This is a genomic window from Exiguobacterium sp. s150 (genome assembly GCF_018618435.1).
In the GTDB taxonomy this organism is placed as follows: Bacteria; Bacillota; Bacilli; order Exiguobacteriales; family Exiguobacteriaceae; genus Exiguobacterium; species Exiguobacterium alkaliphilum.
Genome location: NZ_JACSMC010000003.1, coordinates 1 through 56,074, shown reverse-complemented (window position 1 = coordinate 56,074; position 56,074 = coordinate 1). Strand labels below are relative to the sequence as shown.

Annotated in this window: 62 protein-coding genes and 1 other annotated feature (1 of these 63 cut by a window edge); of the genes, 48 read left to right on the top strand and 14 right to left on the bottom strand. The window is 52.5% G+C overall.

The window, feature by feature from the left end; genetic code table 11:
- On the top strand, window positions 1-1,093 hold the 3' portion of the coding sequence (mnmA, locus tag KNP76_RS03055; protein WP_214842591.1) for a tRNA 2-thiouridine(34) synthase MnmA. The gene continues 29 nt to the left of window position 1, outside the view; 1,093 of the gene's 1,122 nt are visible here — the last part of the coding sequence; the start codon falls outside the window, past its left edge; its stop codon occupies window positions 1,091-1,093.
- Window positions 1,094-1,103: 10 nt separating this feature from the next.
- A complete protein-coding gene (locus KNP76_RS03050; protein ID WP_214842589.1) occupies window positions 1,104-1,763 on the top strand; it encodes a tetratricopeptide repeat protein in 660 nt (219 codons plus the stop codon).
- A gap of 44 nt (window positions 1,764-1,807) precedes the next feature.
- On the opposite strand, the gene KNP76_RS03045 is transcribed toward KNP76_RS03050, so the two are convergent.
- On the bottom strand, window positions 1,808-2,254 hold the full coding sequence (locus tag KNP76_RS03045; protein ID WP_211779728.1) for a hypothetical protein: 447 nt from the start codon (window positions 2,252-2,254) through the stop codon (window positions 1,808-1,810).
- Window positions 2,255-2,588: 334 nt separating this feature from the next.
- Window positions 2,589-3,137 carry a VOC family protein gene (locus KNP76_RS03040; RefSeq protein WP_214839667.1) on the bottom strand — a complete coding sequence of 183 codons (549 nt, stop codon included), beginning with the start codon at window positions 3,135-3,137 and terminating at the stop codon, window positions 2,589-2,591.
- 118 nt (window positions 3,138-3,255) lie between these two features.
- On the opposite strand from KNP76_RS03040, the gene KNP76_RS03035 reads away from it, so the two are divergent.
- The 15 genes from KNP76_RS03035 to KNP76_RS02965 all read left to right on the top strand — a co-directional run bounded on the left by KNP76_RS03035 (window position 3,256) and on the right by KNP76_RS02965 (window position 19,849).
- Window positions 3,256-3,978: a hypothetical protein gene (locus tag KNP76_RS03035; protein WP_214842587.1), complete on the top strand. Its 723-nt coding sequence runs from the start codon at window positions 3,256-3,258 to the stop codon at window positions 3,976-3,978.
- A gap of 70 nt (window positions 3,979-4,048) precedes the next feature.
- Window positions 4,049-6,256: an SF1B family DNA helicase RecD2 gene (gene recD2 / locus KNP76_RS03030; RefSeq protein ID WP_251137312.1), complete on the top strand. Its 2,208-nt coding sequence runs from the start codon at window positions 4,049-4,051 to the stop codon at window positions 6,254-6,256.
- 308 nt (window positions 6,257-6,564) lie between these two features.
- Window positions 6,565-9,204: an alanine--tRNA ligase gene (gene alaS / locus KNP76_RS03025; protein ID WP_214842583.1), complete on the top strand. Its 2,640-nt coding sequence runs from the start codon at window positions 6,565-6,567 to the stop codon at window positions 9,202-9,204.
- A 37-nt stretch (window positions 9,205-9,241) separates the two neighbouring features.
- The gene (locus KNP76_RS03020) at window positions 9,242-9,508 is read left to right on the top strand and encodes an IreB family regulatory phosphoprotein (RefSeq protein ID WP_024369914.1); all 267 of its coding nucleotides are present in this window, start codon (window positions 9,242-9,244) and stop codon (window positions 9,506-9,508) included.
- A gap of 1 nt (window position 9,509) precedes the next feature.
- Complete coding sequence (gene ruvX, locus KNP76_RS03015) at window positions 9,510-9,932, top strand: Holliday junction resolvase RuvX (protein ID WP_024369915.1); 423 nt, start codon at window positions 9,510-9,512, stop codon at window positions 9,930-9,932.
- Between the two features lie 13 nt (window positions 9,933-9,945).
- On the top strand, window positions 9,946-10,242 hold the full coding sequence (locus KNP76_RS03010) for a DUF1292 domain-containing protein (RefSeq protein WP_024369916.1): 297 nt from the start codon (window positions 9,946-9,948) through the stop codon (window positions 10,240-10,242).
- A gap of 70 nt (window positions 10,243-10,312) precedes the next feature.
- Complete coding sequence (gene mltG / locus KNP76_RS03005) at window positions 10,313-11,455, top strand: endolytic transglycosylase MltG (RefSeq protein WP_081825914.1); 1,143 nt, start codon at window positions 10,313-10,315, stop codon at window positions 11,453-11,455.
- Window positions 11,456-11,520: 65 nt separating this feature from the next.
- Window positions 11,521-12,162 (top strand): O-methyltransferase, encoded by a 642-nt coding sequence (locus KNP76_RS03000; protein ID WP_211779722.1) that lies wholly within the window; start codon window positions 11,521-11,523, stop codon window positions 12,160-12,162.
- A 16-nt stretch (window positions 12,163-12,178) separates the two neighbouring features.
- A complete protein-coding gene (gene udk, locus KNP76_RS02995; protein WP_214842581.1) occupies window positions 12,179-12,814 on the top strand; it encodes a uridine kinase in 636 nt (211 codons plus the stop codon).
- A 66-nt stretch (window positions 12,815-12,880) separates the two neighbouring features.
- Window positions 12,881-13,354, top strand: coding sequence for a transcription elongation factor GreA (gene greA, locus KNP76_RS02990; protein ID WP_029595793.1), 474 nt, complete (start codon window positions 12,881-12,883; stop codon window positions 13,352-13,354).
- A 54-nt stretch (window positions 13,355-13,408) separates the two neighbouring features.
- Complete coding sequence (gene mtnN / locus KNP76_RS02985) at window positions 13,409-14,113, top strand: 5'-methylthioadenosine/S-adenosylhomocysteine nucleosidase (protein ID WP_211779721.1); 705 nt, start codon at window positions 13,409-13,411, stop codon at window positions 14,111-14,113.
- A gap of 75 nt (window positions 14,114-14,188) precedes the next feature.
- Window positions 14,189-15,148, top strand: a complete 960-nt coding sequence (locus tag KNP76_RS02980) for a beta-ketoacyl-ACP synthase III (RefSeq protein WP_214842580.1) — start codon at window positions 14,189-14,191, stop codon at window positions 15,146-15,148.
- The gene (gene fabF / locus KNP76_RS02975; RefSeq protein WP_214842578.1) at window positions 15,145-16,377 is read left to right on the top strand and encodes a beta-ketoacyl-ACP synthase II; all 1,233 of its coding nucleotides are present in this window, start codon (window positions 15,145-15,147) and stop codon (window positions 16,375-16,377) included. The genes KNP76_RS02980 and fabF overlap by 4 nt, the downstream gene beginning before the upstream one ends.
- A gap of 66 nt (window positions 16,378-16,443) precedes the next feature.
- Window positions 16,444-17,976 carry a peptide ABC transporter substrate-binding protein gene (locus tag KNP76_RS02970; RefSeq protein WP_214842576.1) on the top strand — a complete coding sequence of 511 codons (1,533 nt, stop codon included), beginning with the start codon at window positions 16,444-16,446 and terminating at the stop codon, window positions 17,974-17,976.
- 205 nt (window positions 17,977-18,181) lie between these two features.
- Window positions 18,182-19,849, top strand: coding sequence for a peptide ABC transporter substrate-binding protein (locus KNP76_RS02965; protein WP_214842574.1), 1,668 nt, complete (start codon window positions 18,182-18,184; stop codon window positions 19,847-19,849).
- Window positions 19,850-19,939: 90 nt separating this feature from the next.
- Here the strand turns inward: KNP76_RS02965 and trpS are convergent, their stop codons facing one another.
- Together trpS and KNP76_RS02955 are read right to left on the bottom strand one after the other, a co-directional pair.
- Window positions 19,940-20,938, bottom strand: a complete 999-nt coding sequence (trpS, locus tag KNP76_RS02960; protein ID WP_214842572.1) for a tryptophan--tRNA ligase — start codon at window positions 20,936-20,938, stop codon at window positions 19,940-19,942.
- 47 nt (window positions 20,939-20,985) lie between these two features.
- Window positions 20,986-21,195 (bottom strand) — a binding site (T-box leader).
- Window positions 21,196-21,241: 46 nt separating this feature from the next.
- Window positions 21,242-21,610 carry a DUF3899 domain-containing protein gene (locus KNP76_RS02955; protein WP_211779716.1) on the bottom strand — a complete coding sequence of 123 codons (369 nt, stop codon included), beginning with the start codon at window positions 21,608-21,610 and terminating at the stop codon, window positions 21,242-21,244.
- Between the two features lie 271 nt (window positions 21,611-21,881).
- Between KNP76_RS02955 and KNP76_RS02950 the strand changes: the two genes are divergently transcribed.
- From KNP76_RS02950 to KNP76_RS02930, 5 genes are all read left to right on the top strand, one after another.
- Window positions 21,882-23,498 (top strand): peptide ABC transporter substrate-binding protein, encoded by a 1,617-nt coding sequence (locus KNP76_RS02950; RefSeq protein WP_034809608.1) that lies wholly within the window; start codon window positions 21,882-21,884, stop codon window positions 23,496-23,498.
- Window positions 23,499-23,802: 304 nt separating this feature from the next.
- Window positions 23,803-24,729, top strand: a complete 927-nt coding sequence (opp3b, locus tag KNP76_RS02945) for an oligopeptide ABC transporter permease (protein ID WP_211779714.1) — start codon at window positions 23,803-23,805, stop codon at window positions 24,727-24,729.
- Window positions 24,729-25,754: an oligopeptide ABC transporter permease gene (opp3C, locus tag KNP76_RS02940; RefSeq protein ID WP_214842570.1), complete on the top strand. Its 1,026-nt coding sequence runs from the start codon at window positions 24,729-24,731 to the stop codon at window positions 25,752-25,754. The genes opp3b and opp3C overlap by 1 nt, the downstream gene beginning before the upstream one ends.
- A 23-nt stretch (window positions 25,755-25,777) precedes the next feature.
- Window positions 25,778-26,851 carry an ABC transporter ATP-binding protein gene (locus KNP76_RS02935; RefSeq protein ID WP_034809605.1) on the top strand — a complete coding sequence of 358 codons (1,074 nt, stop codon included), beginning with the start codon at window positions 25,778-25,780 and terminating at the stop codon, window positions 26,849-26,851.
- The gene (locus KNP76_RS02930) at window positions 26,851-27,801 is read left to right on the top strand and encodes an ABC transporter ATP-binding protein (RefSeq protein ID WP_034809604.1); all 951 of its coding nucleotides are present in this window, start codon (window positions 26,851-26,853) and stop codon (window positions 27,799-27,801) included. The genes KNP76_RS02935 and KNP76_RS02930 overlap by 1 nt, the downstream gene beginning before the upstream one ends.
- A 73-nt stretch (window positions 27,802-27,874) precedes the next feature.
- On the opposite strand, the gene KNP76_RS02925 is transcribed toward KNP76_RS02930, so the two are convergent.
- Window positions 27,875-28,405 carry an HD domain-containing protein gene (locus KNP76_RS02925; RefSeq protein WP_214842568.1) on the bottom strand — a complete coding sequence of 177 codons (531 nt, stop codon included), beginning with the start codon at window positions 28,403-28,405 and terminating at the stop codon, window positions 27,875-27,877.
- Between the two features lie 223 nt (window positions 28,406-28,628).
- On the opposite strand from KNP76_RS02925, the gene KNP76_RS02920 reads away from it, so the two are divergent.
- From KNP76_RS02920 to KNP76_RS02905, 4 genes are all read left to right on the top strand, one after another.
- Window positions 28,629-28,766 (top strand): hypothetical protein, encoded by a 138-nt coding sequence (locus KNP76_RS02920; RefSeq protein ID WP_167331259.1) that lies wholly within the window; start codon window positions 28,629-28,631, stop codon window positions 28,764-28,766.
- Between the two features lie 180 nt (window positions 28,767-28,946).
- Entirely contained in the window at window positions 28,947-29,345 is a 399-nt protein-coding gene (gene spxA / locus KNP76_RS02915; RefSeq protein WP_015881217.1) for a transcriptional regulator SpxA, read from the top strand.
- A gap of 180 nt (window positions 29,346-29,525) precedes the next feature.
- Entirely contained in the window at window positions 29,526-30,182 is a 657-nt protein-coding gene (gene mecA / locus KNP76_RS02910) for an adaptor protein MecA (RefSeq protein ID WP_034809600.1), read from the top strand.
- A 65-nt stretch (window positions 30,183-30,247) separates the two neighbouring features.
- A complete protein-coding gene (locus KNP76_RS02905) occupies window positions 30,248-31,483 on the top strand; it encodes a DUF2254 domain-containing protein (RefSeq protein ID WP_214842566.1) in 1,236 nt (411 codons plus the stop codon).
- 27 nt (window positions 31,484-31,510) lie between these two features.
- Here KNP76_RS02905 and KNP76_RS02900 read toward each other — a convergent pair whose 3' ends face one another.
- Complete coding sequence (locus KNP76_RS02900; RefSeq protein ID WP_034818001.1) at window positions 31,511-32,233, bottom strand: SDR family NAD(P)-dependent oxidoreductase; 723 nt, start codon at window positions 32,231-32,233, stop codon at window positions 31,511-31,513.
- A gap of 83 nt (window positions 32,234-32,316) precedes the next feature.
- Between KNP76_RS02900 and cls the strand changes: the two genes are divergently transcribed.
- Genes cls through pepF form a run of 3 tightly spaced genes read left to right on the top strand, consistent with a single transcriptional unit; the run spans window position 32,317 to window position 36,722 of the window.
- The gene (cls, locus tag KNP76_RS02895; protein ID WP_034818002.1) at window positions 32,317-33,828 is read left to right on the top strand and encodes a cardiolipin synthase; all 1,512 of its coding nucleotides are present in this window, start codon (window positions 32,317-32,319) and stop codon (window positions 33,826-33,828) included.
- 12 nt (window positions 33,829-33,840) lie between these two features.
- Window positions 33,841-34,902, top strand: a complete 1,062-nt coding sequence (locus KNP76_RS02890; RefSeq protein WP_214842564.1) for a competence protein CoiA — start codon at window positions 33,841-33,843, stop codon at window positions 34,900-34,902.
- A gap of 17 nt (window positions 34,903-34,919) precedes the next feature.
- A complete protein-coding gene (gene pepF, locus KNP76_RS02885; RefSeq protein ID WP_214842562.1) occupies window positions 34,920-36,722 on the top strand; it encodes an oligoendopeptidase F in 1,803 nt (600 codons plus the stop codon).
- A gap of 216 nt (window positions 36,723-36,938) precedes the next feature.
- Here the strand turns inward: pepF and KNP76_RS02880 are convergent, their stop codons facing one another.
- Window positions 36,939-37,481 (bottom strand): DsbA family protein, encoded by a 543-nt coding sequence (locus KNP76_RS02880; RefSeq protein ID WP_245175555.1) that lies wholly within the window; start codon window positions 37,479-37,481, stop codon window positions 36,939-36,941.
- A 322-nt stretch (window positions 37,482-37,803) separates the two neighbouring features.
- Entirely contained in the window at window positions 37,804-38,385 is a 582-nt protein-coding gene (locus tag KNP76_RS02875; RefSeq protein WP_214842739.1) for a CYTH domain-containing protein, read from the bottom strand.
- 108 nt (window positions 38,386-38,493) lie between these two features.
- Between KNP76_RS02875 and yjbM the strand changes: the two genes are divergently transcribed.
- Genes yjbM through KNP76_RS02860 form a run of 3 tightly spaced genes read left to right on the top strand, consistent with a single transcriptional unit; the run spans window position 38,494 to window position 40,821 of the window.
- On the top strand, window positions 38,494-39,138 hold the full coding sequence (gene yjbM / locus KNP76_RS02870) for a GTP diphosphokinase (RefSeq protein WP_034809583.1): 645 nt from the start codon (window positions 38,494-38,496) through the stop codon (window positions 39,136-39,138).
- Between the two features lie 12 nt (window positions 39,139-39,150).
- Window positions 39,151-39,948 (top strand): NAD kinase, encoded by a 798-nt coding sequence (locus tag KNP76_RS02865; RefSeq protein ID WP_034809580.1) that lies wholly within the window; start codon window positions 39,151-39,153, stop codon window positions 39,946-39,948.
- Window positions 39,949-39,951: 3 nt separating this feature from the next.
- Window positions 39,952-40,821 (top strand): RluA family pseudouridine synthase, encoded by an 870-nt coding sequence (locus KNP76_RS02860; protein ID WP_214842560.1) that lies wholly within the window; start codon window positions 39,952-39,954, stop codon window positions 40,819-40,821.
- A gap of 37 nt (window positions 40,822-40,858) precedes the next feature.
- Here KNP76_RS02860 and KNP76_RS02855 read toward each other — a convergent pair whose 3' ends face one another.
- Window positions 40,859-42,025 carry an FtsW/RodA/SpoVE family cell cycle protein gene (locus KNP76_RS02855; RefSeq protein WP_214709564.1) on the bottom strand — a complete coding sequence of 389 codons (1,167 nt, stop codon included), beginning with the start codon at window positions 42,023-42,025 and terminating at the stop codon, window positions 40,859-40,861.
- Between the two features lie 148 nt (window positions 42,026-42,173).
- Between KNP76_RS02855 and fabI the strand changes: the two genes are divergently transcribed.
- Both fabI and KNP76_RS02845 read left to right on the top strand, forming a co-directional pair.
- A complete protein-coding gene (gene fabI / locus KNP76_RS02850) occupies window positions 42,174-42,947 on the top strand; it encodes an enoyl-ACP reductase FabI (RefSeq protein ID WP_214842558.1) in 774 nt (257 codons plus the stop codon).
- Between the two features lie 84 nt (window positions 42,948-43,031).
- Complete coding sequence (locus KNP76_RS02845; protein WP_211779706.1) at window positions 43,032-43,220, top strand: hypothetical protein; 189 nt, start codon at window positions 43,032-43,034, stop codon at window positions 43,218-43,220.
- A 2-nt stretch (window positions 43,221-43,222) separates the two neighbouring features.
- Here KNP76_RS02845 and KNP76_RS02840 read toward each other — a convergent pair whose 3' ends face one another.
- Window positions 43,223-43,732, bottom strand: a complete 510-nt coding sequence (locus KNP76_RS02840; RefSeq protein WP_034818006.1) for a YjcG family protein — start codon at window positions 43,730-43,732, stop codon at window positions 43,223-43,225.
- A gap of 176 nt (window positions 43,733-43,908) precedes the next feature.
- On the opposite strand from KNP76_RS02840, the gene KNP76_RS02835 reads away from it, so the two are divergent.
- From KNP76_RS02835 to KNP76_RS02820, 4 genes are read left to right on the top strand one after another with little or no spacing between them, the layout of a single operon-like run.
- Entirely contained in the window at window positions 43,909-44,454 is a 546-nt protein-coding gene (locus tag KNP76_RS02835; protein ID WP_034818033.1) for a phosphatidylglycerophosphatase A family protein, read from the top strand.
- Complete coding sequence (locus KNP76_RS02830) at window positions 44,454-45,041, top strand: phosphatase PAP2 family protein (protein WP_034809568.1); 588 nt, start codon at window positions 44,454-44,456, stop codon at window positions 45,039-45,041. Before KNP76_RS02835 ends, KNP76_RS02830 begins: the two co-directional genes overlap by 1 nt.
- A complete protein-coding gene (locus tag KNP76_RS02825; RefSeq protein WP_034809567.1) occupies window positions 45,038-45,562 on the top strand; it encodes a hypothetical protein in 525 nt (174 codons plus the stop codon). The genes KNP76_RS02830 and KNP76_RS02825 overlap by 4 nt, the downstream gene beginning before the upstream one ends.
- 1 nt (window position 45,563) lies before the next feature.
- A complete protein-coding gene (locus tag KNP76_RS02820) occupies window positions 45,564-45,758 on the top strand; it encodes a hypothetical protein (RefSeq protein WP_034818007.1) in 195 nt (64 codons plus the stop codon).
- Window positions 45,759-46,283: 525 nt separating this feature from the next.
- On the opposite strand, the gene KNP76_RS02810 is transcribed toward KNP76_RS02820, so the two are convergent.
- Both KNP76_RS02810 and KNP76_RS02805 read right to left on the bottom strand, forming a co-directional pair.
- Window positions 46,284-46,511 carry an FHA domain-containing protein gene (locus tag KNP76_RS02810; protein WP_245175556.1) on the bottom strand — a complete coding sequence of 76 codons (228 nt, stop codon included), beginning with the start codon at window positions 46,509-46,511 and terminating at the stop codon, window positions 46,284-46,286.
- A gap of 333 nt (window positions 46,512-46,844) precedes the next feature.
- Entirely contained in the window at window positions 46,845-47,576 is a 732-nt protein-coding gene (locus KNP76_RS02805) for a hypothetical protein (protein WP_214842556.1), read from the bottom strand.
- 141 nt (window positions 47,577-47,717) lie between these two features.
- Here KNP76_RS02805 and KNP76_RS02800 point away from each other — a divergent pair, with 141 nt between their 5' ends.
- From KNP76_RS02800 to nadE, 8 genes are all read left to right on the top strand, one after another.
- Window positions 47,718-48,290 (top strand): GNAT family N-acetyltransferase, encoded by a 573-nt coding sequence (locus tag KNP76_RS02800; RefSeq protein WP_034809529.1) that lies wholly within the window; start codon window positions 47,718-47,720, stop codon window positions 48,288-48,290.
- Complete coding sequence (locus tag KNP76_RS02795; protein WP_214842554.1) at window positions 48,287-49,003, top strand: alpha/beta fold hydrolase; 717 nt, start codon at window positions 48,287-48,289, stop codon at window positions 49,001-49,003. The genes KNP76_RS02800 and KNP76_RS02795 overlap by 4 nt, the downstream gene beginning before the upstream one ends.
- Window positions 48,990-49,550, top strand: a complete 561-nt coding sequence (locus KNP76_RS02790; RefSeq protein WP_034809528.1) for an NADPH-dependent FMN reductase — start codon at window positions 48,990-48,992, stop codon at window positions 49,548-49,550. The genes KNP76_RS02795 and KNP76_RS02790 overlap by 14 nt, the downstream gene beginning before the upstream one ends.
- A 68-nt stretch (window positions 49,551-49,618) precedes the next feature.
- Entirely contained in the window at window positions 49,619-49,858 is a 240-nt protein-coding gene (locus KNP76_RS02785) for a hypothetical protein (RefSeq protein ID WP_034809525.1), read from the top strand.
- Between the two features lie 72 nt (window positions 49,859-49,930).
- Window positions 49,931-51,022, top strand: coding sequence for a virulence factor (locus tag KNP76_RS02780; RefSeq protein WP_034807637.1), 1,092 nt, complete (start codon window positions 49,931-49,933; stop codon window positions 51,020-51,022).
- A gap of 241 nt (window positions 51,023-51,263) precedes the next feature.
- The gene (locus tag KNP76_RS02775; protein WP_214842552.1) at window positions 51,264-51,458 is read left to right on the top strand and encodes a hypothetical protein; all 195 of its coding nucleotides are present in this window, start codon (window positions 51,264-51,266) and stop codon (window positions 51,456-51,458) included.
- A gap of 100 nt (window positions 51,459-51,558) precedes the next feature.
- Window positions 51,559-52,374 carry a BsuPI-related putative proteinase inhibitor gene (locus tag KNP76_RS02770; protein ID WP_034807629.1) on the top strand — a complete coding sequence of 272 codons (816 nt, stop codon included), beginning with the start codon at window positions 51,559-51,561 and terminating at the stop codon, window positions 52,372-52,374.
- A gap of 122 nt (window positions 52,375-52,496) precedes the next feature.
- Window positions 52,497-53,309, top strand: coding sequence for an ammonia-dependent NAD(+) synthetase (gene nadE / locus KNP76_RS02765; RefSeq protein WP_034807626.1), 813 nt, complete (start codon window positions 52,497-52,499; stop codon window positions 53,307-53,309).
- 47 nt (window positions 53,310-53,356) lie between these two features.
- Here the strand turns inward: nadE and KNP76_RS02760 are convergent, their stop codons facing one another.
- Window positions 53,357-53,743: a disulfide bond formation protein B gene (locus KNP76_RS02760; RefSeq protein ID WP_034807623.1), complete on the bottom strand. Its 387-nt coding sequence runs from the start codon at window positions 53,741-53,743 to the stop codon at window positions 53,357-53,359.
- A 109-nt stretch (window positions 53,744-53,852) separates the two neighbouring features.
- Here KNP76_RS02760 and KNP76_RS02755 point away from each other — a divergent pair, with 109 nt between their 5' ends.
- Entirely contained in the window at window positions 53,853-54,731 is an 879-nt protein-coding gene (locus tag KNP76_RS02755) for a transcriptional regulator CcpC (protein ID WP_211779699.1), read from the top strand.
- Window positions 54,728-55,849: an N-acetyldiaminopimelate deacetylase gene (locus KNP76_RS02750; RefSeq protein WP_034818014.1), complete on the top strand. Its 1,122-nt coding sequence runs from the start codon at window positions 54,728-54,730 to the stop codon at window positions 55,847-55,849. The genes KNP76_RS02755 and KNP76_RS02750 overlap by 4 nt, the downstream gene beginning before the upstream one ends.
- 101 nt (window positions 55,850-55,950) lie before the next feature.
- On the opposite strand, the gene KNP76_RS02745 is transcribed toward KNP76_RS02750, so the two are convergent.
- A partial coding sequence (locus KNP76_RS02745; protein ID WP_214842737.1) for an IS3 family transposase occupies window positions 55,951-56,074 on the bottom strand: 124 nt, incomplete at its 5' end.

Here is a 56,074-nt window from a genome sequence, read left to right as displayed (position 1 = left end):
GACGACGGTCGTCGTCGGGATGTCAGGCGGCGTCGATTCATCGGTGACGGCCCATCTTTTAAAAGAGCAAGGGTACAACGTCATCGGAATCTTTATGAAAAACTGGGACGACACGGACGAAAACGGTGTGTGTACCGCAACCGAAGACTATGAAGACGTCATCGCCGTGGCGAACCAAATCGGAATCCCGTATTATGCGGTCAATTTCGAGAAAGAATATTGGGACCGCGTGTTCGAATATTTCTTGGCCGAGTATCGTCTTGGCCGGACACCGAACCCGGACGTCATGTGTAACAAGGAAATCAAGTTCAAGGCGTTCCTTGATCATGCGCTCCGCCTCGGTGCCGACTTCGTCGCGACGGGCCATTATGCACGCGTCGACTACGTCGACGGTGAACACCGTCTCTTGCGCGGAAAAGACGACAATAAAGACCAAACCTACTTCTTGAACCAGTTGTCCCAAGACCAGCTCGCACGGACGATGTTCCCAATCGGGCATATGGACAAGAAAGACGTCCGCGTCATCGCCGAAGAGGCGGGCCTCGCGACGGCGAAGAAGAAAGACTCGACGGGCATCTGCTTCATCGGCGAGCGGAACTTCAAAGAGTTCCTCTCGGAGTATTTGCCGTCACAACCAGGCGAGATGCAGACGCTCGACGGTGTCGTCAAAGGGCGTCACGACGGGCTCATGTATTACACGCTCGGTCAACGCCATGGTCTCGGCATCGGTGGCGACGGGGACCCGTGGTTCGTCGTCGGCAAGAACGTCGAGGAGAACATTTTGTACGTCGGCCAAGGGTTCCATCACGACGCGCTCTATTCAGACGCGCTCCTCGCCTCGAAACTGTCGTGGACGGGTACCGTTCCAGCAGCGGAGTTCCGGGCGACGGCGAAGTTCCGCTACCGTCAACAAGACGTACCGGTGACGATCGCGCCGCTCGAGAACGGCGAAGTGCTCGTCAAGTTCGACGAGCCGCAACGCGCCATCACGCCAGGCCAGGCCGTCGTCTTCTATGACGGCGATATCTGCCTCGGCGGTGCGACGATTGATGAAGCGTATCGATCTGGAAAACGACTCGACTATATCGGATGAGGTGATGACGATGAACGCAAACGAATTAGGCATCCAAGCGATGCAGCAAGGCGAGTTTGAACAAGCGGCGAAGCAGTTCAACGCTGCGATTGAAGCCGCCCCCGCGGACCCGACCGGTTACGTCAACATGGGGACGCTCCTTCAAGCGATCGGGGACCACGAGCGGGCCGTCGTCTTTTACGACAAGGCGCTCGAACTCGACAACGCGTTCGGCGCGGCCCACTATGCGAAAGGCGCACTCGCCTATGAGCTCGAGCAGCTCGACTTGGCCGAGGCGTCACTTCGCCAGGCGCTCCTTGCCGGGATGAACGACGCGGACCTGCACTTCATGCTCGGTTTGACGTACAAGGCGATGGGCGACTTCGTCCGCGCCTTGCCACGTCTGAAGGAAGCGCAAGCACAGTCGCCGGAAGACGTCGAGATTTCGTTCCAGTACGGACTCGCGCTCGCACAGAACGAACAGCTCGATTTGGCCGTCGAGGCGCTCGAGCAAACGCTCGACCTCGACGCGAGCCACACGGACGCGCGATACAACTTGGCGATCGCTTATGCGTTTCTCGGGGAACAAGACAAGACGTACGTCGAGCTCGAACGTGTGCTCGAATTGCAACCGGACCATGCGCTCGCGTATGACGCGAAAGCGAAAATGGACGAGTTGCTCGGGAATTGAATGCTTAAAAAAGCCTTTGCGAAAAAATCGCAAAGGCTTTTTTGTTAGTCCCAATAGTGGAAGATGACGTTACCAATCGTCTCCGGCTCCCAATAGTCAATCTCTCCACGCTCTGCGTCGTTCAGAAACGGCTGCAGCGTCACGTCAAATCGTTCGTTCAACTCCGCCGCTATCGGAACTTGGTACGGTGTAGGAAACAGGTTAGTCAACTCGGGTACATCAATGTACTCGTACGAAAACGGTTCATACTTTGAGATACCGATGATGGGATAAGATCTACTGAGTAGCACATAGATGCTGCGTCCACGGATAGTGATCGTCGCTTGGTGATAGTTCGGGGTGATCGAGTCTCCGAGAATGATGGTACACGTTCCACCTTTCTGACGAGCGTAATCGAAACAAATCGTTTGAAATAACCTTACTTCGGATCCAGGAGCCGGGCAGTCACCGTATGAGAATCCGGTGATGCATTCAGGTAGGATGAGTGTCATGCGAACAACCCTCCCAAGAACAAAACGAGACCGTTTATCGCGGAGAGGAGTACCGCCCCGACGATGGCGAGCGCATTCCACCAGATCGTTGTACCTGTACTTGCTTTTCTCACGCTATCAATCAAAACAAGTAGCGAAACGATGACAGACATGATTGTAAGAAAGAAGAACGAAGCGGGTCGATCGAGTAGAGGAAATGAATAGACTACAAAATAAAGTGAGTAAGTCCATAAACCTAAACCAATTACAAGCGATAGAGCGACATATCTCATGACGCACAACCTTTTCCATTTTCTCTCATCATATCATGCGCCCCGTTCGACCTCTATTTATTTTATAACTGTTTCGTCGTGATTTTCACCGGCTCCCCGCCGAACTTCTCATACGCCTCGTCCATATTTTTCGTATACAGCTCGATGACGTTTTTACTTGGATCTTTAAAGTAGGCGGAACGTTCTTTCCCGTTTACGGTCTCATCTTCGTCCCACGTCCGTAGCTTCGTCGGAATACCGGAATCGTTTAATACGTCGAGCGCCTGTTCAAAGGAATCCATCGGGACATAAAAAGCGCAATGGACGTGAGCGCCTCCTTCGTCATACAACGTCTCCCATTCGGTTACGTCTTGTCGTCGGTTCGCGTCTTCTTCTTCCGTGAAGTCGCGCTTTAACCATAGCCCGAGACGCGTGTTACCGCCGACGTATAACCACGTCGCCCAAGGCTCGTCCGCGTGTTCTTGCGCCTCGCTCGGCTCCGCGTCGTCGCCGACCCACTGCTCGACGACCGGAAGACCGAGCTTGCCGTGCCAAAAGTCGACCGCCTCCGCCATATCTGTCACTTCTAATACGAGTTCACATAGCCCGGTAATTGGAATCCGTTTTGTCATGCGTCATTCCTCCTTCGTAGGTTCACTCGAACAGTTCCCTGTTTGATTCAAGGAAAAACGTGCGTAGTCACCTGCACGTTCGGGAAATGGACAAGGAACGAAAGGAAGGAGAGACATTATGCGAATCATTAGTCTACTAAGCGTTATCTTATTTTTTGTCGTCGAATGGTTCATGCTTGGACGCATGTTCACCGCGATTGATAACCGATTGGCGGCCGGAGAATGGACGAATAACGTGTTCTATCGCGTCATCATCGAATCGGAACGGGCGACGGCGACACTTCTCATTTTGTTTGCGACGTTTTTCGTCATCGGACTTCTTATGCATTGGGTACTCTCGACGAATCGGTCGTTTCGACAATCACTCGGTGTCGTCGGCATCGGCTGGACGGTCCCGCTCGCGCTCGCCATCATCGCGTGGATTGTCCCGAACGCATATCTCCAACTCGGGCTACTCGTATTGCAAATTTCGTTTATTCCACTCATCCCGTTCATCGGCCAAACGTTGCGGCTCGGACACGTCGTCTTGAACTGGGGGATTCACGTCGCGGCGAGCGGGCTCGTCCTGCTCATTCAACGCCCTTCGCTTGAAAAGCTGTTCCGGGTCGAGCGGACCGAGCTGCTCGAACGCTTACAAGGCTACGTCAATACAGGCGAACTGGAACGGTTCGAACGGTTGCTCGAACGAGTCGATGTGGCCCAACTCGAACGGCTCTTCAGTACGGTCGACGTTGACCAGCTCGAGCGGCTGTTGAATCGGGTCGACATCGACCAGTTGATCCGCCTCCTCGAACGGGTCAATCTCAATCAGCTTGAGCAAATCCTGAACTTGTTTAGTTAGGCGATTTGTTCTCCTCTTCCGAATCGGGCTATAATGGGGGATGGAAAACTAGCTGGGGGTGGCTCACATGATGGCAGCACCTTACGAGTTGACAGGAAAAGTCATCCGCGTCCTGTTTCAATCGGAAGAAGAAGCGCATACGATCGCGCTTGTACGTATAAAAGAAAAAAACTTTGAGACCGACGAGACCGAGATGGTCATCGCCGGGGTCGGTGTCGGAATCGAGAAGGGCGAGACGTATAAGGCGCACGGCCGTCTCGTCGATCATCCACGGTTCGGCAAACAGATGAAGGCGGATTGGATTCGCCGCGTCGTCCCGATGACGAAACGAGCGGCCGTCCGCTTTTTGACGAACGGATCGTTTCCGGGCATCGGGCAAAAGACGGCGCAAAAGATCGCCGACACGCTCGGTGACGACTGCATCGACCAAATCGTCAAACATCCGAGCGTCCTCTCGAACGTCGACGGATTGAAAGAGAAACAAGCCCGTGTCATCACGGAACGGTTGAACGTCTTGTATGGCGTCGACCAATTGCTGTTGTTCTTGGCCCCGTTCGACGTGACGCCACGGCTCGCCTCGAAGATTCATAAAGAATATGAAGGACGGGCGATGGAGACGATCGAGAAGAACCCTTATGCGCTCATGTACGATGTGCCAGGGATCGGCTTCAAGACGGCCGACGCCATCGCGGCACATTTTGGCATTCAAGGCATCCATCCGGAGCGGATTGCCGCCGCCGTCTTGTACGTGCTCGAACTCGAGCAAGGGAACGGGCACTTGTTCGTCACGTCGGAACAGCTCCACCGTGAGATGCCGCGCATCATCGGGGGGGACCCGGGCGATGCGCTCGTATCCGCGCTCGAGACACTCGCCCAAGACGAACGCATCATCGTTGAAGATGGGGTCGTTTATCATCCGCGCGTGTATCGGGCTGAACGAAAGGCGGCCGAAGAACTTGCCCGCATCATGTCGACCTCGACGACGGAAGACGTCGATATGGCGACGATTTTCGATGCCGTCGGTCGCGTCGAGGAGATGTTCTCCATCGAGTACGCGAAACAACAGCGCGAGGCAATCGAGCTCGCGTTGAAATCGCCGCTCATGGTGCTTACCGGCGGACCGGGAACCGGGAAGACGACGGTCGTGCGCGGGATTATTCACGCGCTGAGCGACGTCTTCGACTGGAAACTTGAACCGGTACCGAACCAGCCGTTCCCGTTCGTCCTCGCCGCACCGACCGGACGGGCCGCGAAACGGCTCAGTGAATCGACCGGGCTCCCGGCTTCGACGATTCACCGGTTGTTAAAGTTCGATGGCAGTTCGTTCCAAGTCGATGACACGAACCCGCTCGTCGGGAAAGTGCTCATCGTCGACGAGGCGTCGATGATTGACATCTTCTTGTTCCGGAGCCTGCTCCGGGCCGTGCCGAACGGGATGAAGATTCTTTTCGTCGGTGACCGCGACCAACTCCCTTCGGTCGGGCCTGGTCAAGTGCTCGCCGATTTGATGTCGACCGACGGTATCCCGGTCGTCCGTCTCGATGTCGTCCATCGGCAGGCGTCCGAGTCGAGCATCCTCCGTTTGGCGCATGCGCTCAACGCGAAACAGATGCCGGACGACTTACTGGCGGCGCTCCCGGACCGGCGCTTCTATACGGCGAACCAAGAGACGGCGCTCCAAGCGATCTGTCAGATGGCCGGGGCTGCACTCCGAAAAGGCTATTCACCGTTTGATATCCAGATTCTCGCGCCGACGTATCGTGGCGTCTGCGGCATCGATGGACTGAACGAGGCGCTTCAAAACGTGTTCAATCCGAAGTCGGCGGCGAGGGAAGTGAAGCACGGTAACCGGACGTATCGGAACGGGGACAAAGTGCTCCAGCTCGTCAATAACGCCGAGGAGAACGTCTATAATGGGGACATCGGGGAGATCACGAACATCTTTTACGCGAAAGAGAACGTCGACAAGGTCGATAAGATTTATATCCGCTTCGACCAAATCGAGGTCGAGTACAATCGGAGCGAATGGGACCAGTTCACCCACGCCTACGCCATCACGATCCATAAGTCACAAGGATCCGAGTTCCCGATCGTCCTTATGCCCGTCTTCTTCAACGGTGGGTTCCGCTCGTCGCGCAACTTGATTTATACGGCCGTCACGCGCGCGAAGAAGAGTTTACTCCTCTTTGGCGACGTCCGCGCACTCGAGGCGGCGACACGGGAAGAAGAGCCGGTGCGCCGGACGAAGCTCGTCGAACGGCTCGGCGGCAAGTCTTGACGAACGCTTGAACACGTGTGATAATGACCAATAGAAAACTGAAACGATTAAAGACGATGAAAGAACCGAGTACGTCGTCACCGCCTCATCAGAGACATCTTCCTAGGCTGCGAGAAGATGGGGGTCGGCCGACCGAAGCTAGTCTGGAGTCCCCACTCATCCTGGGCGCCTCATCCACGTTATCGGATGTTCGAGGCACGGCTTTGCCGTGCGAACGAGGGTGGTACCACGAAGCGATGCTTTCGTCCCTTTCCATAGGGATGGACATCGCTTTTTTTCGTTTCGTTCAGAATAAGGAGGAATTGTTGATGAAACCGCTCAAACCATTAACTGGCGCACAGATTCGCCAAATGTATTTAGATTTCTTCAAATCAAAAGGACATTCGGTCGAACCGAGCGCTTCGCTCGTACCGGTCGAGGACCCGACACTGCTTTGGATCAACTCGGGCGTCGCGACGCTTAAAAAATATTTCGATGGTCGCGTCATTCCAGCCAACCCGCGAATCGTCAACGCACAGAAGTCGATTCGGACGAACGACATCGAGAACGTCGGAAAGACGGCTCGTCACCATACGTTCTTCGAGATGCTCGGAAACTTCTCGGTCGGGGAGTACTTCCGTGAAGATGCGATCAAGTGGGGCTGGGAACTTCTCACGAGCGATGAGTGGTACGGACTCGACCCGGACCGCCTCTCCGTGACGATTCACCCGGAAGACGAAGAAGCGAAACGTATCTGGATCGAGCTCGGCGTACCGGCTGACCGCATCATCCCGCTCGAAGAAAACTTCTGGGAAATCGGGGAAGGCCCGTCTGGCCCGAACACGGAAATCTTCTTCGACCGCGGCCCGTCGTTCGGTGACGACCCGACCGACCCGGAACTCTACCCGGGCGGCGAGAACGAGCGCTACCTCGAGATTTGGAACATCGTCTTCAGTCAGTTCAACCATGACGGGCACGGCAACTATACCGAGCTCCCACGGAAAAACATTGATACGGGGATGGGTCTTGAGCGAATGGCGAGCGTCATGCAAGACGTGCCGACGAACTTCGACACAGACCTTTTCATGCCGATTATCCGCGAGACAGAGAAAATCAGCGGCGAGACGTATCGTGCCGACAGCAGTAAAGACGTGGCGTTCAAAGTCATCGCCGACCATATCCGGACCGTATCGTTCGCGATTGGGGATGGGGCACTCCCATCGAACGAAGGCCGTGGCTACGTCCTCCGTCGTCTCCTCCGTCGTGCCGTTCGTTACGCGAAGATGCTCGGAATCGAGCGTCCGTTCATGTACGAACTCGTCGACGTCGTCGGCGACATCATGGTCGACTTCTACCCTGAGGTCCGTGAGAAGAAAGACTTCATCAAGAAAGTCGTCAAAAACGAGGAGGAACGGTTCCACGAGACGCTTCATGACGGCCTTGCCATCTTGAACGAAGTCGCGAAAGCGCAAAAAGCGACTGGGTCGAACGTCATCAGTGGGGAAGACGCGTTCCGTCTTTACGACACGTACGGTTTCCCGCTCGAGTTGACGATCGAGTACGCGGAAGACCATAACCTCTCGGTTGACGAGGACGGCTTCAAACAAGCGATGAACGCACAGCGTGAGCGGGCCCGCATGGCGCGCGCCGACGTCGAGTCGATGCAAATCCAATCGGGTGTACTCGCAGACATCACGCTCGAATCGTCGTTCATCGGCTATACGAATCTCGGCACAGAGGCGAAAATCGTCAGCTTGATTCATGACGGTGAGCTCGTCGACGTCGTCGCAGCCGGAGAGGAAGCCCAAGTCATCCTCGACCAGACGCCATTTTACGCGGAGAGCGGCGGTCAAATCGGTGACAAAGGTCAAATCGTCGGGTCGGACTTCGTCCTTCACGTCAAAGACGTCTCGAAAGCGCCGAACGGTCAAAACTTGCATACGGTCACGGTCACGTCGGGCATCGCTAAGGCGGAAGTCGCAGTGACGGCAACGGTCGATCAAGACGCACGTCAAGCGATCATCAAGAACCACACGGCGACACACTTGTTGCATCGTGCCTTGAAAGACACGCTCGGCGAGCACGTCAACCAAGCCGGTTCCCTTGTGACGGCGGATCGTCTCCGCTTCGACTTCTCGCACTTCGGTCAAGTGACGGCAGAAGAGCTTCAGGCGATTGAACGTCAAGTGAACGAACGCATCTGGGCATCGATTGGTGTCGACATCGAAGAGATGAACATCGCCGACGCGAAAGCGAAAGGTGCGATGGCGCTCTTCGGTGAGAAGTACGGGGACGTCGTCCGCGTCGTCGCGGCCGGAGACTCGGTCGAGCTTTGCGGTGGTTGCCACGTCGGCAACACGGCTGAAATCGGACTCTTCAAAATCTTGTCGGAGTCAGGGATCGGTGCCGGTACACGACGCATCGAGGCCGTCACAGGAGCGGGCGCATACGAAGTCATGAACCAGCAAATCGAGACGCTCGAATCGGCAGCAAAACTGCTCAAGACAAAACCGCTTGAAGTGCCGACACGTGTCCAGGCGCTCCAAGCCGAGTTGAAAGACGTGGAACGTGCGAACGAGTCGCTCAAAGCGAAGCTCGCGAACATCGAAGCGGCGTCACTCACGGATGCGCTTGAAACGATTCAAGGGGTCCAGTTGATTGCCAAACGCGTCGACGGCCAAGACATGGACGCGCTCCGCGGCATGGTTGATGAGTTGAAAGGCAAGCTCGGCTCAGCCGTGATCATCCTCGGCTCGGCGAACGGCGACAAAGTCAATCTCGTCGCCGGTGTGACGAAAGACTTGAACGACCGTGGCTTCCACGCCGGAAAACTGATTAAAGAAGTCGCGACACGTTGCGGTGGCGGCGGTGGCGGTCGCCCTGATATGGCGCAAGCCGGAGGCCGTGATGCGACAAAACTCGATGAAGCATTGAAGTTTGCTTCACATTACGTCGAATCACTGGCATAATAGAATGTGAAGTGCAAACGGAAAGAGGTGGATTCTTGTGAGCCAAATGGATCGCACGATGCAATTCAATTTTCCAGAAGATGATAATCGAGCCAACACTCGGGAGACACTGATCACGGTGTATAAAGCGCTCGAGGAAAAAGGCTACCAACCGATCAATCAAATCGTCGGATATTTGTTGTCAGGTGACCCTGCCTACATTCCGCGTCATAACGATGCGCGAAACTTGATTCGCAAAATCGAACGAGATGAACTGCTCGAAGAGCTGGTCAAATCGTATTTGAACGATCGTAGAGAGGATTAATATGAAGCGAGTCATGGGGCTCGATGTCGGGTCGAAGACGATTGGGGTCGCCGTGAGCGACCTCATGGGCTGGACGGCACAAGGTGTGGAGACGGTCTACTGGACCGAGCCGGACTTTGACGAGGCCGTCCGTCTGCTCCGACCAATCATCGAGCAGTACGAAGTGAAAGAAGTCGTTGTCGGTCTCCCGAAGAACATGAACGGGACGATCGGGCCGCGAGGCGAGGCGTCAGAGGCGTTTGCCGCTGCCCTCACCGAGGCCACGGGCTTACCGACGATTTTAGTCGATGAGCGCCTGACGACGATGCAAGCGGAGCGGATGCTCATCTCGGCAGACGTCAGCCGCAAAAAGAGAAAAGCGGTCATCGATAAGATGGCGGCGGTCATGATTTTACAAAACTACCTGGATCGTTCAGGGAAATAAGGAGGAATTACTCATGGCAGAAATCCGTCGTGAAGAAGAAATGTACCGTATTCCAGATGAAAATGGAGACGAGCATTTATTTGCAGAAATTTTCCGGATGACGAGCGACCGCTCGAAGAAGACGTTTGTCGTTCTCGAGCCGGTTGGCAACCCGGAGACAGAAGATGAAGATACAATCGAAGTATACGCGTTCGAAATCGAAGAACTTGAAGATGGCGAATTCATCTTGAAGCTCGTCGAAGACGATGACGACTTCGAAGAAGTCATGGAAGCATTCGACATCGTCAACGACGAAGTCGGTTTAGACTAATACGTGGACGGGCGGCTAGGGGAAACCCTCGTCGCCCATCTTCATAAAAGAAGAACAGGGGAGAACATGCATGAACTATCCATCGATGTCAGATGAGAAGCGTGCACGAAGCCGGATCGTTCGTCGTATCACGGTGATTATCCTTGCTGTCTTTCTTCTTGTCATCGCCACCGGTGCTGCCGTCTCGTACGCATTCGTAAAACGGTCACTTGAGCCCGTGGACCCGACATCGACTGAAACGGTCGAAGTCGAGGTGCCACTCGGTGCAGGCTCAGGGTACATTGGCGAACTACTCGAAGAGAATGGACTCGTGAGGAATAGCGCGATTTTCCGTCTTTACACACGGTTTAAAAATGAATCATCGTTCCAAGCGGGGACGTACACGTTATCCCCGTCACAGTCGCTTGACGAGATGATCGCAACGCTGAAGACCGGCAAAGTGATCGTCGTTCCAGATATCCGATTGACAATTCCAGAAGGGTTCACGATTGACCAAGTCATCAAACGGCTTGCGAACGTCGCTGAGATTCCGGAAGAAGAAATTTCGGCTCAATTGAGTGACAAGGAGTATATCGCTTCTCTTGTCGCGGAACACGAGATGTTGACAGACGAAGTGTTAGCGGAAGGCATTTACCATCCGTTAGAAGGTTACTTGTTCCCGGCAACGTACGAGTTCGATAAAGGGGTCACGCTCACGCAGATCATCGATGAGATGTTAAAGCCGACCGAACAGCTCTACAACGAGAACAAGGCGGCGCTCGAAGCAGCGGGACGGACGTTCCATGAGACGCTCGCGCTCGCGTCAGTCGTCGAAAAAGAAGCGGTCTCGACGGAAGACCGTCAAGAGATCGCCGGTGTGTTCGAAAACCGTCTAGCGGACGGCATGCGGCTCCAGTCGGACCCGACCGTTTGGTACGGGACGGGAGAGACGTCGATCTTCACATCGTTCAACGACTTACAAAACGATTCGCTCTATAACACGTACAAGTATGCCGGCATCCCGATCGGTCCAATCGCATCGGTCAGCCGGGACGCGTTCGCCGCGACGCTCAACCCGAACGACACAGCAAACTTCTATTTCTATGCACGGCCGCCTCGTGAGGGGTTCCCGAACGGCGAAGTATTGTTTGAAGTGACGTACGAGGAACACCAGCAGAACGTGAACCAGTACCGTCCGGAATGGGAAGCGTTCGAAGCAGCAAACAACAATTGACGGCATCGACCGGAAGCACTCGCTTCCGGTCGTTTGAATGAATAGAGAGGTAGAGGTGTCAGAAAGTGGAACATGCATCCTATGAAGGCTATGTGGAACAGTTGGTCACGCCTCGGTCGCCGCTCTTAGCGGAGATGGAGGAGTTCGCCCGCATCCATCACGTGCCAATCATGGACTTGACCGGGTCGGAAGTGCTGTTGTCGCTCCTCGCGATGCAGCGTCCGGTCCGGATTCTTGAGGTCGGGACGGCCATCGGCTATTCGGCCATCCGGATGGCGGAGCTGTTGCCGTCCGCTGAAATCGTCACGATCGAACGGAACGCGCGTCGCCATGAAGAGGCGTTATCGTTCATCGGTCGCTCTGACGTGAAGGACCGAATCACGGTCATCCATGGCGATGCCGTCGAGTTGATCGGTTCGATTGAAGGGCCGTTCGACGCCGTCTTCATCGATGCGGCGAAAGGACAGTATCAAAAGTTTTTCGATGGGTATGGCGCTTTAGTACCGATTGGTGGTACGATTTACAGCGATAATTTATTTTTACGAGGCGACGTCTTGCTTGAAGACGTGTCGGTGCTTGACCGCCGCCGCCGCAGGCTCGTCCGTCTCGTGAAAGAGTTTACTGAGCAATTGATGGCACGGACCGATTATCATACCGCAATTTTGCCCCTTGGTGATGGCCTAGCAATCAGTCGTAAATTACGATGAGGAGGATTCAACTTTGATGCAACATAAACCCGTCATTATCGGCGTGGCCGGGGGGACCGGGTCAGGAAAGACGACCGTTGCCCGCGCGCTCGTGGATGCGTTCAAAGGACAATCGGTCGTCATGATCGAGCAAGACGCGTACTATAAAGATCAATCGGAGATGACGATGGAGGAACGGTATAAGACGAACTATGACCACCCGTTCGCCTTCGACAACGATCTATTGATTGAGCATATTCAACAGCTACAAGAACATCAGGCCATCGAGAAGCCGGTATATGATTATGCGGCCCACACGCGCTCAGACAAGACGATTTTGATCGAACCGGTCGACGTCGTCATCGTCGAAGGGATTTTGGCGCTCGAGGACGACCGTCTCCGTGACTTGATGGACATTAAAGTGTTCGTCGATACCGATGCCGACGTCCGCATCTTACGCCGGATGCAACGCGACTTGAATGAGCGGGGCCGCTCGATCGACTCGGTCGTCGCCCAGTACACGAACGTCGTCCGTCCGATGCACTTGCAGTTTTGCGAGCCGACGAAGCGTTACGCGGATATCATCGTCCCAGAAGGCGGCGAGAACTTCGTCGCCATCGATTTGCTCGTGACGAAGATTCGTTGGGTGCTCACGGAGCGCAATCGCGCCTAATAAATAAATCGTTTTCAATTTATGCCTAGCTGTAATATACTAGGGGACAATGAAGGAGTGACAGAAATGGCTGAAAAACAACATTACATGACGTTAGACGGAAAAGCGAAAATCGAGAATGAATTGAACGAACTGAAGACGGTACGCCGTAAAGAAGTCGTTGAAAATATTAAAATCGCACGTGACTTCGGCGATTTGTCGGAGAACGCTGAGTACGACGCTGCAAAAGAAGAACAAGCGATGGTCGAAGGCCGAATCGCGCAACTTGAAGAGATGCTCCGGAACGCGGTCATCATTCAAGACGACGTGGCGGACAACTCGATGGTCGCGATCGGCAAGACGGTGACGTTCTTCATCCAAGAAGACAACGAAGATGAGACGTACACGATCGTCGGTGGCGCAGAGGCCGATCCGTTCACAGGCAAAATCTCGAACGAATCGCCAATCGCGAAGGCGCTTCTTGGCCGTACGGTCGGGGATGTCGTCAACGTACAGACACCTGGCGGCGACATGGTCGTCGAAATCAAAGAAATCAAGTAACGCAAACGAGCGACATCCATTTGGACGTCGCTCTCTTTCTGAGGAGGAATGGACATGAAAATCGGGATTATCGGAGCAATGGAAGAAGAAGTGAACTTGCTTCGTAACGAATTGACAGAGCGTACGGACACGGAGATCGCGAGCTATCACTTCTATGAAGGCTACCTCGGCAACGTCGAGGTCGTCATTTTGAAGTCGGGCATCGGGAAAGTGAACGCGGCCATCGGCACGACGCTTCTCATCGACAAGTTCAAGCCGGACGTCGTCATCAACACCGGCTCAGCGGGCGGTTTCAAAAAAGGAATGAAAGTCGGAGACGTCGTCGTCTCGACAGAAGTAAGACATCACGACGTCGACGTGACGGCGTTCGGTTACGAGTACGGACAAGTACCAGGCATGCCAGCGGCGTATCCGGCTGATGCGCGACTCATGGACGTCTGTAAAGAAGTGATTGAGAACTTGCCTGACGTGAACGTGCATACCGGACTCATCGTCACAGGAGATTCGTTTATCAACGACTCGAAACGTGTCGCCGAGATTCTCGGGCATTTTGACGGTGTCGCCGCCGTCGAAATGGAAGCCGCGCCGATCGCCCAGACGTGCTATCAGTTCGGTGTCCCGTTCGTCGTCACGCGCTCCATCTCGGATAGTGCTGACGAGGAAGCGAATTTGTCGTTTGATGAATTTTTAGAAACGGCTTCGATTAACTCTGCGAAAATGGTCATGGCCGTGACGAAACGACTCGGTCAAGGTGAATAATTGAGAGGGATGCGTTGACATCCCTTTTTTATTCCCTTATATTAGTACCAGATACTAAGAATAGGGGTCATCATTATGAACATTGGAATCATCGGCATCGGTTCGTTCCTTCCGACAAACCGTGTCACAAACGTCGATTTGGAAAAACGAATGGATACGAGCGACGAATGGATTCGGACCCGGACGGGGATTGAAGCGAGACACTTGGCCGATTCGGATTTGACGGTAGCCGACATGGCCACCCACGCAGCGGAACGTGCACTTAAGAGCGCGGGCGTCTCAATCGAAGATATCGACGCCATCGTCTGTGCGACCGCGACAGCACCGTCCTTCCCGGCGACCGCGTGTCTCGTCCAAGCGAACCTTGGCGCCAAGCGTGCCGTCGCCTTCGACGTCAGCGCGGCTTGTAGCGGCTTCATCTTCGCGATGGATACGGCGAAAGGCTTGATGGTGTCGAAAGGCTTTAAAAAGACGCTCGTCATTGGCGCCGAGAAGATGGGCAATCTCATCGATTGGGACGATCGATCGACGGCCGTCTTGTTCGGAGACGGGGCCGGTGCCGTCGTCTTAGGCGAGGACGAGGTCGCCTCGGTCGACTCCATCATTCTCGGCAGCGACGGGACGGGTGGGAAGTATTTATATGAGAACGACGAAGGCAAGATTGTTATGAACGGTCGCGAAGTGTTCAAGTTCGCCGTCCGTAAAATGCCAGACATCGTCGTCGAGGCGCTCGAACAGGCCGGCAAGACGATTCAAGATATGGACGTGCTCGTCCCGCACCAAGCGAACCGCCGTATCATCGAGGCGGCGATCGAGCGGTTAGGGCTAGCTGAAGAGAAAGTCGTCGTCACGATTCAAGACCATGCGAACACGTCGGCCGCCTCAATCCCGCTCGCACTTGCCGAGGCGGTGAAGAGCGGAAAAATCACGGCCGGTCAGACGGTCGTCATCGCCGGCTTCGGTGCCGGGCTCACTTGGGGAGCGAGCTGTTTAACTTGGAATAACGCTAACATCACGGAGGAGATTAGGACATGAAACGAGTAGTCATTACAGGGTTAGGTGTTGTATCACCGCTAGGCAACGACGTCAACGAGATGTGGGGACGGTTATTGAACGGGGACAACGCCGTCGACACGTTGACAAAGATCGATATCGACCAATATCCGGCAAAAGTCGGGGCCGAGGTCAAGTCGTGGGACATCAGCCATTTGGTGGAGCCAAAAGAGATCCGCAAGATGGACTCGTTCATCCAATACTCGATTTTAGCAGCAGACGCCGCCCATAAAGACAGCGGCCTCGACGTAGCGGCCATCCCGAATCAAGTCGGAACGTGGATTGGGAGCGGCATTGGCGGGGTCGAGACGATTGACAAACAGTCGACGGTCCTTCACGAACGTGGACCGCGCCGCATCAGCCCGTTCTTCATCCCGATGATGATTCCGAACATGGCGAGCGGCCAAGTGTCGATTTATCTCGGGGCGAAAGGGCCGAGCAACTGTTCGGTCACAGCATGTGCGTCGGGGACGAACTCGATTGGGGAAGCGTTCCGCGTCATTCAGCGCGGCGACGCACTCGCGATGTTCGCCGGCGGTGCGGAAGCACCGATCACGCCACTCTCGTTCGCAGGATTCTGTGCGAACAAGGCGCTGTCGACAAACCCGGACCCTGAGACGGCATGTCGTCCGTTCGATGAGAACCGAGACGGCTTCATCATGGGCGAGGGTGCCGGCGTGCTCGTTCTCGAGGAATACGAGCATGCGAAAGCGCGTGGCGCGAAGATTTATGCGGAAGTCGTCGGTTACGGCATGAGCTCGGACGCGTACCACATCACGGCACCGTCACCAGAAGCCGAAGGCGGTTCGAAAGCGATGAGTGAGGCGCTTCGTGACGCGAGCATTCGCCCGGAGGACGTTCAATACATCAACGCCCACGGAACGAGCACACCGCTCAACGATATGCTCGAGACGAAAGCGATTCGGAACGTGTTCGGGGAACACGCCGACAACCTCGCGGTCAACTCGTCGAAATCGATGATCGGGCATTTGCTCGGGGCAGCAGGCGGGGTCGAGGCCGTCATCACGGCGCTGTCGATTCATGAAGGCAAGATTCATCCGACGATCAACTGTGCGTCACCTGCACCAGACTGTGACCTCGACTACGTTCGAGACGGAAATCGGGAACTTGACATCCAGTATGCACTTAGCAACTCACTTGGCTTCGGGGGCCATAACGCGACGCTCGCGTTCGCGAAAGTGACAGACTAATACTAGAAAATTGTTACAGAAACGGTTAGGGTATAAGGGTTGGACTAACAGAGAGGAGAATGCGTGATGAAACGATTTTTCATCGGTGCCGCCTTGTTAGTTTCAGTCCTTATCCTTTTTTTCTTTCTTTGGAACGGACAACGAGACGCGGCGAAAGAACTAGCACCACCTGAAGAGCAAGTCGTGACGATTCACGGGGAGACGCTCCCGGAGCAACCGAACGTATTGCTCGCCATCGACCCGAGTTCGCAGACGATTTTATCGCATTTATATGAAGGCTTATATCGTTTCGGGAAAGACGGGACGATCGAGCCGGGGCTCGTGGAGACGATGACGCGCACGGACGACGGGACGACGTATACGTTCACGTTAAAAGACAGTCAGACGTCAAGCGGAGAAGCCGTCACGGCGGAAACGTTCGTCAATCATTTCCGGACGCTCGCTGACGATGACACGAATTCGCCGTTCAGTTTCTTCTTAGAAGATGTCGTGAACGGGAAGGCGGTCAGCCTCGGCACGGCAGAGCCGGAGACGCTCGGCGTGACGGCGATCGATGATTCGACACTTGAAGTGACCCTCGAGCGACCGATGGAAGGGTTCGAGGAAATACTCGCCATGCCTGCCTTCTTGCCACAGCCGGCGATTGGTGAATGGACTGCGCTTGACGGCAATGGCCCGTTCCATATCGAGTCGATGGACGCGGCACAAGTGACGCTCGTGAAAAATGAGAACTATCACGCGGCAGAGGACGTCACGATCGAACGCGTCGTCGTCCGAACGGAAACGGCGCTCGCGACTGAAACGAACGGGATGCATCCTGTCCCGTATGGAACCGATGAGGCCGATCTCGAGTCATGGGAAGGGAAACTCGTCGACATCCCGCGTAGCGGCATCTTCTATTTGAAGCCAAACGTCGAAGGGTATCCGTTCGACGATGTGGAATTTAGACGGAGCCTTGCTCTCGCCGTCGATCGGGACGCGATTTCACCGAAACTCGCCCGGGCCGAACGAACGACTGAACGCTTGCTCGTCATCGATGAGACGGAAGCGAACACGACCGTTGATGGAGAAGCGGCCGAGACGTTCGAGTCCGTAAAGGAACGGTTGCAGCAAGAAACGATTGAGATTGAGCTTCTCAGTTTCGTCGATGATGAAGCAAGACAAATTGCCCAGTCCATCAAACAAAATCTTGAGCAACTCGATGAGCTCACCGTCAACATCGTCGAACTTCCGCTCGGCGAGAAAGTTAGGAAAGAAGTCGCAGGGGACTATGCGATTTCGTTATCCGGGTGGCAGCCAGATTATCCGTCGCTCCGTGCTTATTTGACCCAGTTCGAGACGGACAACGTGTTAAATTCGAGCGGCTATGCAGACGACACGTTCGACCGACTGATGACAGAAGCGCAGGCGACCGAGTCGAAACAAGCACGCGACGAAGCGTATCGTCAAGCCGAACGACACTTGCTTGAACAAGCCGTCGTTATTCCAATCTATCAAGCTGGAAGAACGTATGCCGTCGATGACCAATATGAGGAAATCGGTTTTCCAGTCATCGGTCCTTCGTACGTCCTACATTTTTCGAAAGTATATAAAAAATGAGTAAAAAGCCCGTCTATTTAGGCGGGCTTTTCGACTATGGTAAAAATTTTTTAGAAAAATCAAAATAAATACTTTGCAAAATTATCAGAATATTGTATTATTGCTTCAACGGGATTGTGGTAGCAAATTTTGTAAAGTGAAAAATGACTGAATTTTCTACCATCGTTCATTCTGTTAAACCGAAAAAAATCAGGGGGTCATCGCAATGAATAAGAAAAAAGGTTTTGCTTTAGCAACGTCAGTAACGCTCATCTCGAGTGCGTTTCTAGCAGCTTGTTCGGGTGGGGAAGATACAACAAACAACGAAACAGGTTCAAACGGATCTGGTTCAGAAGGTACGCCGGATGAAGCGCAAGTCCTCAACTTGCTCGAAGGTTCAGATATTCCTTCACTTAACCCGACGCTCGCTACTGACTCAGTATCGTTCAACGTATTGAACAACGTTATGGAAGGTCTTTATCGCATGGACGAAGAAGACAACCCAACACCAGGTATGGCTGAGTCGCACGAAGTATCAGAAGACGGCTTGACGTACACGTTCAAAATCCGTGAAGGCGCTACTTGGTCTAACGGAGAGCCTGTAACGGCTAACGACTTCGAATACGGTTGGAAAGAAGTACTCAACCCAGACAACGGGTCACAATATGCTTACGTTATGTCAGTCATCGAAGGCGCTGAAGCTTACAACTTAGGCGAAGGCGAGCGTGACGCTGTTGGTGTCACAGCTGTCGATGAGCAAACACTTGAAGTTAAATTGACAGCTCCGGCTGATTACTTCCTTGGTCTCACAAGCTTCGGCGTATTTATGCCTAAACTTGAGTCGTTCGACCAAGAGCAAGGCGAGAACCTCGGTACGTCTGCAGAGACAACTCTTTACAACGGACCGTTCAAACTCGAAAGCTGGGAGCGCGAACAAGGCTGGAAAATGGTTAAAAACGAAGAGTATTGGGATGCAGAAGCAGTCAAACTTGACGAGATCAACTTCCGCGTCGTAAAAGAAGTCCAAACGGGCGTCAACTTGTACGAAAACGGTGACGTGGACCGCACTGGCTTGACTTCTGAGCTCGTTGCCCAGTTCCAAGACAGCGAAGACTTCTCTACTGTCGTAGAACCTACACTCTTCTACCTCCAATTCAACTCAGCTGTAGAAGCGCTTGACAACCAAAACATCCGTAACGCGATCGATCGCGCATACGATAAAGCAGCAATCTCAGAGACGCTCCTCGCGAACGGATCGATTCCTGCGAACTACCTCGTACCGAAAGACTTCGTAACAGGTCCTGACGGCAACGACTTCCGTGACATCAATGGAGACATCGGTGGCTACGACCCAGAAGAAGCGAAGCAACTTTGGGAAGCTGGTCTTGAAGAGCTCGGTACAGACACAGTTGAACTTGAGTTCTTGAACTATGACTCAGAGACTGCGAAGCAAATCGGTGAGTTCATCAAAGGTGAGCTTGAGAAGAACCTCGAAGGAATCTCTGTCACAATCAAGCAACAACCGTTCAACAACAAACTTGAACTTGAAAGCGCTGGCGATTTCGAAATGTCATTCGCTGGTTGGGGACCTGACTACCAGGATCCAATGACATTCGTTGACCTCTTCGTCACTGACGGACCATACAACCGTGGTAAGTGGTCGAATGAAGAATTCGATGCCCTCATCGAGTCTGCGAAATCAAGCACAGATGCTGAGCAGCGTTGGGCTGACCTCGCGGCAGCAGAGAAAATCGTTCTTGAAGAGAGCGCAATCTCGCCAGTTTACCAACGTGGATCGGCTCGCCTCACGAAGCCATACGTGAAAGACATCGTTGAACATGCGTTCGGCGCTGACTACTCGTACAAGTGGGCATTCATCGAAGGTAAAGAATAATCAATTGTTTTCAAAAGAGAGACAGGGACGCCTGCCTCTCTTTTTTATGCATGAAAATAACCGTCACCATGATGTTGGTGACGGTTATGGTTACTTCACTTTGGCGCGTTTGCGGCTGAGACCCATCGCCTTCTCGATTTTGGCGAGATTCTTGTTGGCGACCGCTTCTGCCTTCTCACGGCCGGCATCGAGAATCGCATCGAGCTCAGCTGAATCGACGAGCTCGTGATAGCGGGCTTGAATCGGTTCGAGCAACGAGACGACCGCCTCGGCGACGTCTTGTTTGAACGTACCGTAATTCGAGTCTTTATAGCGTTCGACGAGTTCGTCAATCGGTGTATTCGTCGAGAGCGAATAGATTTCGAGCAAGTTCGAGATGCCGGGTCTGTTCTCACGGTCAAAGGAGATGATTCCGCTCGAGTCCGTCACGGCACTCTTGATTTTTTTACGGATGACGTTCGGTTCATCAAGCATTGAAATATAGCCTTTTGCGTTTGCGTCAGACTTCGACATCTTCTTCACGGGATTCGTCAAGCTCATGATGCGGGCGCCTTCTTTTTGAATGAGCGGCTCCGGAATCGTGAGCGTCTCATAGTAGCGTTTATTGAACCGTTCCGCCAAATCGCGTGTCAGCTCGACATGCTGCTTTTGATCATCGCCGACCGGGACGAGCTCGGTGCCATACAGGAGGATGTCCGCTGCCATGAGTGTCGGATAGATGAACAGACCAGCCCCGACGTTATCGCCGCCTTGCGATTTGTCTTTATATTGCGTCATTCGTCCGAGTTCGCCCATGCCAGAAATACATGTCAACATCCAGCCGAGCTGGGCGTGCGCTTTCACTTCTGATTGAACGAAAATCGTCGCTTTCTCAGGGTCGAGCCCGCACGCGAGATAAAGCGCTGCGAGTTTCCGTGTGTTGTCCATCAGTTCAAGACGGTCAAGCGGGACGGTGATGGAGTGAAGATCGACGACGCAGTAAAATGCATCGTGCTCGTCTTGAAGATCGACGAACTGTTTCATCGCCCCTAAGTAGTTCCCGAGCGTCACGACGCCGGTCGGTTTAATGCCTGAAAAGATTTTTGCCATGATTGCACCTCCAAAGAATATAAAAAACCGCGGTCTCCCGCCCGAATAATCGGGACGAATAACCGCGGTGCCACCCAAATTTGCATGAAGTCATGCCACTTGAACGCGTTAACGGGCGTGAGCCGTCTCGCCATACTCAAATTTCAGGCGAACCATTCCAAAGTCCATTCAACCGAATCACTTCCATCTACTCGCAGCAACGTAGACTCTCTGGGGGAAGGGGGGTTCGATTTACTTGTCTTCTTCATCATGTTTTTCTAGATGATGTCTTCAGTTTAGCATAAGGTTGAAAAGACGGGAAGGTCAAACGAACGATAGGACATACGACAAGATGACGGCGGCGACCCCGACCAAGATCCAACGTCGGGCGCTCTGTTTCCGCTCGGTCCGTTCTTCTGGTGTCACTTCCTCGTCTTCCTCATAGTCAGGGTCGATTTCTTTCAGTTTGGCCCGACGATTTCGTTTGAACCCGTACATGAACCCATCGAATAAACCGGATGCCCCCATCTCAGAGAACATGCCGATCGCGAAGACGATCATCCCACCGACGAACAGCCCGCCACTGATGTGGAACAAAAACGTCTCTGGTCGATAATACGATGCGTACGACCAAATCGTATAGCCGATTGTGACAATTCCCAAAACGATTAATATCGCTCTAAACTTTTTCAATGTGTCAAACTCCTTTCAACGTGAAGCGTCGAACACGACTTCACCCTACATGGCTCTATGATACCTGTTGATGTGACGTTATGGCGAGAGTGAAGTTCAGAAAAATATTATGGTTCATCAATTAGTTGACAGTTAGATTAAAAATTTTTTACAATAGCCCTAACGTTCTTTCGTCGGATACTTTATGAAATATTCAGAAAATTAAAGAAAAAATAAGATGTTGCATCCGGCGATACGCTAACTACATAGATTCTGAAAGGGGACAATTACGATGAAGAAAAAATCGATTTTGCTCATGATGACGCTCATCTTGGCACTCGGTTCAGTACTCGCCGCCTGCTCGACTGGCGGAGACTCTGACGGCGGTTCGTCTTCGAACGGAGAAAAAGTACTTCGTTTGACGGATACGTCTGACATCACGACGGCCGACCCGGCCTTGGCAACGGATGCGGTCGCATTCAACTTGATCGCCAATACGATGGAGGGCCTCTACCGCTTAGACAAAGACGGTCAAGCCGTACCAGCGATGGCAGCAGGCGAGCCGGAATTGAATGAAGACGAGACAGTTTACACGTTCACACTTCGCGATGCGGAGTGGTCAAACGGTGAGCCGGTCACAGCGAACGACTTCGTTTACGCTTGGCAGCGCGCCGTCGACCCGGAGACAGGGTCACAGTACGCCTACATCATGAACACGATTAAAAATGCAGAGGCGATTAATGCCGGCGACCTTCCAAAAGAAGATCTCGGTGTGCAAGCAATCGATGAGAAGACGCTTGAAGTCACACTTGAGCGTCCAGACCCATCGTTCATCTCGCTCACGTCGTTCGGTACGTTCACGCCGATCAACGAAGCGTTCGCGACTGAACAAGGTGAAAACTTCGCGACGAACGTCGACAACCTCCTTTACAACGGTCCGTTCACATGGTCTGAATGGAACCGTGAACAAGGTTACGTTTTAACGAAAAACGATACGTATTGGGATAACGCCAACGTCGCGCTCGACAAGGTCGACGTCCGTGTCGTCAAAGAGACATCGACGGTCGTCAACTTGTACGAAGCAGGGGAAGTCGATTACGCTGGCCTCGCTTCTGAACAAGTCGCGGCTTTCCAAGACAGTGAAGACTTCAACACGGGACTCCGTTCGGCAGTCGGCTACTTCAAGTTCAACCACGAGGACGAAGTATTCGCTGATGTGAACGCCCGTAAAGCGGTCGCGCGTGCTGTTGATCCGGCCGGTATCATCGACCAGCTCTTGAACAACGGTTCGATTGCCACGACGTCGTTCATCCCGAAAGACTTCATCAAATATGAAGACGGCACGGATTACACGGAAGGACTTCAATACTTCGAAACGAATACAGACGAAGCGGCATCACTTTGGGAAGAAGCGACTGGCGGCGAAGAGATGACGATTGAACTGCTTTCATTCGACTCAGAAGTTTCAAAACAGATCTCGGAGTACATGAAAGACCAAATCGAGACGAACTTGCCAGGCGTGACGGTCACGATCGCGCAACAGCCTTTCAACAACAAGTTGGAGCGCGAAGCGAGCGGGGACTACCAGATGTCATTCGCCCTTTGGGGACCTGATTACCAAGACCCGCTTACAAACCTCGGCATCTTCACGTCGAACAACGGTCAAAACGACATCAACTACAGCTCAGCCGATTACGACCGTCTCATCGACGAAGCATCAGCTGAAACGTCAATCGATGCACGTTACGACAAGTTCAAAGAAGCAGAACAACTCTTGATCGAGCAAGACCAAGCGATCATGCCGATTTATCAAGCCGGCGTCGCGTACTTGATTCGTCCAAACGTTGAAAACTTCAACCGTCAACTATTCGGTGCTGACTATCAGTACAAATACGTCGACATCAATTAAAGAACGTGGGGGCATGCAAACGCATGTCCCCCGTTTTCTAAAAAAAAATCGGAATTGAGAGAAAATACTATTCAAATGTTTTGTTGGTAAAGTATAATGTAGTAACAGTGAAAATTCAGAATACTTCACAAAGTTTGACATTTTGGGTTTTCATGTGCTGTACTAAGAGCCTTGAGATGACGTTTGACCTATTCTTTCAGAAAATTCCTTTCATTATGTGAATTCAAGAATAGGGAAATATGTCATAGTGATGCTGTTGGTGCAAGCATAGACATATATTTAGAAAAACAGGGGGTTTTTATTTATGGGACGTTATCTTTTGCAGCGGCTGACTTACGGCCTCATCACGTTCTTCTTGATTGCGACGTTCACATTTTTCCTGATGGACCTGTTACCAGGGTCACCGTATCAAAACCAGGAAAAGCTGACGGAAACGCAAATCCAAATCTTAAACGATCGTTACGGACTTAACGATCCGCTTCCAGTTCGTTATGCGACGTACATGGGGAACCTTGTACAAGGTGACCTGGGTGTGTCGTTCCGTACGGCCAACCGGCCAGTGACGGACTTGATCATGGAACGAATCGGACCATCGGCACAACTCGGTCTCCAGGCGTTGATTCTTGGGACACTCGGTGGGCTCTTGCTCGGTATTTTAGCAGCGATTCGTCATAACACGATTGCGGACTATGGTGCGATGTTCGTCTCTGTAATTGGGATTTCTGTCCCATCATTCGTCTTTGCGGCCCTCCTTCAGTACTACGTGGGCGTTAGATGGGGTGTTTTGCCTGTCGCCTTCTGGGACTCGCCAGCCCATACGATTTTACCAACGATTGCGTTATCGCTCGGTGTAACGGCTTCGATTGCCCGTTTTGTCCGTACAGAGATGCTTGAAGTCACCGGACAAGACTACGTCACGTTAGCGAAAGCAAAAGGGTTGACTGGGAATGCAATCGTTTGGAAGCACATGGTGCGTAATGCGATTATCCCGGCGATCACGATCCTCGGACCGATGACGGCTGCGTTGTTGACAGGTACATTTGTAATTGAGAAAATTTTTGCCGTTCCTGGACTCGGTGAATTGTTCGTAACGTCGATTACGTTGAATGACTATTCGGTCATCATGGGGACGACCCTCTTCTTCTCGGCGATCTTCATTTTGATTATTTTGCTTGTCGACTTGCTCTACGGAGTTGTTGACCCACGTATTCGTCTTGGGGGGGATAACTGATGATTGAAAATAAAAAGAATTACGAGCAGTTCGACCAAGACATGTTCCAACCGGTTGAAATGAACGAACAGCTCGCAGAACGGATTGCAGGGAAAAGTTTGAACTTCTGGCAAGATGCATGGATGCGCCTAAAGAAAAACAAAGCCGCCATCCTCTCGCTTTCAATTATTTTGATTTTAGTATTGCTCGCCTTGTTCGGGCCGATGATGTCGGGCCGTGACGCGTATTCACAAAACATCGCGCAAGCGAAACTTCCGCCAAAAGTCACAGGACTTGAATGGGCCGGATTCGACGGGATGGCGACGTTAGGTGGCCGCGATATCAACTTCTATGAACAAAAGAACGTCGAAGAAAACTATTGGTTCGGAACGGACTATCTCGGCCGTGATCTTTGGTCACGTGTATGGGAAGGGACGCGCATCTCACTCTTCATCGGTCTCGTCGCTGCCATCATCGATACGATTATCGGTGTGGCGTATGGTGGGGTCTCGGCTTACTTCGGTGGCCGTGTCGATAACATCATGCAACGGATCGTTGAGATTTTGACAGGTGTACCGAACTTGATCTTGATTATCTTGTTCATTTTGATCTTTGACCCTGGGGTGTTCACCATCATCTTGGCGATGACGATCACCGGCTGGATCGGGATGAGTCGACTCGTCCGTGGACAGATTTTGAAACTGAAAAACCAAGAGTTTGTTTTGGCTGCGCGTACACTCGGTGCCTCAAGTAACCGTTTGATTTTCAAACACTTGATCCCGAACACGCTCGGTGCGATTATCATCACGCTCATGTTCACGATTCCATCTGCCATCTTCTTCGAGGCGTTCCTCAGCTTCATCGGGATCGGACTTCAACCACCACAAGCGTCACTTGGTACGTTGATTAACGATGGGTACAAAGAGCTACGGACATTCCCGTACCTTCTCGTCGTACCATCGACCATCATCGTCTTGCTCATGGTCAGCTTCAACTTGCTCGCCGACGGCTTGCGTGATGCGTTCGACCCGAAAATGCGTAAATAATTCAGAAAGAGGGGGACTCGTGCATGGAAACGATTTTATCTGTACGAGACTTAGCGGTCTCGTTCCATACGTATGCTGGAACGGTTCAAGCCGTTCGCAATGTATCGTTTGATTTGAAAAAAGGCGAGACGCTCGCAATCGTTGGAGAGTCGGGTTCTGGTAAATCCGTCACATCAAAAGCGATTATGCGTCTCATCCCGAACCCGCCAGGTGAGATCACAAACGGAGAGATTTTGTTTGATGGAAAAGACTTGGCGAAACTTTCGGAAAAAGAAATGCTTAAAATTCGTGGTCGCGACATCGCGATGATTTTCCAAGATCCGATGACGTCGCTCAACCCAACGATGACAATTTATAAACAAATCGCTGAAGGTTTGAAGCAACACCAAGGACTCAGAGGAGAAGATGCGAAGAAGCGTGCGCTCGAATTGCTCACACTCGTCGGCATCCCGAACCCTGAAGCTCGTCTCAAACAGTATCCGCACCAATTATCTGGTGGGATGCGTCAGCGGATCGTCATCGCCATCGCGCTAGCCTGTAACCCGAAGGTGTTGATCGCCGATGAGCCGACGACGGCACTTGACGTGACGATTCAAGCCCAAATCCTTGAGTTGTTGAAAGACATTCAACAAAAGACCGGCACAGCGATTATCTTCATCACGCACGACCTCGGTGTCGTCGCGAACATGGCTGACCGTGTTGCCGTCATGTACGCTGGGAAAATCGTGGAAAAAGGGACGGTCGATGAGATCTTCTATGAGCCACGCCACCCGTATGCATGGGGACTGCTCGGCTCGATGCCGCGTCCGACGGATGACCCGAACCAGGCGCTCCCGGCTATCCCGGGTACACCGCCGAACTTGTTGAACCCGCCGAAAGGCGATGCGTTCGCGCCGCGTAACCCTTACGCGATGAAGATTGATTTTGAGAAAGAGCCACCGATGTTCCAAATTAGCGACACGCACTACGCAGCAACCTGGTTGTTGCACCCGCAAGCGCCGCAAGTCACGCCGCCATCGGCAATCATCGATCTCGCGCTCAAATATCGTCCGGATAGCGCGTTCGCGAAATCGATTGGGAAAGGTGGTGCTGAATAATGGAACGTGAAAAATTATTAGAAGTACGGGACTTAAAGCAGCACTTTAAAATCGGACGAGGCCGCGTCGTCAAAGCGGTCGACGGCATCTCGTTTGATATTTATAAAGGTGAGGTACTCGGTCTCGTAGGTGAGTCTGGTTGTGGGAAGTCGACGACTGGACGTACGATTATCGGTCTTTACGATGCGACAGACGGAGACGTCATCTTCAAAGGCGAGAACGTCCACGACAAGAAATCAAAAGCGGAAAAGTTGAAATTCAACCGAGCGATGCAGATGATCTTCCAAGATCCATACGCCTCGCTCAACCCGCGGATGACGGTCGCGGACATCATCGCCGAAGGGATTGACATCCACGGCCTCGCGAAGACGAAAGAAGACCGGATGAACCGCGTCTACGACCTTCTCGAGACGGTCGGTCTCACAAAAGAACACGCGAGCCGTTACCCGCACGAATTCTCTGGCGGACAACGCCAGCGGATTGGGATTGCCCGCGCGCTCGCCGTTGAGCCAGACTTCATCATCGCCGATGAGCCGATCTCGGCACTCGACGTATCGATTCAAGCTCAGGTCGTCAACTTGATGAAAGAATTGCAACGTGACCGCGATCTCACGTACTTGTTCATCGCTCACGACTTGTCGATGGTCAAGTACATCTCGGACCGCATCGGCGTTATGTATCAAGGACATATCGTCGAACTCGCGCCTGCAGATCGCTTGTACGAAAACCCGATTCACGCGTATACGAAGTCACTCCTCTCTGCGATCCCGCTTCCGGACCCAGAGCATGAGCGGACGCGTAAACGCATCATCTACGAGTCGAAGTCACTCGGTGCCGTCGGACGTTCGGATGAGGATTCAAGCATCCCACCGCTCCGCGAAGTCGAGCCTGGCCATTTTGTCTCATTAACGGATGCAGAATACGAAGCGTATAAAGCACAACTCGTGTAAACTCGTCACCCTGAATCGTTTGATTCAGGGTGTTTTTGCGCAACAAAAAACACCACCAGAACGTTCCGGGGTGTCAGGCGTTTGAGATGCGCGGTAAGTTCGAGAGCCGGTCGACGACTGAATCGATGGCGCGGACGCGGCTGAGCGCATCTTCGATTTCCATCGTCTCATAGTGATGCAATCCGCCTGGCTGTTCGACGAACGTATCGGCATCGTGGACGAGTTGTTGAAGCGGGGTCCGTTGAATGCGGCTCGGCGGCAAATACGAATCTGTGTGAAGTAAAATCATGACAGAAATCTCTTTGGCTCGGGCAGGGTCTTCACCGAGTCGAATCAAGAGTTTATGAGCCCGTTCAGCTCCTTTAATGGCGTGGATGTCGTTTTGACGATACAAATCATAATTCCACTTGCCTTCTGTATACCACTCGTAGTGACCGATATCGTGAAGTAGGGCGGCCTTCGTCGCCAAATCCGTGTCAAGCCCTCGTCGCGTCGCCAATTCGAGAGCGCGCTCACAGACGTCGACCGCGTGTTTTAAGCCTGATCGCGTCAAATATTTTTGGGTGACGGGGTGCTGCATAATCGTTTCTAACGTGATTCTCATGATCGCTCTCCTCCTTGGTGATTTCAAAGGTTATTTCTATTAACTATACGGGAATTGAAAAGGAAAAGCAAATTTGTAACGTGTGAAATATAAATTTAATTGGAGAATGTGCAACATTATTCATATAGATATGCTATAATTTAAGTGTAGATTTAGTGCGATTTCAAGATTTTTAGATTCGGTAATGGTCGGTTTTTCCTTATGGCGATGGGGGTGAGAGACCATGAAAGAGCGTGACAAAGTGTTGCAACAAAAGAAAAAGTTATTGAAAGAAGTATTGAAGAAAAAATTGAAAGACTTGCAAGTGAAGCCTGGCAAAGAAACGGTGTCACAACCGGTTTCTCGGATACCGGCTTCCTAGAACGTCGATCAAGGTCGCATCTTTCTCACAGATGCGTCCTCTTTTCTTACCTCAATGAGAAAGAATATCATTGATGTTTGAATAAATAAGAATTATTATAATTAAGTGAACGCATTTTTGGGTATACAGATAGAGTCACTTGAAAAAGATGAACGAACATTTGATCAGGGAGGAACGAACATGGTCACACTTTATACGTCTCCGAGCTGCACATCGTGCCGTAAAGCGCGAGCTTGGCTCGAAGAACATGATATCCCCTTCACGGAACGGAATATATTTTCAGAGCCGCTCTCACTTAACGAGATTAAACAAATTTTACGTATGACAGAAGACGGGACCGATGAAATCATTTCGACCCGCTCAAAAGTTTTCTCTAAAATTGACGTATCGGTCGACGCGCTTTCACTCCAGCAACTTTACGATTTGATTCAAGAGTATCCAGGGCTGTTACGCCGTCCGATTTTGATTGATGAAAAACGTTTACAAGTCGGGTACAACGAAGATGAGATTCGTCGCTTCTTGCCGCGCAAGGTCCGGACGTTCCAACTTCAAGAAGCCCAACGGCTTGTCAACGAATGAGGAAGCATACTGTCTAAGCAGTGTGCTTTTTATTATCCCGTTTTTCCGATAAAATAGTGGTAACAACCCCATCATCATAAGATTGACACATTGAAAAGAGGGTACTATTATTACAAGACAATTTCCCCTCTCCTCCTTGACGTACGAAGTAGGAGTGAGGTGAGAAGGGAGTGGACAATCGTGAAAATTGAGCGCATCAATGACAACACCGTCAAATTTTTCATCACCTATGTCGATATCGAGAAACGCGGTTTCGCCCGGGATGAAATCTGGTACAACCGTGAACGTGGTGAGCAGCTGTTCTGGCAAATGATGGACGAGGCGCACGAACGGGAAGATATCTCGTTTGATGGTCCACTATGGATACAAGTACAAGCTTTTGAGAAAGGTCTCGAAGTGACCGTCACAATCGCGAAGAATGTGATTGATGCCGAAGATGATTCGGAACTCGGTTCGCTTCTTCGCTCAGCCATTGACGAAGCCCGGGATCAACAATCTGTCCTCGACCAATTGAGTGAACTCGATGAACTTGACGCTGAGACGGAGGCGTGGGCTCCACTCGCGATGGAAACGAATGATTTCGAATCGATGATTGCCCTCAGTAAACGAGTCGGCGATACGCTTCATAACGTAACGTTGAAACTTTTCCATTACGATAACCGCTATTACTTGTGGATCGATTTCCCGGATGAAATGGAACCAGAAGAAGAAGAGAATGCCTTGAGTCTACTCGCGGAGTACTTGTCGTTCAGTACGCAAACACTCGCGATGCTAGAAGAGTACGGCAAACTTATCCTCGATGGCGACGTCTTCGGAAAAATACGCCACTACTTTTAAACTGAAATCGCCTGTTCTTGCGGACAGGCGATTTTTTTAGCATACATATTAGATGAGGTGACGAGATGCTCAAACGAATACAGTTGATGTTAGCAGACAGCGCTTGGTTCATCCCGTTCTTGTACGGGTTCGGCGGCGTCGTGTTGACGTTTTTGACGCAATATTTTGGAGGGTTCTTCCGTGAGATTTTGCCGGAAGTGCTATATTTGGAGAAAGATTCAGCGGCGACCGTATTGTCCTCATCCTTCACGAGCCTGATGACGATGATGACGTTCAGTTTCTCGACGATTCTCGTCGTCCTCACGACGTATTCGTCACAGTTCTCGCCACGGACGGTGAACAACTTCTTAACGAACGCTGCGGCGAAACATACGCTCGGCTTATTCATCCTGACGACCGTGTACGGCATCACGAACTTGTTTTTGATTCGGACGGCAGACGATGACGCGGTGCTCGCCTCAGGTGTGAGCGTCCTCCTCGTCGTCGGGTCGATTTGGGCGTTCGTCAAATTTATTCAAGCGATTAGCGTCTCCATTCAAGCCGAACGCCTCTTGTCGGCGCTACACCGGGAAGCACTCTCCGTCATCAAAAGTCAACAAGACGCGCTCGAAAAAGACGAAGTCCAAATCGTGCCGAAGCGCCCGGTCCATCCGTTCGAAGGGCATGCGGTGTATGCACCGCGTACCGGCTATGTCCAACTGTTCGCAAGCGAGAAACAAGAGTCGGATTCCTGTCATTTTGAATCGGTCGTGGCCGTCGGAGACTTCGTCGCCAAAGGGGACTTACTCGGTTATTGGAGTGAGGAGGTCGACGCGGACATCGAACCGTTTCAAATCGGGGAAGTGCGGTCGTCGATTCAAGACCCGGCCTTCGCGATCGAGAAGCTGAGCGAGATTGCGCTAAAAGGAATTTCCCCGGGAATCAACGACCCGAACACGGCCATCCATGCCATCCATTACATCGGCGACATCTTACGGGAACTGAGTCGGATGCCTGAAGGCGACTTTCTGTTCTCGAACCGCTCATCGGATTGGCACGTCAAACGGAAAAGCCTTGAGACGACAATGTTCGAGGCGTTCGCCCCGATTAAAACGTATGCAAGCCATGATATATTCGTCATCGGCTCGGTATTTGAAGCAATCCGGATCGCCCGGCTCGAGGCGCATCCGTCCTCGTTCGAGGCATACGAGGGCATCCTAGGCTACTTTGAGGACGTCATTGATTGGGACGACTTGCAAGAACGAGAACGCGCCTTTTTAGAGAACAAATTGATGCAGGCGAAAAAGGTAAAGACAGCATAAAAGCGACCCGTGTGGTCGCTTTTCCATTTAAGATAGGCTATAGCCGCCGTCAATCGTGATCGCTTGGCCGTTCACGTAGCTCGACAAGTCAGACAATAAGAACGTGACGACCGGCGCGACTTCCTCGGGCTTGGCTGCGTTCCCCCGGAAATGATGCGACATCGCCTCGTGGAACTTCGCCTCGCCGCCATATAGCTTATGGCTGAGCGGTGTGTCGACGGGGCCGAAGCAGACGGCATTGAAGCGGACTTTTCCTTTCATACGATGGGCGAACGTCTTCGTCAAGGCGATGAGTGCCGCTTTCGATGCGGCGTATGGTCCGAGCATCGGCGGAAATTTGACGTGCCCGACGATTGCCGCGTTATTGACGACGCTCGCCCCGTTCGTTAGCAACGGAACAGCCAGTTGGATGAGCCGGTTCGCCGCGAGCAGATTCAACTCGAACACGTCGTCGAACGCTGACGAGGGCAGACGTTCCGGTGTCCCCGGCCGTCCGAACGTGGCGGCATTATTGAATAGTCCGTCTAACGTGACGTCCATCGCTTTCAGTCGGTCCATCACCGCCTCGAGCTCTTCGTCTTTTGAAAGGTCGCACTTTATGAACGTGATGCGCGGCGAGGCGGCCTCGATGTCCGCACCGCGTCCCTCGTCTCGTCCGATGCCGTAAACGTCGTGCCCTTCCTCAGCTAACCGTAGCGTGACGGCCCGACCGATGCCGCTTGTTGCCCCTGTGATGAGAAATGTACCCATAATTGATTCGCTCCCCTCTAAAAGATGTCGTTACGTTGTATAATTAATGATAATACATGACAGAAACGGGGTCAGGTTATAATATGTTGCGACGCATACAAGTTCTTTTATCCCTCATTTTGCTCGCAGGGCTTATTGCCGTATTATCGTATTACTGGAGCTCACAAGTCATCGGCCTATTCTCGATTCTCGTCTTCTTGACGACGTTCAGCATCTTGCTCGTCATTTTGCTCGAAAACCGAAATCCGCAACGGACGCTCATCTGGGCAATCGTGATGATCGGGTTTCCCGTCGTCGGCTTGTTCGCTTATTTCGTCTTCGGCCAAAACTATCGCCGCAAGCGCATGTTCAAAGAGAAGGCGATGCTCGATGAAGAGACGTACCTCGCTTACCGGCAAAAGGCGATGACGCACTCGCCATCGCTCATGTTCCCGCATGACGACTATGAGAAGCTCATGCATTTGACGTCATCTTTAAACCAATTGCCGGTTTCGTCGAATACGTATACGCAAATCTTGACGAACGGGCAAGAGAAGTTCTCGAAGCTGTTGCCGGCGTTGCGTGGGGCGACACGGCATATCCATCTGGAGTATTATATTTTCCGGGAAGATCGTATTTCTCGGGAAATCCAACGCATCTTGATGGATAAGGCGCGCGCCGGGGTCGAGGTGCGGTTCTTATATGACGCCGTCGGCTCGATTCATACGAGCGGGGCCTTCTTTGATGAGTTGCGTCAGGCCGGCGTTCAGGTCAAAGCGTTCTTCCCCGTCGTCTTGCCGCTCGTCTCGAGCAAGACGAATTACCGGAACCACCGAAAGATTGTCGTCATCGATGGCACAGAAGCGTTCACAGGCGGTCTGAACGTCGGCGACGAATATCTGGGGGAGCATACGAAGTTCGGCTTTTGGCGGGACACCCACCTATACGTCAGGGGGGAAGGGGTGTCGGAGCTTCAGCTCATCTTTCTCCAAGACTGGTATTATATGACGGGTGAGCGACTGTTCACACCGTTTTATCTCGAGCCGCTCGAGACGGTCCGGAGTGCGAGCGGGGGGGTTCAAATCGTGGCGAGCGGACCGGATGAGCCATATGAGACGATGAAGTCGATTTACTTCGCGTTGATTAACGCGGCGAAGAAGTCGGTTTATATCTCATCCCCGTACCTCATCCCGGACGAGGATATCATGAGCGCGCTCAAGACGGCCTCGCTATCAGGGGTCGATGTCCGAATCGTCTTGCCGAGTTATCCTGACCATAAGATCGTCTTTTACGCGAGCCGCTCCTATTACGAGGAGTTGCTCAGCGCCGGCGTCAAAATTTATTTATACGAGGAAGGGTTCATGCATTCGAAAGTCATTGTCGTCGATGACGGGCTCGCGACGATTGGGACGGCGAACATGGACTTCCGCAGCTTCCATTTGAACTTCGAAGTGAACGCGCTCCTCTACAACACGAACTCGGTGCATCAACTGAAACAAGACTTATACAAAGACTTTGAAGGCTCACACGAATTGGATTTGGCCGTGTTCTCGGAACGTCCATTTCTCATCAAGTTAGTCGAGTCGTTGGCTCGAATGTTCTCACCACTATTATGAGGGGGAAACGTCATGCGATTTGCGATCGGTCGGACAGGGGACTATGTCGATACCCGTTCATTGAACCGGAAGCAACTTGAGACGTTTGCCCCTTTTTCGTGCCCGGATTGCCAAGGCCCGGTCCTGTTGAAGCAAGGAACAAAGCGACGGTTGCACTTCGCTCACCGGCATGCGTGCGGGCGCGGGGAGTCGACGGGGCATCAACGGGACAAATGGGACGTCCGGCAATGGTTGCAACGGCGCGGCTATCACGTCGACCAAGAAGTTTTGCTCGACGGACGTCGGGCCGACCTCGTCGCGTCAAAGGGTGGGTCGTCGATCGTCATCGAGATTCAAGCCTCACCGCTCGATGTGGAGACGTACCACGAACGGACCGCCCACTATGAGGCGCTAGGCCATCCGGTCGTCTGGTTGTCGAGCGGAGTCCGTCCTGCCCCAATCCCTCGATTTACCCCGTGGATGCGTGCCGAGCTGGCGAGATGTCACGCCTTGTTCATTCCTGTCGATGGTTCGCTTTATCGCTTTGTCGGTTTTCCGACTTCACTCCGATATGGACAAGGCCGTTGGGTGAAAGTTGACGATTTGACAGTGTCACCGTTTGAACCGTTCTTTCGCTTCGACGCCCACGCGTGGGGCCAGCTCGTGCGCCGTCGTCGCATGACCCCGCCTTATCCGACGAAAGACTATCGCCGTCTCATATTGAATCGCTTGTACCCGCTCGGCGTGTTGCCGTCGCTGTTGCCGACGATGTGCTATTTGCCGATGCCAGTGTTTTGGGGCGTGCACATCCATCCGCTCGACTTTCAAGTCGTGCTTTACTTGAATCGCCGGATGCATCCGGCAGATTCAATCTCGTGGAGTGTCGTGAAGACGTGTCGCCAGTTCGGGGTGACCCCGACGAGCGACTTTGTCCAAGCTTTTGAAGTACAATGGAAACAGCTCTTGAACGTATTTGACGTGCCATGCGAGGTGCAGCTCTGGACGGTCCCAAAGACGCTCGAGGACGCCCTTCAGTATGACCGTCGAATGTTTCAAGGGTTTCAGCGATTCATGGCGAAATCGTATATAACCTAAGAAAAGGAAGTGGACATATGTCAGACGTACTTACACGACAACAAGTTCCGGTCGAGGAGACATGGAGCCTAGAGTCAATCTACGCCGATGACCAAGCCTGGGAAGCCGATTTCGAGGCGCTCAAAGGAAACGTGCCGAACTTGATGGCATACAAAGGAAAGCTTGGTGAGGACGCGGAGACGCTATTCGCCGCGCTCAGCTTACGTGACGACTTATCACGCCAGCTTCATAAGCTCTATACATACGCGCACATGCGCTACGATGAGGACACGGCGAACAGCCATTATCAGGCGTTGAACGACCGCGCCGGATCACTCGCTGCCCAAGTGTCGGCCCAACTCGCTTTCATGACACCGGAGTTGCTCGCGATCGACGAGAGCCGTATCGAATCGTTCATGGCGCAACACGAAAAGCTGACGGTTTATCGTCATGCCTTCGACGAGTTGGCGAAAGAGCGGCCGCACGTGTTAACGGAAGCTGAAGAGTCGCTCCTCGCCCAGGCAGGCGACGTGCTCGGGCAATCGAGTTCTACGTTTGGGATGTTGAACAACGCCGATCTCAAGTTCACGAAAGTGAAGAACGAAAAAGGGGAAGACGTCGAACTGACGCACGGCCGCTATATCACGTTCCTCGAGTCGAGCAACCGCGACGTCCGGGAGACGGCGTTCAAAGCGATGTACGGGACGTACAAACAATATTTGAACACGTTCGCCTCGACGCTTTCAGGCAGCGTGAAAAAAGATAACTTTTACGCGACGGTCCGCAAGTTTGAAAGTGCCCGTCAGGCGGCCTTGCATCACAATGCGATCCCGGAGACGGTGTATGACGGGCTCGTCGAGGCCGTGAACGAGCGGCTTGACTTGCTCCATCGCTACGTCGCGCTGCGAAAACGTGCCCTCGGCGTAGATGAACTTCATATGTATGACTTGTATACACCGCTCGTTCAAGACGTCGAGATGACCATCTCGTATGAAGAAGCGAAGCAATTGATGGTCGACGGGTTGGCCCCACTCGGCGACGAGTACGTCCAAATCGTCAAAGACGGTCTTGATTCGCGTTGGGTCGATGTCCGTGAGACGCGTGGGAAGCGAAGTGGTGCCTACTCTTCTGGAGCGTACGACACACAGCCGTTCATCTTGATGAACTGGCAAGACAACGTCAACAACTTGTTCACGCTCGCCCATGAGTTCGGCCACTCGGTCCATAGCCACTATACGCGGGCGTCACAACCGTATCCGTATGGCGACTATTCGATTTTCGTCGCGGAAGTCGCGTCGACGACGAACGAGGCGCTGTTGAACGATCATTTGTTGAAGACACGGACGGATAAGGCGGAGCGGCTCTATCTTCTGAACAACCAGCTCGAGACGTTCCGCGGGACGTTGTTCCGGCAGACGATGTTCGCCGAGTTCGAACATTTGATTCACCGTGCGGCCCAAGACGGCGTCTCGCTCACACCTGAATACTTGAACGAGACGTATTTGGAGCTGAACAAGCGGTACTTCGGAGAAGACATCGTCATCGATGAAGAAATCGCTTACGAATGGGCCCGTATCCCGCACTTCTATTACAACTATTACGTCTATCAGTATGCGACGGGCATCTCGGCGTCGGCCGCTTTGTCACAACAGATCATGGAAGAAGGGGAGCCGGCCGTCCGCCGTTACATCGATCGCTTCTTGAAAGCAGGGTCGAGTGACTATCCGATTGAAGTATTGAAAGCAGCAGGCGTTGACATGACGACGAAAGCTCCGGTTCTCGCCGCGCTCGACCAGTTCGAAGCCGTCCTCGATGAGATGGAGTCGCTCCTGTTCGCATAATCGTCACGACGCGTGAACATTATGTGACATCATGCACAAACAGCTTGTCAACCGAAAGGATGCTCGGTATATTATAAGTGTGAAATCAATCACAAACCCCTTTATTGACCGTAAACTTTCTCCCATCTCGATGCCTTCCCCAGGTGTCGAGTCCGATGTCTCTTGTCCCCGCTTGAGACGTCAAAAGCCCACGGCTCCCCGGCCGTGGGCTTTTTGTTATCCTTGTTTTTTTGTCGCCCATGCTTCACCGCTACACCCTGGTACGGGGCGGCAACGTTGTTGGAGCGACAGTTTTTTCAGTTCTCGTTCGATGATTGGCTTGTCTAGCTCCAGAATGAACGCGAGCTCGGTGATTGTTGACGCGTCGTAGTGGCTGAGCACTTTCTCGACCGTCCAGTCCGTCTCTCGGTTCGGCACGTAGCCGAGCAGCTCGGCCATGACTGCCTGATAGACGTCGTACGGATAGACGCCTTCAATCTTGAGCGCTTCGTCGCGTGTGACGAACGTCAAGGCCGGTAACGACTCAATCTCCCAATCTTTCAAAATTTGATGATCGACGGCGAGTGCGCTGAGCAATTGGTTGGACTGGATATCCGCTGCCAACTCGTCGAGGTCGAGCCCGTACCCGGTGAACGACCGTGCAATCTCCCAAAGTTCCGTCTCATTCGCTTCGTTATTCAAAAAGATGTCGTTAATATGCAGATGACGTAAAAACCGCATCGCATGACGCTTCCCTTGCAATTCCATAGCCTTAATCATCGTGAGAAGGCGAACCTCTTCTTGACATCCGCCAACACAACTTGGAACTGTCGAGACCATCCGAAAACGAATCATATGTCCGTATTCGAGCTCGAGCTTTTTAATGAGTGTCATCACATGAAGACCGTCCGGGTCCGATATGTCCACGAAATAGAATAACTCTAATGGTTTATATGTGACTTGAATAGGAGTTTCTTCCAGTGAACAGGATGACTCATTACATTGTTCTAGTTCCATTGTGTCGCCTCCTCTCGTAAACAAAAATCAAATATATCGTATGCTCATTGTAGCAACGAAAAAAAAAGGTTGGCAATGTATCTGCTCAACCTTCACTCCGGCTCATTTTTTCTTCCATGAATCGGACGATTTTATTTTTTGCTGGACGAAGCGGGATGTCGTGTCCGGCCAACAGCCGTTCAAAAGCGATGCGGCCCGCTGTCTCGTCGGTCACTTCAAATTCTATTTCATAATCCCGTTTCTCCAAATAATGACTTTCGTCAAGGACGAGCAGGCCATCTGGCGTCTCTTTTTCAGCCCGGCGCGTCTCGAGGCGACCGAGATGTTCGAGCGGTCCGGTCAAGTCAAACGAGGCGAGCGCGGCAAGCATTTGCTCATCGCGGATGATACCGTTTTTGAACAAGTTCTCGGCTTCCTCTTCGGTGATGACCGCATGTGTCTCGAGCAGGCCGACATTGTGTGGTTGCTTCAACGTCAACACTTGTCCTTTTTTCGTTTCGCGGATCCGTAGCGCCGCGCCGTGTTTCTTAAGCTCAAACGTTGCCGTGTCGAAGTAGTCGTTCGCTTGCCACTTGATGTGTTCGGCGAGACGGTACTCGCTGAGAAGCGTCTCATATTCTTCTTTCGTCAGCATCGATTTAAATTCAATTTCCACTTCTTGGGTCATAAGTTGTCGCTCCATTCTATGAACAATTGTTGGTTTATGATACCATACTATCGGATACATACGGAAAAAAGCATGATTTTCCGAAACGAACGAAAGTGGTGACAGCCTATGCAACCGATGGATTGGGATCAATTTTTAGTGCCTTACCAAATCGCAGTCGAAGAGCTGAAAGTGAAGTTTAAAGCGATTCGGAAGCAGTTCAACGCCCAAAATGACCATTCCCCGATTGAGTTCGTGACGGGACGGGTCAAACCGATGGGAAGTATCCTCGAGAAGGCGAAGCGAAAGCAAATTTCTTACGAAAACTTGGCGACCGAGATGCAAGATATCGCGGGTCTACGGATTATGTGCCAATTCGTCGATGACATCGTTCATGTCCTCGAGTTGCTCCATCATCGGACAGATTTCAAAATCGTCGAGGAACGAAACTACATCACACATCAAAAAGAGTCGGGCTACCGGTCTTACCATATCATCATCGAGTACCCGGTCCAGACGATTCACGGTGAATTCCCGACGCTCGTCGAAGTCCAAGTGCGGACGCTCGCGATGAACTTCTGGGCGACGATTGAACATTCACTTAACTATAAGTATGACGGGGACATGCCTAAAGAAGTGCAAGAACGGCTGCGCCGAGCGGCCGAGGCGGCCTTCTTGCTCGATGCCGAGATGAGTCAGCTCCGCGTCGAGATTCAAGACGCGCAGCAAGTGTTCCGCGACAAAGAAATGAACGTCCAGACGGACCAAGACTAGGGGGCATAGACCATGCAGTTTGCGATTGTATCAAGGGGAGACGCGCGATCCGCAGAAATCGCACGTGAGTTGACGGATAAATTGACGACAGCCGGCCATACGGAATCAATCGCGCCGCGTATCGTCGTCTCCGTCGGGGGGGACGGGACGATGCTCCAAGCGTTCCATGAATACAGCGACCGGCTCGATGACGTGCTCCTTGTCGGGATTCATACGGGACATCTCGGTTTTTATGCGGACTGGCAACCGGATGAACTTGACGAGTTGACGGATATGATTACGAGCGAAGCGTTCGAACCGGTATCGTATCCGCTCGTCGAGGTGCTCATTGATTATGAGGACGGAACGACAGAGCGCCATCTTGCCATGAACGAATGTACGATTAAAAACTATAAGCGGACGCTCGTCTGTGACTTGTCGATTCGCGACGATTATTTCGAGACGTTCCGCGGGGATGGGCTCTGTATCTCGACGCCTTCCGGCTCGACGGCCTATAACAAGGCGCTCGGCGGGGCGATCGTTCACCCGTCAATCGAGGCGATTCAAGTGACCGAGATGGCGTCGATCAACAATCTCGTCTATCGCACGATCGGCTCGCCGCTGTTGTTGCCGAAACACCACCAAGTGAAGATCGCGCCGCATACGAAGACGGAATTCGAGCTCGCGTTTGACCATCAAGAGGCAGGGTCATGGTCAAACGTGCGCTCGCTCCGCTGTGCGGTCGCGAAAGAAAAAGTGACGTTCGCGCGCTTCCGGCCGTTCCCGTTTTGGCGGCGGGTGCGTGAATCGTTTATCGAGGAAGGAAAGTAACCGATGTATGGATTGACGTTGCGTCGCGTCGTAGGGACAAGTGCCTTGCTTCGCGATTTTTTAATGATAGATTGCGGCATCTCGCGGAAGATGCTGGCCCAAGTGAAGCAAGCGGGGCTCATCCTCGTGAACGGAGAGCCAAAGACCGTCCGCTACACGGTATCGGTCGGTGACGAAGTGACGGTTCATTTCCCTTCCGAACAGCCGTCCGAGACGATGGTGCGTTCAAGCCGTCCGCTTACAGTCTTATATGAGGATGAATGGATGCTAGCCGTCGATAAACCGGCAGGAATCGCGACGATCCCGTCACGGCTTCATCCAATCGATACGCTCGCGAACGCCGTGCTCGGCTATTATCAAGCGATTCAGCTCGATTCGGCGATTCACATCATCAATCGACTCGACCGGGACACGAGCGGTGTCGTCTTGTTCGCGAAGTACGCGTACGTTCACCACCGTTTTAGCGAGTTGCAAAAACAAGGCGGTTTGACCCGGACGTACACGGCGCTCATCGAAGGGGAAATCGAGCCGCAGACGATTGACGCTCCGATCGGTCGAGCCGAACATTCCATCATGGAACGGGTCGTCACACCGGACGGGCAGCGTGCGGTGACCCACGTTCGACAGACCGTCTCGCACGGGGACGTATCCGCCTTGACGATTCAGCTTGAGACTGGACGAACACATCAAATCCGAGTGCATCTGCGGCACCTCGGGTATCCGTTAATCGGGGACACGATGTACGGGGGCAACACGCGACTTCCGCGGCATGCGCTCCACAGCCTCGATGCCACGTTCCATCATCCGCTGACGGACGAACTGCTGACCGTGACAGCTCCGATACCAGAGGACTTTCGACAGCTCCTCATATAAAAACAGCCCCGGCGCAATGAGCGTCCGGGGCTGTTGGTCAATCGTCGTCAAACATATACGTTTTTGATTTCGAGGCAACGTTCATGACGAGGCCGACGGCAATCATGTTCATGAGTAACGACGTCCCGCCGTAACTGATGAACGGGAGTGGCAAACCGGTGATTGGAAGTACCCCAATCGTCATGCCGATGTTTTGGAACACTTGGAACGTGAACATGGCGACGATGCCGGTAACGATATAGCTGCCGAACGGGCTGCTCGACTCGAGGGCGATATGGATCATGCGATACAAGAACAAGAAGAAGACGATGATGACGATCGCGGCACCGATAAAGCCGTAGTGCTCGGCGATGACGGCAAAGATAAAATCGGTTTGGGATTCGGGCAAATAGACGAGCCCTTGGCCGTAACCGGCCCCAAACATTTGTCCCGAGCCAATCGCTTGGAGCGATTTGATGAGCTGGAACGCCAAATCGTCCGAATACTCGTACGGATAAATCCAGGCCTGAAAACGGTTGAGCGCGTGACCAGGGAAAATCTTCGAGAGCGTCTCGAACTGGAAGAAGAACAGATACATGAATCCGCCGATGGCGATTCCGGCCGCTGTGAACAGGCCGAGGAGCCACTTCCAACCGATCCCGGAGACGATGATGACCGCACCGAGCATCGTGATCAAGACGAGTCCAATCCCGAGGTCAGGCTGTGTAACGATGAGCCCGAGCGGCGGCAATGTCACGAGCACGAGTTTCGTCAACAGCCACGTGTCGAGCTGCGATGTGCCGAATCGTTTGTTATGGTCATAGATGATGGTCGACATCGTGATCAACAAGAACAACTTCATGAACTCTGCCGGTTGGAAGCTGAATCCCGGCAAGTTATACCAGCCATACGCCCCGTTGATGTTCGGGACGAGCGTCGTGTCGCGGAGCGGGATGAGCCCACCGAGTAAAATCAGACCGAACGCATATAAAAACCAATGAATCTTTCGAAGCTGTTCATATTCGATCGTCATGACGACAAGCATCGCCACGAACCCGATGACATACCAAGTGGCTTGTTGGACGGCAAAGTTGATGCCTTGCAGGCGGACAGGGAGCATCGGCTGGGCCGTGTAGATGGCTCCGAGGCTAATCACCATCAAAAAGAAGACGATGGTCAACAGCGTCGTGTCCAAACTTTTAAAATAAGATTGAATGCGGTTCATGTGGAGTCGTGTCACCCTTTCTATACGTATTTATCTTACATTAACTAAAAAAAATCGCAATACGTTCTGAGTCGGTTGACAAAACAGACACCGTTCTGTAATCTTATAACAGATATTATCACCAGGTACTAAAAAAGGGGAGTTTACAATGTCAATCTATCCAACGTTAACGAACAAGACATACGTCGTCATGGGGATCGCCAATAAACGTTCAATCGCCTGGGCGATTGCCAAAACGCTAGACGAAGCCGGAGCGAAGCTCGTGCTCACGTATGCCGCGGAACGGTTCAAGTCGGGACTCGAGTCACTCGCAGCTGAACTTAAAGGAGACGCGCTCCTGCTCGAGTGTGATGTGACGAATGACGAAGCGATTGACACGACGTTCAAAACGATCCATGAACAAGCGGGCGAGATTCAAGGAATCGCGCACTCGATCGCGTTCGCGGACAAAGAGGCGCTCCGGGGTGAATTCTCTGAGATGACGCGCAGGCAGTTCGCCCAAGCGCTCGATATCTCGGCTTACAGCTTGACGGCTGTCGTCAAAGCAGCGAAACCATATTTCGCCGCTGACGCCGCGGTCATCACGCTTACGTATCTCGGTGGAGAACGCGTCGTGCCGAACTACAACTTGATGGGCGTCGCGAAAGCCGCGCTCGACTCGAGCGTCACATACTTGGCGAACGAATACGGCCCTCAAGGCGTCCGCGTCAACGCCATTTCAGCTGGTCCGATTCGCACGCTTTCGGCAAAAGGCGTCGGTGACTTCAACAGCATCTTGTCTGAACTTGAGCAGAAGGCACCACTTCGTCGCAACGTCTCGGCAGAAGAAGTGGCATCGACCGCATTGTTCCTCTTGTCTAGCATGGGCAGCGGCGTGACGGGAGAAGTCATCCACGTCGATAGCGGCTACCATATTTTATAAGTTTGGGAAAGGGTGCGGCAATGCGCCCTTTTTTGTATTATCGTGGAACGGTTTCGGGTAAGGACCTGTGAGGGAGGGGAAGTCATGGGTCCTTATCAGGTTGATTTCACAGTCGTCCAATACGGGAATCGCCAAGTCCAACCAACTGAACGGGCAAGCATCGAACCGGTGACGCGCATCAAGCGGGTACAGCGGATTCGGCCTCGGCAAGAAGAATGGTTAGAAGCCGAACAACAGAAAAGCCCCGGTCGTCTTATCGACCGGAGCGTCTAATATTATCCGCGGAACCGGAACGTCTCATAGACGTTCCACGTTTCGTTTTCAAGCTCATACATGACGGCCATCCGTGTGATCGTCTCTTCGAAATGGACTTGTTCCATCCGCATACGTTCGAGCACATCGAACAGCTCGGCATCGGCCAAGTCTTGACCGATTGTGATATGCGGCAGGAACTCGTATTTCGGCGGCTGATTGAGGACGCCTTCATGTAATTTTTGTTGGAGCGTCGCCAATTCGCGTGTCGGTAACACTTTTAAGTAGAGGACGTTATTCGTCGGTGCGAACGAGCGGACACCATCAATCTTCAATTGGATCGGCTTCGTCTCGTCGGCGACTTGCTGCAAATATTCGAGCACTCTCGGCAAGTCGGCTTCGTCTACTTCCGTACGCTCTTTAACCGTCACGTGTGGTGAGATGAGCGCGTACTTTGTATCGTAACGCTTCCGATACGAGTTGGCGAAATCTTGAACTTGTTTTGATGGAAATAAGACTACCCCAATCTTCATTCCAGTTCCCCCTTTAATAGTGGTCTTCCCATTTATGATGAACGATTTATGGAGGGAAGTCAAAGCGGGCTTAGTCTTTTTTTCGATTTTTCAGTATAATGGAATGGAAGTACGATGAGGACGTATCATGTCCTCGAGAGGAAAGGATGTGGAGCGGGACGAGCGCCCGCCTAATTATGAAAAATGTACCGCACTCACGAGACGTCCGCGAGGCCGCACGGGCCCGTTTGATTGAACGAGGCGTATCGATTGAATCAATCGGTGAAATCGTCTATCAGATGCAGGCGCCTTATTCGCCACACTTGACGTTAAAAGATTGCATGGACTCGGTCGAGGCCGTGCTCGATAAACGCGAACTGCAGCATGCCATCCTCGTCGGATCTGAACTCGACATCTTGGCCGAGCGCGGTCAGTTGTCGGAGCCGCTCTTGTCCATCGTCGCATCGGACGAAGGTTTGTTCGGGGTCGACGAGACAATCGCGATCGGGGCCGTCAACACGTACGGTTCGATTGCGGTCACGACGTTCGGTTACTTAGATAAAGCGAAAATCGGAATCATCAAGCAGCTCGACACGAAGATGGAGGATGGTCAAGTCCATACGTTCATGGACGACCTCGTCGGCGCGATTGCCGCGAACGCCTCTGGTCGACTCGCGCACCGCTTGCGTGACATGACCGATTTCGGAGAAGACGAGATGCGCGAACGAAAAGGATTATATTGATGGATCGTCGAGCTAAACTGCTCCTCTTCGCCGGGACGCTGGGCTATGCCCTCGTCTCGGTGATTGTCGTTCTAGGGGCGGCCGCACCAATCGATACGTTCGTCTATGAACGGCTTGCGCCGCTCGCCGGGCCGACGTTCGCCTATATTACGGAGCTCGGAAGCGTGCGCGTCTTGATCGGGCTCTCGTTCGTCGGGATGTTGTTCTGGCTATGGCGCGGCAATCGAGGCGAGGCATTCCGCTTGCCGATCGTCGTCATCGGCACGCTCCTATTGACGCAATTGCTAAAGCTCGTCTATGGCATCGAACGTCCGCTCATCGACGCCGCTCTCGATGCGACGACGTATAGCTTCCCAAGCGGACACGCTTCAGGGTCGCTCGCCCTCTACGGGTTGATTGCCTATTCGCTCTATCGGGCGAATCGTTCGTCCGTACTCGTCTTGTTGGCGATGACGCTCGTCGTCTTCGTCTCATTTAGCCGAGTCGTATTAAACGTTCATTACTTTAGTGACGTCCTCGGAGGCTGGTTCGTGGCAATCGTCGTCATCGTCGTCTCCGAGTGGTGGTTGAGGAGGAAACAGAATTGATACTTGTGACAGAAGTCGAGAGTTGGTTGTTCATGGATCAACTGACAGCCGATCAGGCAGCCGTCCCGACGATTTTAGTGGAGAAAGACCAGACCAGGGCCCGTTCGTTCACCCCGATGCGGACGTTGTTCCAGTTGAAAAAATGGACGGCGGCTAACGCGTTCATCCCGCTGTTGTCATGCGACGAGACCGCGTATAAGGCGTATGAAGTGTTCCATGTCGACGCATTGCCGCCTTTCGCTTTGCTTCAAGGGGGACGTGTGCTGTTGAGAGCGAACGAGTCGGATGCGGCATACGAAAAAGCGCTCGCGATGAGTCGGAAAACGACGGACGAAGACGTTCTAGGGTTTGCGCTTCAATACTTGAAAGAAATGCTTGATGACGAGATCGTCTTGGCAAGCCGGTTGGATTTGACTGCTGTGTCTCGCGTGCCGGAAGACGTATATGTACCCGGGGACGTCGTCACGACCGGGCAACGATTATTCGCTTGGGCCAATGCCGAAGTGGAAAGGGGAGCGTGAGATGAACGAGTGGGAAACACAGATGCAACGTCTGCTTGACGGTGAAATCGGGGAAGTGACCGTCCCGAAAGAGGACTTTTTGACGGTGCGTTCCTTATTGGTCGAGAAAGGGTGGTTGTTTCACGTCGTTGGGGAAGCGAAACATGGTGGTGTGACGATTTACCGACGAAACGAACAAGCACCGGCGGCGGAATGAATCGATGAGGCGAGGGGAATCCCTCGCCTTTTTCTGTCCGCTAGCGGTCAGACAGAATTTTTGAAGGGTCGGCCCGGAAATCCTGTCGTAAACGCTTACATAAAGGGCTGATTTCTCTCGTATACTGAAGGTGTAGGAGGCCTCTACTATGTTACTAAATGAAAAAAGCAAACGGATTATCCAAGTTCTCATGCATGAGAACGACGTGACGTTACCATTGCTCACAATGATGTTGCCGTATTCAAAACGGACAATCGAAGACGTTGAAGACGATCATGGGATTCGTCATCATCGGAGCCGGGGCTGGTGTCATCATCGCCGCGCTCGACATCTTTGGAAGGATGTTTGATTGATTTCTTTTTTGCCAGCACTATTGTTTCCGCTCCTCGGAAATCTCGGGTTCGAGAGTACGACGTTCGGCGACTCCGACTTCGCGCTCGTCGGGATTCTAATCAGCTGGTTCGTCTCGCTCTTCACGTGAGGCGCATGAGAAAAGCCGTCCCTTTCAAAGGGGACGGCTTTTCGTCAGGCGTTCGAGGCCAATTTGATTTTTTGTCGTTTCAGCTTGTGCAGTAACCAGGCATGAAGCACGTCACAAGAGTGGTGAGGCAAGGTCAGTTCCACGAGCGGGTTCGTCTGACCGAATATAGTGAAGCGCGAATGGTCCTCGTCGAGCATCGAGACTTGAATATCGGTCGCTTCTTGGAGCGAAATTCGTTGCTCGCCGGCAATGGCATCTTTTAATTTCAGCATTTTTCCATTCGTCGCAAACTTGGTGAACGAAGAAATTCCCTGTACTTTCAGTTGTTCCATTTCGTGTATCTATCCATCTGCGTGATGAATAGATTTTCACCTCGCTTTCTCTATATTGCCTTCGCTTCCTCGAGAAGGTTATTCCTAGTATAACGCCCTGTCCCAAAAAGAAAAGAGTCAATTTAACGAAAAATTTAGACAATTTGTTATCAAAATTTAAAAATAGTATTTATGCGCCGGCCCGATGCGGTTTCAAGTAGATTTTGCCTGCCCGCAATAACAAAAAAGAACCTAAAACATGAAGGCTCTTGTCTGTTCGGTACATCGATGAACTTAAAACCGCTCGATTTCCCATGTGCGGCGTCGATACGTCAATTGGCCTTTGAGCGCAATCGATTCTTTCTTCGCGTCGAAGTCTTCTTCTAACACCGACATGTCCTCGTAACGGCCCGCCACGTAGAAGGAAATGGTGATATAGCGATTGAACAAGCTCCGTTTCGTATGGTCGAAGTCGATAATCAACCCTTGCGGGGCAAGGGTGAGCAATTCATCGATGACTTGGAGCGGGATCGGGACGAAGCTGATGTTTCGGATGTCACGGTCGAGTTTGCTCTGAAGCACGCTTTGAAGAAAACGATTGATCGAGGCCCAATCTCTTATGTATAGGCTACTATGTCGATCGTTCGCTTCGTTGAAGAAAGCAATCTCATTTTGAATCGAGTGAAGAAACGGCGTTTTCAACCCTCGTTCCATATGGCTTAAAAACAGAATCTCGGCAATCTCGTGGTCCGATAACGATTCGAGCACATGATAGTCCGGAAAGTCGATGGCGGTGAACGTCGTCTGATTGTTTAAATATCGTGATGAAAACGTGGCGAGTTCATGCGCCTCGATATAACGGAAACGGGTCCGCGTCGATTGGCGCATCGCTTTGACGTCCGTTCGGCAGATAATCATCGGGCGAGCGAGCGAGAGCGCCTCGGCGACATCGCTCAACGTTACGCCGTGCAGTGTGAAACGTTGTAATTCCCGGTCTTGTTTCATGTAGAATAACTGTTTTGACATGTTTATCCCCTCAGTTCGAAGTCGCTTTCCTTAATTTTAGCAAATCCATTTCCGGTACGCCATGTTCGAGAGGGTTGAACTGACGATTTTGGAGGAAAACAAGCTATAATTGAAAAAAGGATAAAGAAAGGCGGGTTCATTATGTGGGGGTTAAAGAAAAGTTTTCCGGAGCTCGCTACGAATCGCTTCACGCTGAGAGAGCTTGAACCTCGTGACGCCCGGGCGCTCTATACGATTTTGTCGACCGAGGACGTCATGCGATACTACGGGTCCGACCCGCTCCTTGCCGTCTATGAAGCAAAGAACGTCATCGCCTATTTCAAAGACCAGTTCCAGCAAGGCAAAGCGATCCGTTGGGCCATTTGCGACCGTGTGACCGACGAGCTGGTCGGGACGATTGGCTTCCATAATTGGACCCCGCAATATTACCGGGCCGAGATTGGCTTTGAAGTCGCGAAGAGTCATTGGCGCCAGGGTGTGGCGCACGAGGCGGCGACGGCCGTCATCAACCACGGGTTCAACGAGTTCAAGTTTCATCGCATCTCGGCACTCGTCGCCCCGGAGAATGACGGGTCGAATCGATTGGTTCAAAAACTTGGCTTCACCGAAGAAGGGTTGCTCCATGACTATGCGTATAGTCATGGACGATTCATGGATTTGACGATGTACCGGTTGTTACGAGACGAGTGGGTGATGAGGGGGGAACGAGGATGAACGTCGTATTGTTGCACGGGTTATGTGGATCGCCGGATTATTTTGATGCGCTCGAGCCGCTCCTTGAGGCGGAGGTGAATGCGTTGACGTTGCCTGGCCATAACGGACAAGTTGGCGGACCGGAGACGATGGATGCGTTTGCGGATTGGGTGATCGAAGAAATTCGATTGCGAGACATCGCGCGCCCGGTCGTGCTCGGCCACTCGTTCGGTGGCTATATCACGACGAACTTGCTGCGCCGGTATCCGGACGAATTGTCGGGCTTCGGTTTGATTCATTCGACCGCCGCTTCGGATACGGACGAGGCAAGGGAAAAGCGCAATCAAGCAATCGAGCGCGTCGTTGAAGAAGGGGTTGATCCGTTTATCGACACGATGATTCCGAGTGTGTTCGCAAAGGATTCCGCTGAAGCGCTTATCGAACGAGCGAAACAGATCGGCTACAAGATGTCGAAGGAAGGCATCATCTCGGCCCAACTCGCCATCCGAGACCGGGCCGATGAGACCGATACGGTGCGCCATACGGGCTTGCCGGGCCTATTCTTATATGGAGAGAAAGACCCGAACATGGATGAGGCGCGGGCGTTCCTCGGTGCCGAACGTCATACTTGCCGCAAACTTCCCGTCAGTCATATGGGGATGATGGAAGCACCAGAAGAAGAGGCACGACTCATCAACGCTTGGCTTAAGGAGGAATTCCATGGAACCGTTTAAACTCGTCGCAGTATCGGGCAGCCTACGTAAAGCATCATACAACACGGCGCTCTTGCACTCGATTATCGAACTTGCACGCGGTCGATTCGACATTTCGATTCACTCGATCGAACTGCCGCTATATAACGATGACTTAATCGATCCGGATGAACCGGAAGCGGTCATCGCATTCAAACGAGCAGTGCGTGAAGCGGACGGGTTTCTCGTCGTCACGCCCGAATATAACCATAGCATCCCTGGCGTGCTGAAAAATGCGATCGACTGGCTCTCGCTCGAACCGGGTTCACCGCTCGGCGGTAAACCGGTTATGATTGCCGGCGCCTCGCCGGGCATCCTCGGGACGGCCCGTTGCCAAATCCACCTCCGTCAAATATTTGCCACAAATAAGGCAAACGTTTTACCAGGAAATGAAATTTTCATTACGCATTGTAAAGAAAAGATTGGTACTGATGGATTGCATGATGAGAAGTCGATTGTTCAAATTCAAAAAGTGTTATCTGAGTATTACAATTGGATTGATTTTTGGAAGCGTCACGCAAAATCTTAACTTGAACTCCCTTCATTTGTTTGATAGAAATGAATTGTGAAAACAAACACAAAGGGAGCGACTACAACATGGAAACGTATATTGAACTGTACAACGGCGGCGAGTTAGAGGACCGGGCAGTCATCAATGACGGGATGACGTTCGGACGAGTGACGATTGTGGAGATGTTCTATCAGACGGGTCACATCTTTGGCTATGTGAAAGCTGATGGCGAGAAAACGTTCTTCCTCGAGCCAATCGCCGAAGACGATACGTTCACTGCCGAAGGCGAAACGTATTCACTCCAACAGTTCATCGCCCTATTCTAACGTTCACAAACGCAAGCGACTCGCTTGCGTTTTTTTGTCGTTTTCGTCACGATTGAGGGTGAGGTGATGACAATGAAACTGATAGCAATCGAACCGACGCCGAGCCCGAACAATCTGAAAATTATCGTCGAGCCAGCGTTCACAGGTAGAGGCGTCACGTATGACAAGGCGAGCACGGACGTCCCGGACGTCATTTCAGATATCGTTGCCCTGCGCGGCGTCAAGTCGGTCTATGCCGTCTCGGACTTTTTGGCAGTCGAGCGGCATCCGAAGCATGACTGGCACGACGTCATGAACGAGATTCGTCGCGCCTTCGGTGAAGACGTGCCAGAAGTGTCCGCCGCTCGGATGGCAGCGGATTACGAGCCGGTACATGTGTCGATCCAGTTCATTTTAGACGTGCCGATGCAAATCAAGCTCGTCAAAGGGGACGAAGAGAAGCGAGTCGGCCTATCGAAACGTTTCGTCGATGCGGCGATTGATGTGCAGGCACAAGTGAAAAATGTGATTCAAGACCGGCGCTGGGTCGAACAGGCACCGCGCTATGGTGAATTGGGAGACGTGGCGGACGTCGTCTTGGAGGAACTCGAGGCGGCGTACCCGCAAGACCGCGTGACGCGAATCGTCGCGCGCGCGTTCGGACGTGAGGCCGACTACGAGGCGAATGCGAACCGTTTGCAATCCGATAACTGGAAAGAGCGATTGGCGTTTCTAGACGAACTCGAGATTGTCCCGGATAATATCGTCTATTTCCGACGTGCGCTCGAGGATAACGTGATGGCGATTCGCCGTCAAGCGGTCGTCATGATTGGGATGTTTGAAACGAACCGGGAAGAGTACGTCACGTATATCGAACAGGCACTCGTCGACTCATCGCCGATCGTGCGTCGTACAGCAGGGGACACCGTGTCCGACTGGGCGCTCCCGCAATCGCAACCTTCGATGATTGAAGCGTTGAAAGATAAGAGCAAGCTCGTCCGCTGGCGAGCGGCCCGCTTCTTGTTCGATTGTGGTGACGAACAAGCCGTACCGGCGTTGAGAATCGCTGAGGACGACGCCGAGTTCGAAGTGGCGCTCCAAGCGCGCTTGGCGAAAGAGCGGATCACGAGCGGCGAGACGGCACTCGGGACGGTATGGCAACAAATTTCGAATCGTGCGAAATAAATCATTCGACAACAAAGTTTCGTCATTTTTTACAAGAATAGGCAAAGGGAGGGGGACGAATTGCGTTCTTCCTCTCTTTTTCTATAGGAAAGAAGTCTCTAATTGAAAACGGCTAACAATTCATTCCATACATTCGACACGTTGTCGACTAGGTCGTTCGACCTGTCGAACGATAAGACGTTATTTTTTTTGAAACGTTGCTACACTGAGTATATCTCATATCGAAAAAGGAGCCATACTCATGATGCTTTTTGCAGAAACACCCGAACTCGTAGCCTATAAGGAAGTGGTCGATGGCATCATCACCGTCGTCTTTGAGTCAATCCATAGTGAGACGTTCTCGATCTCTGCACAAGTTCGTTCAGACATCGACGTCGCTGACTCGTTGTTCATGACTGGTTTACAACAATACGCTGAAACGCTTCAAGTTTCATAAAAAAGGTAAATAATATTAGGAAATAGATTACAAACGTCTGCACGAACGTATACACTAGTGCTATAGACGTTTTTTTATTTTTCAGAGGAGAGTGGGATACGTGAAGAAAACTTGGTTGCTCGTCGCGGTCGCGGCATTGCTCATCGTCGTGGCAGCGTGTGGGAAAGAAGAAGAGAATGCGAGTGATGTGGACGGGAACACGTCGACACCACCTGCCTTGTTGACGCTTGAGACGGATGCGAATTACGATGCGGCCGCGAAGCAGTTGGTCGTCCGTGTGTCGATGACGAACCCGAACGACGTGCCGGTGAACGTGACGTTCAACTCGTCGCAACGTTTCCAATTGATGGTCATGAACGGGGAGACGACGGTATTCGATTACGGTAGCGAGTACATGTTCACGGAATCGATCATTGAAGAGACGTGGGAAGCCGGCGAAACGAAAGTGTTCGACGAGACGTTCCCGCTCGACCTAGCGGCAGGGGACTACACGGCCGACTTTGTCGGTCTCGGGCAAGTCGAAGGCGCTCCGGAAATGGCGGTGACCGACCAAACGCGGTTCACGGTCGAGGCGACTGAAGCCCCTGCTGAGGAGTCGAGTGAAGAAGCGACCGAAGAAGCGGCCGAAGAGTCGGGCACGGAAACGACCGAGGGTCCGCAAACGGATGGTGATTTCCGTGACGTGACGATCAAACGTAACGGCACGTTGATCGAGGTCTCAGGGTTTACGGACGTCGAAGAGTTCGAGTGGAGCATTTCCGACGGACATATGGTGTACGCAGAAGGTGCGGCGCAAGCTTCGACAGGAGATTTCGTGTTCGGCGCCCTTTTAGATGAAGAGCCGACAGAAGGTCAATCGCTATTCCTTGAATTGCTTCCGATTGGCGGAGACGTCACAGCGTTCCGCATCCAATAACGAATCATGAGACGGGAACCGAGGTTTCCGTCTTTTTGATATGGGAATGAAAGAAGTTGACGATAAGGTTTCATTGTCAGACAATGAGACAAACGAACTGATGATGAGGGAGGAAACCATTGATGCAACAACATATTATCGAATCCACACACGTAGTACCGAACATCGACCCGGCTGAGGAAGTGCGCCGACGAATCGACTTTTTAAAGGCTTACGTCAGACGGGCCGGAGCGAAAGGCCTCGTGCTCGGCATCTCGGGAGGCCAAGATTCGACGCTTGCCGGAAAACTTTGTCAGCTCGCGATGGAAGAACTACGTCAGGACGGCGGCGATTATACGTTCTATGCGGTACGTCTCCCATATGGCGAGCAACATGACGAAGACGATGCGCAACGGGCCATCGAGTTCATCCGTCCGGACAATGTGTTCACGGTCAACATCAAACCGGCCGTCGACGCCTCGGTCGCCTCGTTCCAACAGGCGACCGGATTTGAACTCGGTGATTTCCATAAAGGGAACACGAAAGCGCGCGAACGGATGAAAGTTCAATACGACATCGCGGCGACGTTCGGGGCGCTCGTCGTCGGTACCGACCATGCGGCCGAGTACGTGACGGGCTTTTATACGAAACATGGTGACGGCGCCTGTGATTTGACACCGCTCACGGGGCTGAACAAACGGCAAGGCAAAGCGCTGTTGCACGAGCTCGAGGCACACGAGAGCTTGATTTACAAAGTGCCGACAGCCGACCTAGAAGACGACAAACCGGGTCTCCCGGACGAAGTCGCACTCGGCATGACCTATGATGAACTCGACGACTATCTCGAAGGAAAAGACGTCGATGCGGCCATCAAAGAGCGGATCGAGACGATTTTCAAGCGGGCACGTCACAAGCACCATATGCCGGCCTCGCTCTATGACGAGTGGTGGCAGTGATTGAAAAGAAGCGTCGGCCCCACAGGGCCAACGCTTCTTTTCCTGAATTATCGCTTACGAAACGGGACGAACTGAATGAGCAAGATGAGTGTGAAGGCGATTAGGCTCATGAGCGGAATCGTGACGAATCCGAAATAGTTGACCCAGCGAATGAGGCAATCATTGCTGCAAAACGCATCTCCGTTCGGGATACGCTCGAGGATGACATGATAGAGGGCGATGGCCCATCCCGTTCCCGCCATGAGGCCGACGAACAATCCGTTGACGGAACGGTTCGTGAACATGACGGTCATATAATAAATCGCGAGCGGATACATAAATATGCGTTGGAACCAACATAACTTGCACGGCAAGTAAAGCATGACTTCAGAAAAGTAAAGACTGCCGAGCGTCGCAATCGTGGCGACGATAAAGGCAAAATGGTGACGTTGCATCATTGTTCCTCCTGACAACTCAAAAAATTGATTAAACATGATATGATACAGTGAAGCAATAACGTATCCAGTATACAGGTTTCGAAACGATAGAGAAATAGGTGACGTCATGCAAGTATCAGAAGTGGAAGTGTTAATCGTCCTCGCCGAGGAATTGAATATGCGTAAAGCCGCAGAACGACTTTTCGTGTCGCAACCGGCGCTCAGTCAACGGCTCGTCACGATCGAGCATCAGTGGGGAAAGAAAATTTTTGTCCGCTCGACCCGCGGACTCGCCCTCACCCCGGACGGTGAGAAGATTATCGACTTTGCCAAAAAGATGTATAGCGAAGAGCAAGAGCTTCGCGGAGAGTTGACGGCGAAGCAAGGTGAGGTGTATGGTACGTTAAAGATTGCCGTCGCCTCGATTATGGGGCAGTATTGGTTGCCGCGCGTCTTGAAGCGTTTCGTTGAGCGCTATCCATCGGTCCGTGTCAAGTTGGTGACCGGTTGGTCGAGCGAGATGATGCGCTATATGTTAGAAGAAAATTTTCATATTGGCATCATCCGTGGCAATCCGGATTGGCGAGGCGAGAAGATGCGTTTGTTCTCGGATTCGCTCCACCTCGTCGATTTGAAGATGACGGATTTAAAACAGTTGAAGAATAACGAGCGTTCGTTCATCCAGTTCAAGAGCGACTCGACGTATTATCAAGAGATACTCGAATGGTGGCAAGAACGGTTCTCGAGCCCGCCGATGACGACGCTCGTCGTCGACCAAATCGAGACGTGTAAACAGATGGCGCTCCATGGGATTGGCTTTGCGATTTTGCCCGAGTCGACGATTCGGGATGTCGAGTCGATTCATAAGATCCCGCTCACGTCGTCGAACGGGACACCGCTCGTGCGGGACACGTGGATGCTGTCGACCGAGTCGATGCTTGAATTGGCACAAGTGCGGGCGTTTTGGGAAGTTGTTGAAGAAGTGACGAAGGAGAGTGTGGAATGAGTTGGGCGATTGAAGCAAGAAGGCAGTTACATTTGATTCCAGAACGAGGGTATGAAGAGTTCAAGACGCAAGCGACGCTCGAGCAGTTGATTCGCTCGCTCGAGTCGCCGCGGGTGCACATCTCGCATTGGCGCACCGGGCTGTTCGTCCGTGTCGACGGACTCGTTGGCGACAAGACGATCGGTTATCGGGCCGATATGGACGGTCTGCCAATCACGGAAGAGACTGGTCTCGAGTTCGCCTCGCTCCATGAAGGGATGATGCATGCGTGTGGCCATGACGTGCACATGGCGATCGCGCTCGGTCTCATTAAACGCTCGGTCGAGGAACCGCTCGACCATAACCTCGTCATCTTCTTCCAACCGGCCGAGGAAGGGCCGGGCGGTGCCGAGCCGATGGCGATGTCAGAGCTGTTTTATCATTTCCGCCCTGATGCGATGTTTGGACTTCACGTCGCTCCGGAGTACCCGGTCGGCATGGTCGCTTCGCGTCCAGGCGTGTTGTTTGCGAGCGCACGTGAGCTTCACATGACGATTCACGGAAAAGGCGGGCACGGGGCGTTCCCGCATGCCGGCATCGACGCGGTCATCGTGCAAGCGGCGCTCATCATGCAATTACAGACGGTCGTCTCGCGCAACATCGACCCGATGGGCAGTGCCGTCGTCAGCATCGGTAAAGTCGTGGCCGGTACGAAAGAGAATATTATCGCCGACACAGCGAAACTCGATGGGACGATTCGGGCGCTGTCGGACAAAGAGATGGTCGTCCTCGAACGACGCATCCGTCAAATCATCGCCGGTGTCGAGATGACGTATAACGTTCACATCGACCTCGAGTTCGGCAACCGGTATCACGAGGTCGTCAACGACGAGCGTTACTTGTATCAGTTCGAAGAGGCGGTCGAGGAGATTGGCTATTCGTACAAGACGTGCGTGCCGGCCATGACGGGAGAAGATTTCGGGTACATGCTCAAACAAGTTCCCGGGTTTATGGTATGGCTCGGTGTGAACGACATGGGGTCCGGGTTGCATCAATCGACGCTCAACCCAGATGAGCGGGCCATCGATGTCGCCATCGACTTGTTCGACCACTATTTCCGGACGGTCACGATTTTATAATCGCCTTGAACCCTATTCATATATCGAGAAAGACGAACCATTTCGCTAAGACGATTGAACTGCTCCCCGTCAAGTAGACAGGGTAAATAATGAAAACCAGCCTAAGCGGCTTGAGACCTGTATTCGACAGGGCTCAAGCCGTTCAGTCGTTTCTGGAGACGATCGTGGTTGTAGAACGATATGTAGTTCTCGATGGCCGCTGTGAGTTCGCTATAGGCCTGGAAC

Excerpts from the sequence above, each read along its gene's own strand:
- KNP76_RS03050 (WP_214842589.1), top strand. The coding sequence starts at position 1,104 with ATGAACGCAAACGAATTAGGCATCCAAGCGATGCAGCAAGGCGAGTTT.
- KNP76_RS03045 (WP_211779728.1), bottom strand. The coding sequence starts at position 2,254 with ATGACACTCATCCTACCTGAATGCATCACCGGATTCTCATACGGTGAC.
- KNP76_RS03040 (WP_214839667.1), bottom strand. The coding sequence starts at position 3,137 with ATGACAAAACGGATTCCAATTACCGGGCTATGTGAACTCGTATTAGAA.
- KNP76_RS03035 (WP_214842587.1), top strand. The coding sequence starts at position 3,256 with ATGCGAATCATTAGTCTACTAAGCGTTATCTTATTTTTTGTCGTCGAA.
- recD2 (WP_251137312.1), top strand. The coding sequence starts at position 4,049 with ATGGCAGCACCTTACGAGTTGACAGGAAAAGTCATCCGCGTCCTGTTT.
- alaS (WP_214842583.1), top strand. The coding sequence starts at position 6,565 with ATGAAACCGCTCAAACCATTAACTGGCGCACAGATTCGCCAAATGTAT.
- ruvX (WP_024369915.1), top strand. The coding sequence starts at position 9,510 with ATGAAGCGAGTCATGGGGCTCGATGTCGGGTCGAAGACGATTGGGGTC.
- KNP76_RS03010 (WP_024369916.1), top strand. The coding sequence starts at position 9,946 with ATGGCAGAAATCCGTCGTGAAGAAGAAATGTACCGTATTCCAGATGAA.
- mltG (WP_081825914.1), top strand. The coding sequence starts at position 10,313 with ATGAACTATCCATCGATGTCAGATGAGAAGCGTGCACGAAGCCGGATC.
- udk (WP_214842581.1), top strand. The coding sequence starts at position 12,179 with ATGCAACATAAACCCGTCATTATCGGCGTGGCCGGGGGGACCGGGTCA.
- greA (WP_029595793.1), top strand. The coding sequence starts at position 12,881 with ATGGCTGAAAAACAACATTACATGACGTTAGACGGAAAAGCGAAAATC.
- mtnN (WP_211779721.1), top strand. The coding sequence starts at position 13,409 with ATGAAAATCGGGATTATCGGAGCAATGGAAGAAGAAGTGAACTTGCTT.
- KNP76_RS02980 (WP_214842580.1), top strand. The coding sequence starts at position 14,189 with ATGAACATTGGAATCATCGGCATCGGTTCGTTCCTTCCGACAAACCGT.
- fabF (WP_214842578.1), top strand. The coding sequence starts at position 15,145 with ATGAAACGAGTAGTCATTACAGGGTTAGGTGTTGTATCACCGCTAGGC.
- KNP76_RS02970 (WP_214842576.1), top strand. The coding sequence starts at position 16,444 with ATGAAACGATTTTTCATCGGTGCCGCCTTGTTAGTTTCAGTCCTTATC.
- KNP76_RS02965 (WP_214842574.1), top strand. The coding sequence starts at position 18,182 with ATGAATAAGAAAAAAGGTTTTGCTTTAGCAACGTCAGTAACGCTCATC.
- trpS (WP_214842572.1), bottom strand. The coding sequence starts at position 20,938 with ATGGCAAAAATCTTTTCAGGCATTAAACCGACCGGCGTCGTGACGCTC.
- KNP76_RS02950 (WP_034809608.1), top strand. The coding sequence starts at position 21,882 with ATGAAGAAAAAATCGATTTTGCTCATGATGACGCTCATCTTGGCACTC.
- opp3b (WP_211779714.1), top strand. The coding sequence starts at position 23,803 with ATGGGACGTTATCTTTTGCAGCGGCTGACTTACGGCCTCATCACGTTC.
- opp3C (WP_214842570.1), top strand. The coding sequence starts at position 24,729 with ATGATTGAAAATAAAAAGAATTACGAGCAGTTCGACCAAGACATGTTC.
- KNP76_RS02935 (WP_034809605.1), top strand. The coding sequence starts at position 25,778 with ATGGAAACGATTTTATCTGTACGAGACTTAGCGGTCTCGTTCCATACG.
- KNP76_RS02930 (WP_034809604.1), top strand. The coding sequence starts at position 26,851 with ATGGAACGTGAAAAATTATTAGAAGTACGGGACTTAAAGCAGCACTTT.
- KNP76_RS02925 (WP_214842568.1), bottom strand. The coding sequence starts at position 28,405 with ATGAGAATCACGTTAGAAACGATTATGCAGCACCCCGTCACCCAAAAA.
- KNP76_RS02920 (WP_167331259.1), top strand. The coding sequence starts at position 28,629 with ATGAAAGAGCGTGACAAAGTGTTGCAACAAAAGAAAAAGTTATTGAAA.
- spxA (WP_015881217.1), top strand. The coding sequence starts at position 28,947 with ATGGTCACACTTTATACGTCTCCGAGCTGCACATCGTGCCGTAAAGCG.
- KNP76_RS02905 (WP_214842566.1), top strand. The coding sequence starts at position 30,248 with ATGCTCAAACGAATACAGTTGATGTTAGCAGACAGCGCTTGGTTCATC.
- KNP76_RS02900 (WP_034818001.1), bottom strand. The coding sequence starts at position 32,233 with ATGGGTACATTTCTCATCACAGGGGCAACAAGCGGCATCGGTCGGGCC.
- cls (WP_034818002.1), top strand. The coding sequence starts at position 32,317 with ATGTTGCGACGCATACAAGTTCTTTTATCCCTCATTTTGCTCGCAGGG.
- KNP76_RS02890 (WP_214842564.1), top strand. The coding sequence starts at position 33,841 with ATGCGATTTGCGATCGGTCGGACAGGGGACTATGTCGATACCCGTTCA.
- pepF (WP_214842562.1), top strand. The coding sequence starts at position 34,920 with ATGTCAGACGTACTTACACGACAACAAGTTCCGGTCGAGGAGACATGG.
- KNP76_RS02880 (WP_245175555.1), bottom strand. The coding sequence starts at position 37,481 with ATGATTAAGGCTATGGAATTGCAAGGGAAGCGTCATGCGATGCGGTTT.
- KNP76_RS02875 (WP_214842739.1), bottom strand. The coding sequence starts at position 38,385 with ATGACCCAAGAAGTGGAAATTGAATTTAAATCGATGCTGACGAAAGAA.
- yjbM (WP_034809583.1), top strand. The coding sequence starts at position 38,494 with ATGCAACCGATGGATTGGGATCAATTTTTAGTGCCTTACCAAATCGCA.
- KNP76_RS02865 (WP_034809580.1), top strand. The coding sequence starts at position 39,151 with ATGCAGTTTGCGATTGTATCAAGGGGAGACGCGCGATCCGCAGAAATC.
- KNP76_RS02860 (WP_214842560.1), top strand. The coding sequence starts at position 39,952 with ATGTATGGATTGACGTTGCGTCGCGTCGTAGGGACAAGTGCCTTGCTT.
- KNP76_RS02855 (WP_214709564.1), bottom strand. The coding sequence starts at position 42,025 with ATGAACCGCATTCAATCTTATTTTAAAAGTTTGGACACGACGCTGTTG.
- fabI (WP_214842558.1), top strand. The coding sequence starts at position 42,174 with ATGTCAATCTATCCAACGTTAACGAACAAGACATACGTCGTCATGGGG.
- KNP76_RS02845 (WP_211779706.1), top strand. The coding sequence starts at position 43,032 with ATGGGTCCTTATCAGGTTGATTTCACAGTCGTCCAATACGGGAATCGC.
- KNP76_RS02840 (WP_034818006.1), bottom strand. The coding sequence starts at position 43,732 with ATGAAGATTGGGGTAGTCTTATTTCCATCAAAACAAGTTCAAGATTTC.
- KNP76_RS02835 (WP_034818033.1), top strand. The coding sequence starts at position 43,909 with ATGAAAAATGTACCGCACTCACGAGACGTCCGCGAGGCCGCACGGGCC.
- KNP76_RS02830 (WP_034809568.1), top strand. The coding sequence starts at position 44,454 with ATGGATCGTCGAGCTAAACTGCTCCTCTTCGCCGGGACGCTGGGCTAT.
- KNP76_RS02820 (WP_034818007.1), top strand. The coding sequence starts at position 45,564 with ATGAACGAGTGGGAAACACAGATGCAACGTCTGCTTGACGGTGAAATC.
- KNP76_RS02810 (WP_245175556.1), bottom strand. The coding sequence starts at position 46,511 with ATGCTGAAATTAAAAGATGCCATTGCCGGCGAGCAACGAATTTCGCTC.
- KNP76_RS02805 (WP_214842556.1), bottom strand. The coding sequence starts at position 47,576 with ATGTCAAAACAGTTATTCTACATGAAACAAGACCGGGAATTACAACGT.
- KNP76_RS02800 (WP_034809529.1), top strand. The coding sequence starts at position 47,718 with ATGTGGGGGTTAAAGAAAAGTTTTCCGGAGCTCGCTACGAATCGCTTC.
- KNP76_RS02795 (WP_214842554.1), top strand. The coding sequence starts at position 48,287 with ATGAACGTCGTATTGTTGCACGGGTTATGTGGATCGCCGGATTATTTT.
- KNP76_RS02790 (WP_034809528.1), top strand. The coding sequence starts at position 48,990 with ATGGAACCGTTTAAACTCGTCGCAGTATCGGGCAGCCTACGTAAAGCA.
- KNP76_RS02785 (WP_034809525.1), top strand. The coding sequence starts at position 49,619 with ATGGAAACGTATATTGAACTGTACAACGGCGGCGAGTTAGAGGACCGG.
- KNP76_RS02780 (WP_034807637.1), top strand. The coding sequence starts at position 49,931 with ATGAAACTGATAGCAATCGAACCGACGCCGAGCCCGAACAATCTGAAA.
- KNP76_RS02775 (WP_214842552.1), top strand. The coding sequence starts at position 51,264 with ATGATGCTTTTTGCAGAAACACCCGAACTCGTAGCCTATAAGGAAGTG.
- nadE (WP_034807626.1), top strand. The coding sequence starts at position 52,497 with ATGCAACAACATATTATCGAATCCACACACGTAGTACCGAACATCGAC.
- KNP76_RS02760 (WP_034807623.1), bottom strand. The coding sequence starts at position 53,743 with ATGCAACGTCACCATTTTGCCTTTATCGTCGCCACGATTGCGACGCTC.
- KNP76_RS02755 (WP_211779699.1), top strand. The coding sequence starts at position 53,853 with ATGCAAGTATCAGAAGTGGAAGTGTTAATCGTCCTCGCCGAGGAATTG.
- KNP76_RS02750 (WP_034818014.1), top strand. The coding sequence starts at position 54,728 with ATGAGTTGGGCGATTGAAGCAAGAAGGCAGTTACATTTGATTCCAGAA.